The organism is Geodermatophilus sp. URMC 62 (assembly GCF_052931475.1).
The window spans coordinates 1,658,405-1,716,075 of sequence record NZ_JBRFHY010000001.1 but is presented as its reverse complement, the minus strand read 5'-3'; the positions used below and the strand labels follow the sequence as shown (position 1 = coordinate 1,716,075).

The window sequence follows — 57,671 nt, the reverse complement described above, 5'->3', positions numbered from 1 at the left end:
CGGTCGCCGGACGCCGGCTCAGGCGACGCCGGCCAGGGCGGCGACCATGGCACCGAGCAGCCGCGCGTGGTGCTCGAGCAGCTCGGGCCGGTGGCCGTCGGGCCGGATCGCCGCGAGGTGCCCGGCGGCGACCCAGAACTCGTCGCCGTCGTCGGTGCCCAGCAGCAGCCCGCGCACGGCCGGGTCGGCCACCAGCCGGCGCACCGCGTCGCCGTCCTCGGCGGCCAGCAGCAGCCACCGCGCGTCGAACGCCTCGTCCCCGCTGGGGACCTGCACCAGCCCGCCGGTGCCGTGCCGCCAGAAGCGGGCCGGGGACAGCCGCAGGCCCGGCAGCGGCAGCAGCACCGGCGCGGCGGTGACCGCCCACTGGGGAACGGTGTACCGCTTGTCGGCGAAGACGACGTCGAAGGCCACCAGCTCCAGCGACCCGGCCCGCCCGCGCATCACCCCGGCCGGCCGGTGGTCCTTCGTGGCGCGGACCGGTGCGGTCGCGACGAGCTCGGCGAGGACGGCGTCCTCCGGCGCGGTGCCGTCGGAGACGGTCCAGCCGTGCTGCAGCGCCCAGCCCTGCGCGCCCACCGTGTCGCCCTGGTAGCGGAACACCTGCTCGACCACCGACGGCGGGCGCGGCCGGCCGCCCCGGAGCAGCCCGCCCGGCTGCTCGGCGGCGACCTGCTGGGCGGCCTCCGGACCGGTGGGCCGGTGCTCGTCCCCGGCCGGCGGCAGGTCCCAGCCGGCCGGCCGCCAGGCGCCGGCACCGGAGCCGGCGGCCGGCCCTCCCTTGGTCAGGTCGACCCCGTCGTCCCCCCGGCCGCCGCTGCCGTCCCCGTCACCGAGGTGGGCCGGCTCCTGCCAGCCGTCGGGCCGGCCACCGCCGTCGCGGTCGTGCTCGCTGCGGTCGTGCTCGCCGCGGTCGTGCTCGTGCGGGCCGCTCATCGCTGCACCGTCCTCCCGGGCGCCCGGCTCCTGCCGGGCACGCCCTCATCCGTACGTGTCGCGTGGCCCCCGCCCGCGCACCGACCGCGGGCCCTTCTTCCAGCTCGGGGCCGTCGGTCCGACAACGCGCAGCCGGGTCACGACGTCCCCGCCGACCTGCGCGCGCAGCCGGGCGAGGATGGTCGGCGCCAGCAGCCGCAGCTGGGTGGCCCAGGCGGTGGACTCGGCGACGACGAGCAGCTCGCCCTCGGTGAGCGTCTCGGGGCGGCAGTGGGCCGCGATGTCCGCGCCCACGAGCGCCGACCAGCGCCCGAACACCGCCCCGACCCGCGTCTGCTCCGACCAGTCCTGCGTGCTGACCAGGGAGTCGACCAGCCGGGCCAGCGGCTGCGGGTCGTCGTCGCCGGGACGGGGCCCGGTCCAGTTCCGCCGCGGCCCGGCCACCCGGCGGCGGGTGGGGGCCGGCCGCGCCGCCGACGCCGCCCGGGCCGCCTCGAGCGCGGCGCGGGCGATGTCGCTGGGCCGGGCCGGCCGCTGCTCAGCCACGGTCGGCCGCCTCGACCAGCGTCGCCGTCCCGTCGGAGACCTCCACGCGCGCTCCTCTCAGCTCCTCGGGCACGTCGTCGAGCACGGCCGCGGTGATGAGCGTCTGCTCCGCCGAGCGGGCGACCTCGGCCAGCGCGGCCCGCCGCCCGGCGTCCAGGGTGGCGAAGACGTCGTCCAGGACCAGGATCGGCTCCTCGTCGTCGGCCCGCAGCAGGCCGAAGCAGCCCAGCTTCAGCGCCAGCGCCAGCGACCAGGACTCGCCGTGGCTGGCGAAGCCCTTGGCCGGTGCGGGCCCCAGGTGCAGGACCAGGTCGTCGCGGTGCGGGCCGACCAGCGTCACCCCGCGGTCGACCTCCTCGCGGCGCCGCTCGGCGATCCGCTCGCGCAGCGCCGCCGACAGCTCGGCGGCCGTCGGCGTCGGGACGCCGGGGGCCGGCGGTGACCCGTCGCCGGCCAGCGGCACGCTGCCGGCGTAGCCGAGGGCGGCGGGTGCCGCGCCGGCGCCCGCGACGCCGGCGTAGGCGCGGGCCACGTGCGGCGCCAGGTCGGCGACCAGCGCCAGGCGGGCGGCCAGGAGCTGGCCGCCGAGCTCGACGAGGTGGGCGTCCCAGACGTCGAGGGTGGCCAGGGCGTCGCCGCGGGCCAGCCGGGCGGTCTTGAGCAGGGCGTTGCGCTGCTTGAGCACCCGGTCGTAGTCGCTGCGGACGCCGGCCAGCCGCGGGGTGCGGCTGACCAGCAGGTCGTCGAGGAAGCGCCGCCGCTCCGCCGGGTCGCCGCGCACCAGCGCGAGGTCCTCCGGGGCGAACAGCACGCTCTTGACCAGGCCCAGCAGCTCGCGGGGCCGCGGCAGCGCGGCCCGGTTCACCCGTACCCGGTTGGCCCTGCCCGGGTTCACCTCCACCTCGACCAGCAGCTCCCGGTCCTCGCGCCGCAGCGCCGCCCGGACGACGGCCTGCGACGCGCCGTGCCGCACCAGCGGGGCGTCGGCCGACACGCGGTGGCTGCTCATGGTCGCGAGGTAGCCGACGGCCTCCACGAGGTTGGTCTTGCCCTCCCCGTTGCGGCCGACGAACACCGTGGGGCCGGGTCGCAGCGCCAGGTCGACCTTCTCCCAGTTGCGGAAGTCGACGAGCTGGAGGTGCCGGACGTACACCTCAGACCCGGCCCACCGGTGCGGTGCGGGAACGGCGCTCCGGTGACCGGAGGGAACGGCCCCCTTGCAGACGAAGGACCCTCGTGCCCCCCACCGCTCGCCGGCTCGCGGCGGGACCCTGCACGAGGGCCGACGTGCGGGGGGCAAGGGGGTCCTTCCTCATGCGGGGCGCTCGACCTCCTGCGACTGCACGGCGTGCACCGAGTGCCCGCCGAACTGGTTGCGCAGCGCGGCCACCGCCTTCATGGTCGGCGAGTCCTCCTGCCGGGAGGAGAAGCGGGCGAACAGCGAGGCGGCGATCGCCGGCATGGGGACGGCGTGGTCGATGGCCTCCATGACCGTCCACCGGCCCTCACCGGAGTCCTCGGCGTACCCGGTGATCTTCTCCAGGTTCGGGTCCTCCTGCAGCGCGCGCACCAGCAGGTCCAGCAGCCACGAGCGGATGACGGTGCCCTGGGTCCACGAGGCGATGACGCCCGGGACGTCCTCGACGAGGTCGACGGCGGCCAGCAGCTCGTAGCCCTCGCCGTAGGCCTGCATCATCGCGTACTCGATGCCGTTGTGGACCATCTTCGCGTAGTGGCCGGCCCCGACCGGGCCGGCGTGCACGAACCCGGCGCCCGGGACGGCCTGGCCCGACGCGTCGGTCGGTGACGGCGGCTTGAGCGCGTCGAAGACCGGCTGCACCTTGGCGACGTCCTCTCCGGAGCCGCCGACCATCAGCGCGTAGCCGTTCTCCAGGCCCCACACGCCACCGGAGACGCCGACGTCGACGTAGCCGATGCCCTTCTCGCCCAGCATCTCCGCGTGCACCTTGTCGTCGGTGAACTTGGAGTTGCCGCCGTCGACGACGACGTCGCCGGGCTCGAGCAGCTCACCGAGCTGGCGCACCGTCTGCCGCGTCGGTTCACCGGCGGGGACCATCACCCACACCACGCGCGGTGCCGACAGCGCGCCGACCAGCGCCTCCAGGCTGTCGACGTCCCGTCTGCCCGGCGTGCGGTCGTACCCGACCACCTCGTGACCGGCGCGGCGCACCCGCTCGGCCATGTTGCCGCCCATCTTGCCCAGCCCGATCAGCCCCAGCTGCACGGCTCTCGTCCTTCCCTCGCGGTCGTCGTGGCCCGGGCGCACGCGCCGGTGCGCCGCCCGCGCTGTGCGGTGCCCGGCCGCACCGCTCGGGACACCTCCCGGTCGGGACACACCCGGTCCGGACACGCCCGGTCCGGACACCTGGCGACGCCGGCCCCGCTCCGTGGCCGCACCGGCCCTGCCCGGTGGCCCGCCCCTCAGGGGCCCGCGCCGAGCTCGCGAGGCGTGGGGGGAGAGGTGGTCCTTCGATCAGCCGGGCAGCCGCACCGGCATGATCAGGTACCGGTAGCTGCCCGGGCGGTCGGCGGGCCGCGACGCGCCGTCCCCGTCGTCGGCGGCCGGGTCCTCGACCCCGGAGAGCACGGCGGGCTTGAGCGGGCTGGTGAAGTCCATCCGCGCTCGCCCGGTGTGCACCGCGGCCAGCCCGTCGAGCAGGAACGTCGGGTTGAAGCCGATGGTCAGCGGGTCGCCGTCGAACTCGACGTCGCAGCGCTCCTCGGCCTGGCCCTCGTCGTCGCTGCCGCCGGCGCGCAGCGTGACCTGCCCCGGGGTGAACTCGCAGCGCAGCGGGGTGCCCCGCTCGGCGACCAGCGCCACGCGCTTGGCGGCGTCGGTGAACTGGACGACCGGGAGGGTCGCGTTCGCGCTCGACTCGCTCGGCATGATCGCCCGGTACTTGACGAACTCGGCGTCGAGCAGCCGGGTGGTGGTCTGCCGGTCCTTGCCCGACAGGCCCAGGATGCCCTCGCCCGAGCCGCCGGAGGACAGCGAGACGACGATCTCCGGCCCGCTGGTCAGCGTCCGGGCCGCCTCGGCCAGCGTGCGCGCGGGCACCAGCACCGCCGCCGAGACGCCCGCGCTCTCCGGACGCCAGGCGAACTCCCGCACGGCCAGCCGGTAGCGGTCGGTGGCGGCCAGGGTCACCCGGTCGTCGTCGATCTCCAGCCGCACACCGGTGAGCATCGGGAGGGTGTCGTCGCGCCCGGCGGCGACGGCGACCTGGGCCACCGCCTCGGCGAAGACGTCGCTGTCGACCACCCCGGCCGACGACGGCATGGCCGGCAGGGACGGGTAGTCCTCGACCGGCAGCGTGGGCAGGCTGAAGCGGGCGTTGCCACAGGTGATGGACAGCCGGGGGCCCTCGGCGCGGACGTCGACGGGGTGCGGCGGCAGCGCCCGGGTGATCTCGGCCAGCAGCCGGCCGGGGACGAGCACGCGTCCGCTCTCCCCGCTCTGCACGTCGACCTCCGCGCGCGCGGAGACCTCGTAGTCGAAGCCGGACACCGACAGCTGGCTGCCGTCCACCTCGAGCAGGATGCCGGCGAGCACCGGCACCGACGGCCGCGGCGGGAGGCTGCGCGCCGTCCACGCGACGGCATCGGCGAGCACCTCGCGTGTCACCCGGAACTCCATGACCGACCCACCCCAGCTCTGCACGGTCCACTGCTGTCTGTGCACCGTGCGGCCCGTGCCCACCGGTCGCGGTGCGTCGTTCATCGTGCCCGTCCGGCGACCGTGCGGGGAACCCGGGACCCGATCGAGGCCCTCGCCGTCCTGCTGTCCCCTGCCCCGGGAGCGTCCCGCGGGCGCCCCGGTCCGGAGCTTCCCCACCCCTACTGGGGTTCGAGAAGACCCGGATCTCTCTCCCTCATCTCCGTCATCACCGGTGTGGAAGCTGGGGATCGGGCCCCTTCGCGCAGGTCAGCGCGGAAGTCGACATGTTGGTCCGGTGTGGGCAACCGGTGTCCCGCTGTTGTCGACACGTGGACATCTCGACGGCCGTGCACAGCGACCGGCCGTCGTCCACGCGCCGTCCCCCGTCTCCCCACCCCCGATCCCCAGTCCGTGCCCAGGGCCGGCGGGCGTTCCGGGTACCGCGCCCCGGTCCGGGCGGTGCGATCGGGCGAAAGCCCAGCTCAGCACGGCAGACGGCGGCTCCGTGCACACCTGGGGAGGAGCCTGGGGACGGCACCCGGTGCCAGGGGTGCGGAGCGACCGGGCGCTTCCGCACCGGTCGCGATCTCCCCAGGGTGTGCACATCCCTGGGGACAACTCCTCGACCTGTCGACAGCCGGGAGGCCGGTGATCGGCCCGGATGCCCGCGATGGCGGGGTGGGGAGCGGTGTGCCCGTCGTCCCCGGGCTGTGGACAGCCGGCGGCACTCCGGCGTCTCGCAGGTGGACGGCCCCCCCGCCTGTGCCCCGACGCCGTGCGCCCGCGCACCGTCGCGCGGCCACGTCCCGGGCCCCGGCGCACACCGTCCCCGGCGAACGGAGGTGGGCTCAGCTCGGCCGGGGGACGGCTCGCGGCCGCGGTGCCGTCCGGGAGGACGACGCCGCCGTCACTGCCGGGCGCGGCTCTTGATCCGCGCGGTCAGCTCGGTGACCTGCGTGTACGTCGCGCGGCGCTCACTCATCAGGTTGGTGATCTTCTTGACCGCGTGCATGACCGTGGTGTGGTCCTTGCCGCCGAAGGAGGCCCCGATCCGCGGCAGGGACAGCTCGGTGAGCTCCCGGCACAGGTACATGGCGATCTGGCGGGCGTTGACCAGCGTGCGACTGCGGTTGGAGCCCTGCAGCTCCTCCATCGTCACGGAGAAGTACTCGGCGGTGGCCGCCATGATGATCGCCGCGGTGATCTGCGGGCCCTGCTCGTCGCTGATCAGGTCCTTGAGCACCAGCTCGGCCAGCGGCAGGTCCACCTGCTGCTTGTTCAGCGAGGCGAACGCGGTCACCCGGATCAGCGCGCCCTCGAGCTCGCGGATGTTGGTCTGCACCTTGCTGGCGATGAACTCCAGCACCGGGTCGGGCGCCTGCAGCCGCTCCCCGTAGGCCTTCTTCCGCAGGATGGCGATGCGGGTCTCGAGGTCCGGTGCCTGGACGTCGGTGATCAGCCCCCACTCGAACCGCGTGCGCAGCCGGTCCTCCAGCGTCGTCAGCTTCTTCGGCGCGCGGTCGGAGGTGATGACGATCTGCTTGCTGGCGTTGTGCAGCGTGTTGAAGGTGTGGAAGAACTCCTCCTGCGTCCGCTCGGCGCGCTCCAGGAACTGGATGTCGTCGATGAGCAGGAAGTCGATGTCCCGGTAGCGGCGGCGGAAGTCCTCGGCCCGGCCGGAGTGCACCAGGTTGATGAACTCGTTGGTGAACTCCTCGGTGCTCACGTAGCGCACCCGGACGTTGGGGAACATCCGCGCCGCGTAGTGCCCGATGGCGTGCAGCAGGTGCGTCTTGCCCAGCCCGGAGTCGCCGTAGACGAACAGCGGGTTGTAGGCGCGCGCCGGGGCCTCGGCGACGGCGACCGCCGCGGCGTGGGCGAAGCGGTTGCTGTTGCCGATGACGAAGCTGTCGAAGACGTACTTGGGGTTCAGGCCCGGGTCCAGGCCCGGCGGACGGCGGTCGCCGAACAGCGGCACCGCCCCGCCGCCCCCGCGGCCGCCGGTGCTGCGCCGCGGCGGGACGTCGTCGTCCTCGGGCGGGCCGGCGGGGACGTCGTCGCCGAGGTCGAAGGGCAGCACCTCGGCCCCCTCCCCGGGGCGCGGCCCGCGCCGGCGCCCGCTGCTGCGGTTGCGGCCGGCGGGGCTCCAGTCGGTGGCGCCCCAGTCCTCGGTCCCCGGGCGCTCGGCCGGCTCGCCACCGGCCGGGGCCGCCGGCGCGTCGTAGGCCGGCCGGTCGTACGGGCCGTCGTAGGAGGGCGCCGGCTCGTAGCCGGCACCGTCGAAGGAGCGGTCCAGCGGGCGCGCGTCGCTGCGGACGCCGAACGCGCTGCGCCCGTCGTCGGCCCGCTCGCGGTCCTCGTCGCCGGGCCGGCCCTCGGCCGACGGCGTCCACGGCCGGCGGGTCGGCGGGGGCTCCTCGCGCCCGGCCGGGACGTCGGCGGGGCTGTCCTCCAGCTGCACGGCGACGCGGATGTCGCGGCCGAACTGCTCGGACAGCGCCTCGGCCAGCACCCGGCGCATGCGCGACTCGAGCACGGTCTGGGTGAACTCGTTGGGTGCGGCCAGCACCGCGGTGTCCTCGACCAGCCCCAGCGGGCGGGTGAGGTTGAGCATCGCGTTCTGCTGCCGGGTCAGGCTGGTGGCCAGCCGTTCGCGGACCGAGTCCCAGACCGTCGCCAGTTCGACCGTGGCATCGGCCATGACCGTGTCCTCCCCAAGCAGTTCGTTCCCCGTCGTCGGCACACCCGACGTCCCGGGAGCCGGCCCGGTGCCCGCTCCGCGCGGGTCGCGGCTGCCCGGTTGTGGACATCCGGACACACGGGTTCCACACGAGTGTCCACAGGCTGTGCACGGCCGGCGACCCGGCGCTCGGACACCCGCTCCAACGGGCTGCCTCCGTGCGTCGTCGCTGGTCGGGAGGGAGATCGGGATGCGGCTCGGGGCGGGCGGCGGTCGGGTCGACCGGGTGGTCGGCTCCCGGACCGGACGCGGTTGCCCGGACCGGAGCGACGGCGACGCTAACAGCCTCGTCCACAGCCCGGCAACGACGGTCGGGGACTCCTGGGACGGCCGGTGCGCGTGTCGGTCGGCGTGTCGTCGACCGTCCGTCGGCGTGCCGACACCGCCCGCCCGGCCCAGGCGGTGCACGCTCGCCCGTCCGGCAGGTGGCGGGAGCCGTTCCGGAGCCCCGGCGGGCCCTCCCCGGTCGCCGTCCCGGGTGCCCGCCGTCCTCGGCTATGCTGGTCGGAGTCTGTGGGCCGGTCGCGGTGCCCTGACACGGTCCGGCGCCGGTGTGCGGCGGGTCCGCTGTCCGGAGGCGGCGGGGACGGCCCGCAGCGACCAGCCTCCCGGGGTGCTGCGCAGCGGCGGTCGCCGTTCGCCGGTGCCCCGCAGCGTGCCTGCCCACCGGCGGGCCCGCACCACCGATGTCCTGCCGTAGGAGTACCCCGTGAGCAAGCGCACCTTCCAGCCGAACAACCGCCGCCGGTCCAAGACCCACGGCTTCCGGCTGCGGATGCGCACCCGCGCGGGCCGCGCGATCCTCGCCGGCCGCCGCCGCAAGGGTCGCGAGAAGCTCTCCGCCTGAGGTGCTGCCCGCGCAGGCCCGCCTGCGCCGGCGTCCGGAGTTCACCGCGGTCGTCCGGTCGGGCCGGCGTGCCGGTCGGCCGACCATGGTCCTCCACTACCTCCCCGTCCGTGCCCCGGCCTCCCCGGCCGGGGCCGCTGGCGTGCCCGCGGGCCCGCGGGCGGGTTTCGTCGTGGGCAGGACGGTGGGCAACTCCGTGGTGCGCCACCGCGTGACCCGGCGGCTGCGGGCCGCCGTCCGCGAGGAGCTCCCCCGCCTGCCGGCCACCGCCGACCTGGTCGTCCGGGCCCGTCCCGAGGCGGCCACGGCGTCCTCCGCGCGGCTGCGCCGCGACCTCGCCGCGGGCCTCGACCGCGTGCTCGCCGAGCGGGCCGGCTCCTCGTGAGCCCCGCCCGCCGTCCCGGCCGCGTCGCCCGGGCGCTGCTGGCCGCCGTCGGCTTCTACTCCCGCGCGATCAGCCCGGCACTGCCCCCGCGCTGCCGCTTCGCGCCCACCTGCAGCGCGTACGCCGCCGAGGCGGTCGCCGTCCACGGCGCCGGCCGCGGCTCGTGGCTGGCACTGCGGCGGCTGCTGAAGTGCGCCCCCTGGCACCCCGGCGGGTACGACCCGGTCCCGGCGCAGCGCGCCGGCCGCGCGACCGCCGGAACCGGCGGCGACGGCCGCACGTCGAGGACAGCAGCACCCCTCCCGGTGCCCGCCGACGGCGCCCGTCGTCCCGCCCCCGAGACCCCACCGGCTGACCGCCGGTCCCCGCAGCAGGAGGCTGGCGTTGCTTGACTGGCTGTACACCGCGATCGCCTTCGTCATGAAGACGTGGCACGCGGTGTTCTCGACGTTCCTCGACCCCGCCGGCGGCATCACCTGGGCGCTGTCGATCATCTTCCTCGTCGTCACCGTCCGGCTGATCCTCTTCCCGCTGTTCGTCAAGCAGGTGAAGAGCCAGCGGGCGATGCAGGAGATCCAGCCGGAGATCCAGAAGCTGCGCAAGGAGTACGGCGCCGACCGCCAGGGCTTCAGCCAGGCGATGATGGCGCTGCAGAAGGAGCGCGGGGTCAACCCGCTGGCCGGCTGCCTGCCGATCCTGCCGCAGATCCCGGTCTTCCTGTCGCTGTTCCACGTCCTGCGCCGGCTGCGGCCGGGCGCCCCGGGCCTCTACAGCTGGGACGGCACGCTCACCGACCAGGCCGCGCGCGCGGAGCTGTTCGGGGCGCCGATCTCCTCCTCGTTCAACATGACCGGCCAGAAGGCCGTCGACATCCTGGCGCTGCCCGGCGTCACCCAGGGCGGCATCCGCGCCGTCGCGCTGACGCTCATGGTGATCATGTGCGTGACGACGTTCTTCACGCAGAAGCAGATCATGAGGCGCTCCGGCCCGGTCGAGGGCCAGGCCGCGATGGTGCAGAAGCTGCTGCTCTACGGCATGCCGGTCAGTCTCTTCGTCACCGGCTTCTTCTTCCCCATCGGCGTCCTGCTGTACTGGATGACCAACAACCTGTGGACGCTGGGCCAGCAGTTCTTCATCCTGCGCAAGATGCCCCCGCCCGGGTCCCCCGCTGCGCTGGCCAAGGCCGCTGCCGACAAGCCGGCCGTCGACCCGAGGACCCTGGCCCCGCGGCCCGGCGCCAAGCCGGTCCGCACCCGCGGCGGCCGCCCGGCGTCCGCCGGCGTCGACCTGGGCAAGGACTCCACCGGGGTCGGCGCGGGTGACGACAGCACCCCGGACGGCGGGGTGCAGAGCCCCGGCGTCGCGCTGACCAAGGGCGGCAGCGACGCCGACGGCGCCGGTGTGGACGGCGCCGGTGTGGACAGCGCGGGTGCGGACGGCGCGGGCGTCAAGGGCACGGGTGCCCACGGCAGCACCGCGGCGGGCGCCTCCGGTGCCGCCGGCCCGGGCGGCCGCGCCGGTGGCGGCAAGGGCTCCCGCCCGGCCAACCGCGCTCCCCACGGCCGCCCCGCCGGCACCGGCGGCAAGCGCAAGCGCCGCTAGCTCCCCGCGGCCCCGAGCGTCCTGACGCCCGGAGCGGCCGCACTCGGCCGGGCCGCGCACCCGTCGCGCACCCGACCTCCCGAGACCACCGGGTCCGCCCGGCTGCCCGCACCGACTGGAGGTACCTCCGTGAGCGTTCCGCACCAGCCCTCGACCGACACCGCCACGACCGCCGAGGCGACCTCGGGCGCCGTCCTCAGCCCCGCGGCCGACACCCCACCGGCCGAGCCGACCGACCTGCCCGACCCCGACGACGCCAGCGACGACGCCCTGCTCGAACCGGCCGACGACGAGCCGTCCGACGATGCACCGTCCGGCGATGCACGGTCCGGCGGCGCGGGTGGGGGCAGGAGCGGCACCGACCTGCTCGTCCGCGAGGGCGACGTCGCCGGGGACTACCTCGAGCGGCTGCTCGACATCCTCGACGTGGACGGCGACATCGACCTCGACGTCGAGGGCGACCGGGCGTCGGTGGCCATCGTCGGCGGCGAGCTGCAGGACCTGGTCGGCTCCGACGGCGCCGTCCTGGAGGCCCTGCAGGAGCTCACCCGCCTGGCCGTGGCGCAGTCGACCGGCGTCCGCAGCCGCCTGATGCTCGACATCGGCGGCTACCGCGCCCGCCGCCGCTCCGACCTCACCTCGCTGGCCGCCGAGGCCGCCCGGCGGGTCGCGAGCAGCCGGCAGGCCGAGCGGCTGGCGCCGATGAACCCCTTCGAGCGCAAGGTCGTCCACGACGTCGTCGCCGGCGTCGCCGGGGTGCACAGCGAGTCGGAGGGCGAGGAGCCGAACCGGCGCGTCGTGGTCCTGCCGGACGCGTGAGCGGGCTCGCGGACCTCCCGGGGGACGAGCCGGCGGCGCGGCCGCGGGGCGCCGCCGGGGCGGCCGCTCCGAGCGGGCCCGGCACCGGTGCCGCACCGGCCCGCGACGCCCCACCGGCCCCGGCCGCCGCACGCTCGGTGTTCGGGGCGGGCCTCCCCGACGCCGAGCGCTACGTCGCCCGGCTGGCCTCCGACGGTGTGACGCGTGGGCTGATCGGGCCGCGTGAGGTCCCACGGCTGTGGGAGCGTCACGTCCTCAACAGCGCCGCGGTGGCCGAGGCGGTGCCCGAGGGCGCCCGGGTGGTCGACGTCGGCAGCGGCGCGGGCCTGCCCGGGATCCCGCTGGCGCTGGCCCGCCCCGACCTGGGGCTCACCCTCGTCGAGCCGATGGCGCGGCGGGTGGAGTTCCTCGAGGAGGTCGTGGCCGAGCTCGGCACGCCCTGGCGGGTGGTCCGCGGCCGCGCCGAGGAGCGCGCGGTGGTCCGGGAGGTCGGGCCGGTCGACGTCGTCACCGCGCGGGCGGTGGCCGCCCTCCCCCGGCTGGTCGGCTGGTGCCGCGGCCTGCTGCGGCCCGGGGCCCAGCTGGTGGCCCTCGTCGGTGCCCGCGCGGTGGAGGAGCTGCCCGCGCTCGTCCCCGAGCTGGAACGGGCGGGGATGCGCGACATCCACCCCCGGGCTGTCGGTTCCGGGCTGGGAGAGGCTGCCACTACCGTGGTGGTCATGACCCGTGGGTCCCGGTGAACCGTCGACGACGGACCGCCGTTCCACGTGGAACCCGTACAGACACCCGACCCCGTTCCACGTGAAACGGGTCGGCAGGGAGGACCTGCGATGACCGACCCGGGCCAGCGGCTGCGCAGCAGCCTCGCGGCCGACTCGGCGGCCGGCCCCGGCGCGGACTTCGACAGCCCCATCGCCATGGAGGCCCTGCGCGCCACCCGCGTGCTGCACGCCGCCGACCAGGAGCCCTTCCCCGCGCCGGGCCGCATCCGCGTCGTCACCGTGGCCAACCAGAAAGGCGGCGTCGGCAAGACCACCTCGACGGTCAACCTGGGCGTCGCGCTGGCGCTCTACGGCCTGCGGGCGCTGGTCATCGACCTCGACCCGCAGGGCAACACGAGCACCGCCCTCGGCGTCGAGCACACCGTGGGGACGCCGTCCATCTACGACGCCCTGGTCGGCGACAGCTCACTCGCCGACGTCGTCCACCCGACGACGGCCAGCCCGAACCTGCGCTGCGTCCCGGCGACGATCGACCTGGCCGGCGCGGAGATCGAACTGGTCTCCGTCGTCGCCCGCGAGTACCGGCTCCGCCGCGCGATCGAGGGCTACGTGCACGCGCTGCCCGAGGACCAGCGGCCGCACTACGTGCTCATCGACTGCCCGCCGTCGCTGGGCCTGCTCACGCTCAACGCGCTCGTGGCCGGCGACGAGGTGCTCATCCCCATCCAGTGCGAGTACTACGCGCTGGAGGGCCTCGGGCAGCTGCTCAACAACATCGAGCTCGTGCGCGCGCACCTCAACCCGGGGATCGCCGTCCGCACGATCCTGCTGACGATGTACGACGGCCGCACGCGCCTGGCCGACCAGGTCGCCGAGGAGGTGCGCAGCCACTTCGGGGACCTGGTGCTGCGGACGGTCATCCCGCGCAACGTGCGGGTGTCGGAGGCGCCGGGCTACGGCCAGTCGGTGCTCACCTACGACCCGGGCTCGCGCGGCTCCACCAGTTACGTGGAGGCCGCCCGCGAGCTCGCCGAGCGCGGCGTGCACCTGCGACCCGAGGCCGATCCCCGGCCGATGGGGCCGCCGCCTCCCCCGCCGCCGGCCACCGCGCCGATGCCGGTGGTCCGTCCCCCGACGGCGTCGGCCACCGGCTCCCGCGCGGACAGCTCGCTGGCCGGCCGGGCCTTCGCCGGCACCGACGCGGCCGTCCTGCCCGTTCCCACCTCCGTCGACGAGGAGACCCGATGAGCAAGCGTGGCGGCCTCGGCCGGGGGCTGGCGGCGCTCATCCCCACCAGCGCCCCGCCGGCCGAGGCGCCCGCGGTGCACCTGGTGCCCCAGGGGTCACAGCCGTCCCCCGTGGCACCGGCTCCCGAGGCGCCGGCCGGCGGGCAGACGGCGCCCGAGCCCCTCGCGCCGCCGGTCGCGGTGCTGCCCCCGGCCGCGCAGGCCGCCGCCGAGGTGGCCCGGCAGCGCGACGAGGCGGTGGGCGTGCCGGGCGCGCAGCTGCGCGAGGTGTCGGTCGGCGAGATCGTCCCCAACCCGCGGCAGCCGCGGCAGGTCTTCGACGACGAGGCGCTGGAGGAGCTCACCCACTCCGTGCGGGAGTTCGGGCTGCTCCAGCCGATCGTCGTGCGCGAGCGCAGCGCCGAGGACGGGGCCGGTGGCGGCTACGAGCTCATCATGGGCGAGCGCCGCCTGCGGGCGGCCCGGGCGGCCGGTCTCGACGTCGTCCCGGCCATCGTCCGGGACACCACCGACGACGCCCTGCTGCGCGACGCGCTGCTGGAGAACATCCACCGCGTCCAGCTCAACCCGCTGGAGGAGGCCGCGGCTTACCAGCAGCTGCTGGAGGAGTTCGGCGCCACCCACGAGGAGCTGGCCGGGCGGATCGGGCGCAGCCGCTCGCAGGTCACCAACACCATCCGGCTGCTCAAGCTGCCGGTGAAGGTGCAGACCCGGGTGGCCGCGGGGGTCATCACGGCCGGCCACGCGCGGGCACTGCTCGGCCTCGACGACGCCGAGGCGCAGGACGCGCTGGCCACCCGGATCGTCGCCGAGGGGCTGTCGGTGCGGGCCACGGAGGAGGCGGTGGCCCTCGCCGCGGCCGAGCAGCCGGCCTCCCGCCGCCGGGCCCGCCGGATCAGCGCGCCGGGCGTCGAGGACCTCGCCGGCCGCCTCTCCGACGTCTTCGAGACCAAGGTGAAGGTCCAGATCGGCCGGGCCAAGGGGCGCATCGTCGTCGAGTTCGGCTCGGTCGACGACCTGCAGCGCATCATCGGGCTGATGGCCCCGGAGGTGGCCGGGCGCCGCGGGGAGGACTGAGACGCGAGAGCCCGGCCTTCCGTCACGGACGGAAGGCCGGGCTCTCCCGGTGAGCTGGGGGCGGCCCGGCTCAGCGGGCGGTGTGTGCCCGGCGGGTGAGCAGCCGGGCGAGGACGTCGCCGAGGTCGTACCCGGCGGCCTCGACCGCCATGGGGAACATCGACGTCTCCGTCAGCCCCGGGGAGACGTTGACCTCGAGAAAGTGCACCTCGCCGTCGGGGGAGACGATCGCGTCGGTGCGCGAGAGGTCGGCCAGGCCCAGTGCCCGGTGCACCCGGACGGCGAGCTCGGCCGCCCGGACGGCGACGTCGTCGGACACGCGGGCCGGGGCGTGGTACTCGGTGAGGCCGGGCGTGTAGCGGGCGGTGTAGTCGAACACCCCGGACTCCGGGACGATCTCCACCGCCGGCAGCGCCTCGGGCCCCGTCCCCAGGTCGACCACCGAGACGGCGAGTTCCACGCCGTCGACGAACCGCTCGACCAGCACCGTCTCGCCGTAGGCGAAGCAGCTGACCATCGCGGCCGGCAGGTCCTCGACCCGGCTCACCTTCTGCGCGCCCAGCGCGGAGCCGCCCGAGGCCGGCTTGACCATCAGCGGCAGCCCGAGACGGGCCACGATGAGGTCGAGGACGGCGCCGGCGCCCAGCTCCCGGAACGTGCTGTGCGGCAGGGCCACCCAGTCCGGCGTCGTCAGCGCGGCGGTGCGGACGACGGACTTGGCGGCCGGCTTATCCCACGCCAGGCGGCAGGAGGCGGCCGGCGAGCCGACGTAGGGGACGCCGGCCAGGTCGAGGACCGCGCGCAGGGCGCCGTCCTCCCCCGTCGCGCCGTGCAGCGCGATGAACACCGCGTCGGCGGGGGCGGCGGCGAGGCCGGGCAGCAGCTCGGCGTCGGCGTCGCGCAGCTCGGCGTCGACCCCGACCCGGGCGAGCTCCTCGACCACCTGGGTGCCCGAGGACAGGCTGACCTCCCGCTCGAAGGTCAGCCCGCCGGCGAGGACGACGGCGCGCAGCGAGGTCGCCTCGGCAGCGGCGTCGGCGGCGGGATGGGCGGCGGGTGGTGCGGCGGGCTCGGTCACGGCGTCAGTCCTCGGTCCGGTCGCTGTTGGCGGGGCCGACGATGGTCTCGGCGGTGTTGGTCGGGGAACCGACCGCGCGGAACGTCCCGGTGTCGACGGTGTCGAACGTGCTGTGCAGGTCCAGCTCGGCCTCGATGACGCGGGCCAGCCGGCGCACGCCCTCCCGGATCTGGTCGGGCTCGGGGTAGCAGTAGGACAGCCGCATGTGCTCGCGGCCCGACCCGTCGGCGTAGAAGCCGATGCCGGGCACGTAGGCCACGTGCGCGTTGACCGCGCGGGGCTGCATGAGCTTGGCGTCCAGGCCGTGCGGCAGCTTGAGCCACACGTAGAAGCCGCCGTCGGGGTGCGTCCAGGTGGTGCCCGGCGGCATGAGCGCCTGCAGCGACTCCAGCGTGGCGTCGCGCCGCTCTCGGTAGAGCTCGGTGAACAGCTTGATCTGCTCGCGCCACGGCTGGGTGTCGAGGTAGCGGGCGACGGCGTACTGGGTGAGCGAGGGCGGGCAGAGCACCTGCGCCTCGGTGGCCAGCACCAGCTTCTCGCGGACGGCGAGCGGGGCGAGCACCCAGCCCACCCGCAGACCCGGGGAGAAGGTCTTGGAGAACGAGCCGAGGTAGATGACCCGCTGGGCGTCGCGGGCCCGCAACGCGCGCATCGGCTCGCGGTCGAAGCCGAGCAGGCCGTAGGGGTTGTCCTCGACGACCAGCAGGTCGTACCGGTCGGCGATGTCGACGATCGCCTGGCGGCGCGGCTCGGACAGCGTCACGCCGGCCGGGTTGTGGAAGTTGGGCACCGTGTAGAGGAACTTCACCCGGTCGCCGTTGGCCCGGCACTCCAGCAGCGCCTGCTCCAGCGCCTCGGGGACCAGGCCGTCGTCGTCCATGGCGACGTGCCGGACGCGCGCCTGGGCGGCCTGGAAGACGCCGAGCGCGCCGACGTAGGACGGGCCCTCGGCGAGGATGACGTCACCGGGGTCGCAGAAGACGCGGGTGACCAGGTCCAGGCCCTGCTGCGAGCCGACGGTCACCACGACCTCGCTGGGCGAGGCGTCGGTGATGCCCTCCAGCGCCATGACGTCGCAGATGCGCTCGCGCAGCCGCGGGTCGCCCTGGCCGGAGCCGTACTGCAGGGTCTGCGCGCCCATGCCGCTGACCAGTTCGCCGATCATGGAGCCCACGGCGTCCAGCGGGAGGGCGGTGACTGCGGGCATGCCGCCGGCGAGGGAGACGACCTCGGGCCGGCTCACCACGGAGAACAGCGCGCGGATCTCCGAGGACTTCATCCCGTGCGTGCGTGCTGCGTACCGGTCGGCCAGGGGGTCCAGCCGCGGGTGGCGGGGCACGACGTGCGAGTGGGCGTGCGGGGTGCCGGACGACGGCTGTCCCGGCGGGAGAGAGGCCACCCGTCGAGTGTAGGGAGGGCGCCCGCGTCGCCCGCCCGACACCGCCGGTGAGACGGACCCGTCCGCCCGCCGCCGTCCCACGCGTCCCACCGGCACCGTGGCGGGGCTCACGCGTCGGCCGCCCGGCGGGGTTCGGGGGCGCCGTCCTCCCGCACCGGAGCACGTCCTCCCGCACCGCAGCGCGTCCTCCCTCACGGTGGGCGGTGAGGGAGGACGCGCCACGATCAGGTGACCTGATCGTGGCGCGCGGCTACACCCGGCCGGGGAGGACGAAGGTGCCGGTGGGCGGGTCGGCGTCGGCAGGCAGGAAGAGCCGCTGGACGGCGGCCAGGACGGCGGAGGCGACGGTGCTGCGCAGCCGGGCGTCGAGCAGCAGCAACCGGTCGACCGGGTGCGACAGGTAGCCGCAGTCGAGGCGGACGGCCGGCATGCGGGTCATCCGCAGCAGGTCCCAAGTCTTGGGGTGCCCGCCCAGGTCGAGCATGCCGGTGCGGGCGACGACCTCGCGGCGGGCCAGGTCGGCGAAGCGCTCCCCCACCGTCGACGACGTCCCCGACCCGGTGCCGTAGTAGTAGCTGGCCACCCCGCGGGCGTGCTCGGACTCGTGGGCCTCCAGGTGCAGGGAGATGAACAGGTCGGCGCGGGCGTCGTTGGCGAAGGCGGTCCGCTCGGCCGGCGTCGGGTCCTGGTCGCGGCCACGGGTGAGGTAGACCGTGGCGCCGGCGGCGGCCAGCTGCCCCTCGATCCGGCTGGCCAGGTCCAGGACCAGGTCGGCCTCGGTGGTCTCCCCCGAGGTGACGCCGGGGTCGGCACCGCCGTGGCCGGGGTCGACGACGATGCGGCGGCCGATGAGGTGCGGGCCGCTGTCGACCAGCGAGGCGCTCTGCCGCAGCAGCTGCGGGCGGCCGCCGGTGACCTTGCGGCCGAGCTGGCGCAAGGCGCGCAGCGTGGCCGGCCCGCAGGTGCCGTCGGAGGTCAGCCCGTAGTCGCGCTGGAAGGCGCGCAGGCCCACCTCGGTCTCGGGACCGAAGATCCCGTCGGCGCGGCCGGCGTCGTAGCCTAGCTCGAGCAGGCGCTCCTGCAGGCCGGTGACGTCGTCGCCGCGCACGGGCCGCTCGGGGTCGTGGTGCAGCAGCCGGTCGCCCAGCGACCACCGCGCCTCCGACAGCGCGCGGTAGGTCTCCTCACCGACCCGGCCGTCGACCGACAGCCCGCGCACCTGCTGGAAGTGGCGGACGGCGAGCTCGGTGGCCTGGTCGTACACCTCGGTGCCGGCGTCGTCCGGGACGCCGTCGGCCGGGGCGAGCAGGCCCAGGCTGCGCAGGGCGGCCCGGACGTCGGCCACGGCGGGTCCCCGCCTGCCGGGACCCAGCGGTTGCATGCTGCTCTCGCTACCCATCGCGCTCGATTGTCCCGTCCGCGACCCCGCGCGGCCCGCCGGGGGTCCTCCGGACGCACGAGGACCCGCTCCTCCGACCGGAGGAGCGGGCCCTGGCTGCGGCCTCCCCGCAGGGAGGTCCGGTGGCTCAGATGTAGTCGGCCAGGTCGGAGAGGATGGCGCCCTTGGGCTTGGCGCCGATGATGCTCTTGACCGGCTTGCCGCCCTGGAACACCGTCATGGTCGGGATCGACATGACCTGGTAGTCGCGGGCGATCTGCGGGTTCTCGTCGATGTTAAGCTTGGCGATCGTCAGCTTGTCGCCGTGCTCGCGGGCGATCTCCTCCAGGACCGGGGCAACCATCTTGCACGGGCCGCACCACTCCGCCCAGAAGTCGACGAGGACGGGCTTGTCGCTACCCAGCACCTCGTTGGCGAAGCTGGCGTCGGTGACCGTCACGGTGTTGCCTGCCATGGTCGTTCTCCTCTGTGTCTGGCTCGGGTGGCCCGGCCGGGTCAACCGGCCCGACCGGTGGTCTATGCCCGGTGCGCGCAGGGCGCACCCGGCGGTGGGCGAGCGGCGTCAGCGCTCGTCGAAGGTCTCGGCCAGCCAGCGCTCGGCGTCGATGGCGGCGGCGGCACCGGTGCCGGCCGAGGTGATCGCCTGGCGGTAGACGTGGTCGACCACGTCGCCGCAGGCGAAGACGCCGTCGATGTTGGTCCGGGTGGTCGGGTGCTCGACCTGGACGTAGCCCTCGTCGTCGAGCTTGAGCTGGCCGACGAACAGCTCGCTGCGCGGGTCGTGGCCGATGGCGACGAACAGGCCCGAGACCGGCAGCTCCTCGGTGGCGCCGGAGCCGACGTCGGTGAGCTCGACACCGGAGACGGTGGAGTCGCCGAGGACGTCGGTGACCTGCTTGCCGAGGGCCCAGCGGATCTTCTCGTTGTCCTGCGCGCGCTTCTGCATGATCTTCGAGGCACGCAGCTCCTCGCGCCGGTGGACGACGGTGACCGTCTTGGCGAAGCGGGTGAGGAAGGTGGCCTCCTCCATCGCCGAGTCACCGCCGCCGACCACCACGATGTCCTGGTCGCGGAAGAAGAAGCCGTCGCAGGTGGCGCAGGCCGAGACGCCGTGGCCGAGCAGGCGCTGCTCGTTGTCCAGGCCCAGGTACCGGTACTTCGAGCCGGTGGCCACGATGACGGCGTGCGCCCGGTGCACCTCGTCGCCGACCCTGACCACCTTGGGGGTGGCCGTGAGGTCGACCTCGGAGACGTCGCGCGCGACCAGCTCGGCACCGAAGCGCTCGGCCTGCTGGCGCATGTCCATCATCAGCTGCGGGCCCTGGATGCCCTCGGCGAAGCCGGGGAAGTTCTCCACCTCGGTGGTGGTCATCAGCGCGCCGCCGAACTGCGAGCCCTCGAAGACCAGCGGGTGCAGGTTGGCCCGCGCGGCGTAGACCGCCGCGGTGTACCCGGCCGGGCCCGACCCGATGATGATCAGGTCACGGACGCCGTCGTGCTCCGCCGGCGGGATGACGGGCGACGTGACCTCGGTGGTCGTGGCGGGGCCGGGGGTCGGCTGAGAATCGGTCACGCGCGGCACAACGAGGATCGTAGGTGCGGCATTCCCGCAGGCAGGGGCCGGGACACCCCCGTCGGGGGGTCCTGCCTCAGCCGGCGGGGGTGACCGCGACCTCGGCCAGGTCGCCGGCGAAGCCGTCCTCGGCGGGCACCAGGCCGGTCACCCAGACCAGGACGTACTGCGTGGTCACCGGCTCGTCGAAGGTCAGGTCGGTGGTCCCGTCGACGGTGCCGGCGGCGGCGACGGCGAAGGAGTCGAGGTCGCCGTCGCGGCTGTCGCCGGTGCGCACCTCGACGGAGATGCCCGGCGTCGTGGTGGTCAGCGTGACGCCGGCGACCGGCTGGGCCGAGCCGAGGTCGTAGACGACCCCGATGCCGGGCTTGAGGCCACCGAAGGCGGCCGAGCCGCGGTAGGTGTAGGTCGACCACGCCGTGGCCGGGTCGCCGTCGTAGGACGCCGGGACGTCCCCGGGGTTGTCCGGGTCGCCGTCACCGAAGGGGTCGAGGACCGTGCCGCCGGCGATGGCGACCGGCGCGCCCCCGGAGGACGACGCGGCGGCGCTCCCCTCGGCGGCCGCACTGCTGGTGGAGGGGCTGGAGCGCACGGCGCCGGGCACCTCGTCGACGCTGCCGGCGACCGACAGCAGGTGGGTGCCCACCCACCAGGCCAGCGCGATCACGACGAGCAGCGCGGCGAGGGGGAGCCCCACGACCAGCAGCCGGCGGCGGCCGTCGACGCGCTCGTCGGCGCCGTCGGTGTCGCCGTCGGCGGGCTCGTTCCCCGGCAGGGGGAGGGCCGCCCGGCCGCTCGGCACGGGCGGCATCGTCCGGCGCTCGAGGCGCTCCGGGTGCTCGGCGTCGGCGGCGGCGGCGGTCGGCGCCGGCTCCTCGCCCGCCTGCTCGGTGTCGCGGTGCTCGCGCAGCCGGCGCAGCCAGCCGCTGTCGCTCTCGTCCCGGCCGCGCACCGGCGTGCCACCGGCGCGGGGGCGCTCGGCCAGCAGCGCGGCCATCGCCGCGGCGCTGGCCAGCCGCGCCCCCGGCTCGGTGGAGCGGGCCCGGCGGACCAGGGCGGCGAGGTCGGGCTGGTCGATGACCGGCGGGTGGGCGGGGGTGCCGCCGGGTCCGGAGGCGCCGGCGCGCGAGCCGGTGAGGCAGTACTCGAGCAGCGCGCCGAGTGCGGCGATGTCCTCCTGGACGGTGCCGGTCGCGGCGGGGACGGCGCGCAGGCCGACGAGGCCGTTGGGCCGCAGGACGACGGTCTCGGGGCTCAGCCCGCCCACCGCGAGGCCGACCCGGTGCGCCTCGGCGACGCCCTCGGCCAGCCGGCGCAGGACGGTGCGGGCCTCCCGCTCGTCCATGGGTCCGGACCCGAGCCGCTCGGCCAGGGTCTGTCCCTCGATCCACTCGTTGACGACGTAGGCGGCACCCCCGCCATCGTTCCCGCCACCCTCGGAGGCGTCGTAGACCATCGCCAGCGCCGGCGTGGCCAGCCCGCCCGCGGTCAGCGCGCGGGTGATCCAGGAGCGGGCGGCGGGGCCGCCGGGCTCGTGCACCCGGACGGCGACGTCACGGTTGAGGACCCGGTCCTTGGCCCGCCAGCAGTGGATGACGCCGGTCTCGGTCCGCTCGACCGGGCCGACCTCGTCGAGGGGGCGGTAGCGGTCGGGGAGCCCGGTGATCGTGGACGTCATGGACGCGGACGACCTCCTCGACCCTCCCCGGCCGGCGGCGCGCTGCCCCGGCGGCGGCGCCTGCCCCGGTGGGACCGTGCTCATCCGCGCCCCAGCCGCGCACGGGCGGCGGCGAGGGGCTCCCGGAGCTCCGGGACGCGGGCGAGCACGAACCCGACGAGGGTCGTGACACCGACGACCACCGTACCGACCAGCACGGTCACGAGCGAGCCCGTGACCGACGTCCCCAGAGCGTCGTCGGTCACCCCGACGGCGAGCCAGCCGGCCAGCGCGCCCGCGGCGGCGGCCGCGGTCATCCGCAGCACCGGTCCGAGGGTCCCGCCGGCGCGTGCCCGGTCCGGGTCGGCGGCCCGCAGGTGGCGCCGCAGCGCGACGTGCCCGAACGCCCAGCCGGCCAGGTAGGTGACGCTCGTGGCCAGCGTCAGCCCGGCGACGACGTGCTCGGGCCCGACCAGCGCGGGCACCAGCAGCAGCAGGGGCACCCGGACGGCGACCATGCCGACCTGGATGAGCGCCGGCGTCCGGGCGTCCTTCATCGCGTAGAACACGCGCAGCTGCAGCAGCGTGACCGCCATGGGCAGCAGGCCGAAGGCGCCGACGGCCAGGGCGGTGCCGATCGCCCGCGCGTCGGTGACGCTGGTCTGGCCGCGGGCGAAGGCCACGGTCGCCAGCGCCGGCCCGAGGACGGTGAGCGCGGCGGCCACCGGCAGCAGCCCGAGCGCGGACAGGCGGGTGCCCAGCGCCAGGTCCTGGACCACGCCGGGGACGTCGTGCCGGGCGGCGGCCCGGCTCATCCGCGGCACCAGGGCGGTCAGCAGCGCGACGCCGATGATCCCGTAGGGCATCTGGAACAGCAGGCTGGCGTAGGCGAAGGCGCTCGAGCCCAGCCCGCCCTCGCGGGTGGCGGCGTTGGCCACGCGGGTGGCCACCACGACGCCGACCTGGCTGACCGCGACGTAGAGGACCACCCAGCCGCCCAGGCCGCCGACCTCGCGCAGGCCGGTCCGGCGCAGGTTCCAGCGCGGCCGCAGCGGGACGCCCGCCCGGCGCAGCAGCGGCACCAGGACCAGCGCCTGCAGCGCGATGCCGAGCGTGGTGCCGATCCCCAGCAGCCACACCTGCCCGGCGGTGATGGTCTCCGGCCGCAGGTCGCCCGGTCCGCTGGCCGCCACGAACAGCACGCCGGTGGCGATGACGACGACGTTGTTGAGCACCGGCGCCCACGCGGGCGGCCCGAACACGCCCCGGGAGTTGAGGATCGCCTGGGCGAGCGCGCCGACGCCGTAGAAGACGATCTCGAGCAGCAGGATCCGCGCCAGCCAGGTGGCCAGCCGGACCTGCGCGGGGTCGCCCTCGATGCCGTACAGGGCGGTGAGCACCGGGGCGGCCACCACGGCGACCGCGGTCACGGCGACCAGCCCGGCGATCGCCACGGTCGACAGCCGCTGGGCGTAGGCCACGCCGCCGTCGCGGTCGCGCTCCTGGGCGTGGACGAGCAGCGGCACGATCACCGAGGTGAGCACGCCGCCCAGCAGCAGCTCGTAGACGATGTTGGGCAGCGTGTTGGCGGTGTTGTAGGCGTCGTTCACCAGGCCCACGCCCAGGGCGGCGGCCAGCACCATCGTGCGCAGCAGGCCGGTGACCCGGGAGACGAGCGTGGCCACGGCCATGGTGCCGGCGGCGCGCAGGATGCCGCGGCTGCCCCCGGGGGCGCCCTCCCGCTCGCGGGCCTCCTCCTCGGTCTCCCCCTCCGGCGCGGCCGGCACCGGCGGCAGGACGTGAATCGGGATGACCTGGGTCTCGTCGGCCGGCAGGAAGCGGGTCCGCGTGGGCGGGGGCACCGGCGGCAGCGGCCGCGGGGTGCGCCGCACCGCCGCGGGGAGCGGCGGCACGGCGGCGGTCTCCCGCGGTGCGTGGGCCCGGGCCTGCGGCGGGGTGCCCTGCTGTGCCGGGGCGTCCTGCTGTAGCGGGGCGTCCTGCTGCGGCGTCCCCGGGCGCCGGACCGGCGGCGGGGGCGGCACGGGCGGCACCGGACGCGGCGGCGCGGGGGTCGCGCGGGCGTCCCCGGGCGCCGCCACCGGATAGGGCGGCGGGGGCAGCGGGCGGCCCCGCTCGCGCGGCGGCCGGGCGGCCCGCGGAGGAGCCGGTGAGGGAGCCGGGGGCACCGGCGGCAGGGGGCGCGGGCGGGGCCCGCGGGCGCCGTCGTCGTCACGGGGGGCGTCCCCGGCGGCGTCCCCGGGGGCGTCCCCGGCGGCAGCGCTCCCGGTGTCGTCGGCGGGTGCCTGGCGGGCCGTCAGGTCCTCCTCGCTGCGCGGGCGGCCGGTCACACCGGGCTCCGGCTCGGCGGCCAGGCGTCCGCGGGCAGGTCCTCCTCGGCCGCTCCGCGGCGGCGGCGGAGCACGAACAGCACCCCGCGCCGCAGGAAGAGCAGGCCGAGCAGGACGGCGGCACCGATGGTGATCGACAGCGAGATCGTCCCGTAGGCGGTGCTGCGGACCTGGATCGCCACGGTCTCGCCCAGCCGCCCACCGCCGGGCGTCGTCAGCCCGGCCGAGACGGCGAAGCGCCCCGACTGGCGCACCTCGGTGGGCACCTGCAGCGTCGTGCGCTGCTGCGGCGGCACCTCCTGCGCGCCGAGGCTGCCGATGGTGAGCCCCACGTTGTCGCGGGTGTGCACGTCGACCAGCACCCGGACGGCGAAGGGCAGGTCGTTCTGCACCGTCAGCACCAGTGGCGCGTCCTTGGAGGCCAGGCTGTAGCTGCCCTCCGCCGGCGCCACCAGGGTCACCTGACCGCGCAGCCGGTCCACGCTCTCGCGCAGGCCGCCGGCGGCGGCCCGGAAGCCGTCGGGGTCCTCGCGCCAGGCGGCGGAGGTGGTGCGCGCCAGGGCGGCGTCGGTGCCGGCCAGGGCCGCGGCGGGGTCATCGACGACGGCGCCGGCCAGGTCGTCGCGCAGGCCGGCCGCGGCGACGACGTCGGCCAGCCCGGCCGCGTCGAGGAGCGGGGCGTCGACCGGGTCGACCGGTGTGCCGGCGTCCGTGGCCGGCCCGGCGGCGAGGTCGGTCAGCGCGGCCGGGCGCAGCCCGGGCAGCGCGGTGTCGGCGATCATGGCGGCCACGCCGTCGGGGTCGGGGTCGACGTCGCGCGGCGGGGCGACGAGGACCGTCTGGCCGGCGGGGTCGGCGACCGGCTGCTGGGAGAGCAGGACCAGCTCGGCCAGGTAGCGCTGCTCGGCCACCCGGGTGCCGCCGCTGGTCTGCCCGGCGGCGCCGACGAGGTCGGACAGTCCGCTGTCGGCGACCAGCGCCGGCACCGGGCCGTCGTCCCCGGCCGCGGTGGTGCGCGCCGCCGCGGCGCCGGTGAGGCCGATCGCCGTGGCGCCGCCGGTCAGGGCGCCGGAGGCGAGCACCACCTGTTCGATCCCCCCGCCGGTCAGCGTGCCCAGGGTGTCGGCACGCAGCGCCCCGCCGGCGGCCCAGGCGAGGTCGGTGCGGACGTCGGTGCCCAGCTCCTCGCGCAGCAGGGCGGCGCCGTCCGGGCCCGGGGAGTCGGCGGTGGCGGTGGGCCGGCCGTTCCCGTCCCCGGTGCTCGTGCCGGTGCCCACGCCGTCCGCGCCGGCCGCGGCGCCAGGCAGGCTGCGGGTCACCGCAGCCGGCAGGCCGGCTGCCTGCAGGGCGTCGGCGTCGACGTCGCCGTAGGACAGGGCGACGACGGGGTGGTCGCCGGCCACGGCCCGCAGCCGGTCCAGCCACGCGGCCGCGGCGTCGGTGCCGGTGCCCGCGTCCTGCTCCCCGGCGACGTCGTAGGGGCCCTCGGCCATGAGCGCGAGCTCCTCGACCAGGACCGGGTCGACCGCCAGGGTCATCGGGGCGAGCGGCGCGGGCTCCGTCGTCCCGGGCGCCACGACCTGCGGCACCCGCTCGAGCACCGCCAGCGCGCGGTCGAGCCGGCCGCCGTCGGAGACCTCGGCGGCCAGCTCGTCGTCGACGAACGCCCCCGCGGCGTCGCGGTGCGTGCGCTCGACCAGCGGCCACAGCCAGGCGACCGCCGTCGCCGTCGCCGGTGGGGCGCTCTGCTGCACCACGGAGGTGCTGACCTCGCCGACCCGGCTCTGCTCGCCGTCGGGGCCGGCGGCGTTGACGTTGAGCAGCACCGGGTAGACGCCGTCACGGTCCAGGCCCAGCTCGGCGGTGGTGGCGCCGTAGGTGAAGGGGACCTGCTCACCGGGCCCGAGCCGCCCGGCCAGCGGCGCGAAGGCGGTGGCGGCGACGGTCGCCGGCTCGGGGTCGGCGGCCAGCAGGTCGGCGCGGGTGGTGAGGACCGCGCCGCGCTGCAGCCGGGCGGTCAGGTCGGTCAGCGTCTGGGTGCCGGTGTTGCGCAGCGTGCCCTCGAGGGTGACGGTGCCGCCGGGGACGACGGTGCGCGGTTCGAGGCGGGTGACCTCGACGGTCACCGGCCGCTCGTCGTCGTCGGCGGCCGCGGCGGTCGGGGCGGGCGCCGCCGCGGCGGGTGGTGCGGCGGCCACCGGAGGGACGGCGAGCAGCGGGAGCGCCAGCAGCGTCGTCGTCAGGACCCGCGGCCACCGGACCCGGGACGGCCGGGCGGCGCGCGTCACGGGTCCCCCGCGCCGGCCGGCCCCGGACCGGGGGGTGTGCTGCCTGGGAGGGACCTCGCGCGCCGGGTCACGCACTGTCGGCGAGCAGCGCGGGCGCGCGCTCGACCAGCGCCCGCTCGTCGGCGTAGGCCAGCCGGCCGCTCAGCTCGTCGAGGGGCACCCAGGCCACCTCGGTGACCTCGACGTCGGCGTCGGACAGCGCGCCGCCGATGGCGCGCAGGAGGAAGTGGTGCACCGTCTTGTGCACGCGCCGGCCCTCGGCGACGAACCAGAAGTCGATGATCCCGAGCGGGGCGAGCACCTCGCCGATGATCCCGGTCTCCTCGGCCACCTCCCGGACGGCGGTGTCCTCGGGGGTCTCGCCCTCCTCGATGTGGCCCTTGGGCAGCGACCACAGCAGCCGGCCACGCCGGTCGGTGCGGCCGATCAGCGCGGCCCGGGGCCCGTGGACGCCGTCGTCGGCGACCACCAGGCCGCCGGCGGAGGTCTCGTCGACCCGACGCAGACGGCGCCCGGGGCGTGCTCGTCCGCCCGTCCCAGCCATGCCAGGAGGGTAGCGCGAGACGAGCACTACCCTGGCGCGTCGTGTCCGTCGTCCCTCCGCGTCGCCCGGCCGCCGCTCCCGTGTCCCCGGCGGTCCAGTCGACCGTGCGCGAGCTGGTCGACGTCTCCCCCGTGCTCGTCGACCTGGGCCGGCGGTTCACCGCCGCGGGCTTCGAGGCGCACCTGGTCGGCGGCTCGGTGCGCGACGCGCTGCTGGCCGCGGGCAGCGACGCGCCGCGACCGCCCGGTGACCTCGACGTCACCACCGACGCCCGTCCCGAGCAGGTGCTCGACCTGCTGCGCGGCTGGGCCAGTTCCACGTGGAACACCGGCATCGCCTTCGGCACGGTCGGCGCCGAGGTGCGCGGCACCCGGCTGGAGATCACCACCTTCCGCGCCGACCGCTATGACCGGGAGTCGCGCAACCCCGAGGTGGCCTGGGGGACGTCGCTGGTCGACGACCTCGCCCGGCGCGACTTCACGGTCAACGCCATGGCCGTCTCCCTCGGCCCCGACCGCACGGTCACCGACCCCTTCGGCGGTCTGGGCGACCTGCTGGCCCGCCGGCTGCGCACCCCCGGGACGGCGGGCGACTCCTTCGCCGACGACCCGCTGCGGATGCTGCGAGGCGTCCGCTTCGTCGCCCAGCTCGGCCTCACCCCGTCCGACGACGTCGTCGCGGCGATGACCGCGATGTCGGCCGAGCTGGCCCGCATCACCCCCGAGCGGGTGCAGGTCGAGCTGTCGAAGACGCTGCTGCAGCACGCCCCGCGGGCGGCGCTGGAGCTGTTCGTCTCCACCGGGCTGGCCGACGTCGTCCTGCCGGAGCTGCCCGCGCTGCGCATGGAGATCGACGAGCACCACCAGCACAAGGACGTCTACAGCCACTCCCTGACCGTGCTCGACCAGGCGATCGCGCTGGACGAGGCCGACCCGGACGCGCCCTCGCCGGACCTGGTGCTGCGGCTGGCCGCGCTGCTGCACGACGTCGGCAAGCCGGCCACCCGCCGCCACGAGCCCCGCGGCCGGGTCTCCTTCCACCACCACGAGGTGGTCGGGGCCAAGCTGGTGCGCAGGCGGCTGCAGGCCCTGCGGTACTCCAAGGAGATCACCGAGGACGTCGCCCGACTGACCTTCCTGCACCTGCGGTTCCACGGCTACGGCGCCGGCGAGTGGACCGACTCCGCCGTCCGCCGGTACGTCACCGACGCCGGTGACCTGCTGCCCCGCCTGCACAAGCTGGTGCGCTCGGACTGCACGACCCGCAACCGGCGGCGGGCGGCGGCGCTGTCGGCCACCTACGACTCGCTGGAGCGCCGGATCGCCGAGCTGTCGGCGGCCGAGGACCTCGCCCGGGTGCGTCCCGACCTCGACGGCAACGCGATCATGGAGATCCTGGGCATCCCGCCGGGCCGGGAGGTCGGCGAGGCCTGGAAGCACCTCAAGGACCTCCGCCTCGAGCGCGGCCCGCTCGACCGCGAGGAGGCCGAGGCCGAGCTGCGCGCCTGGTGGGCCGCGCGGTGAGCACCGGACCGGACCGGGCGGCCGACGACGTCCTCCCGCTCCTGCGCCGCGCCCGCGACCACGCCGACCGGCACTTCGACGAGCCGCTGGACCTCGCCGCGCTGGCCGCCGTCGCCGCGTTGAGCAAGTGGCACTTCCAGCGGCTGTTCACCGCCACCTACGGCGTCTCCCCCGCCGCCCACCTGTCGCGGCGGCGGGTCGAGCGGGCGCAGGACCTGCTGCGCTCCACGAACCTGACGGTCACCGAGGTGTGCCACGCGGTGGGCTTCAGCAGCCTCGGCTCGTTCAGCAGCCGGTTCCGCGAGCTCGTCGGCGAGACGCCCAGCGCCTTCCAGGCTCGCTGGGCGCGCACCGGCGCGCCGCGCGTCCCCGGCTGCCACGTCTTCATGCGGGGGCTGGCCGAGCGCCGGGAGACGGACTCCGCAAGTGGGGAGAAGCAGGACGGCAGCGGCGCTCCCTAGCCTCGCCGCATGATCACCAACGTCTCCCTCGTCAGCGTCTGGGTCACCGACCTCGACGAGTCCCTGGCCTTCTACACCGACGTCCTCGGCTTCGTGGCCAAGGACGACATCCAGCTCGGCCCCGACTTCCGCTGGGTCACCGTCGGGCACCCCAGCCAGCCCGAGCTGCAGGTGCACCTCACGACCCCGAGCCGGCCGCTGTCGGACGACCTCATCGCCGCGATGCAGCGGGCCCAGGCCGAGGGCGGGCTGCCCGGCATCGGCGTCAACGTCGACGACTGCCAGAAGACCTACGAGGAGCTCTCCGCCAAGGGCGTGCAGTTCCTCCAGCCGCCGACGCAGCGGCCCTACGGCGTCGAGGCGCTCATGCGGGACAACTCGGGCAACTGGATGGTCCTGGTCGAGCCGCGGGAGTACGCGCCCGAGGACTTCGAGGGCCAGGACCTCGGGGGCGGGGACCTCTCCTGACCTCCCCCGACCGGGTGGTGACCCCGGCCGCGGTCTCCCCCGCCGCGGCGCCTGCCGGTAGGACGGACGGCCGGACCGGCGGCGAGGGGGGCACGTGCACGGGGGGGTGCGGGGGCGCGGCGGGGAGCCGACGGGCCGTTCGCTGCCGAGCTCCCCCGCCCGGGGCGTCCTGGCCGTCGCGCTGCTCCTCGCCGTCGGCTCCGGCGCCGCGGACCTGGCCGCCGCGGTGCCGTGGCCCGGGGCGCCGGCCGCGGCCGCCGGTGCCCCGGGCGGGGCACCGGGGCGCCCGACGCCGGGGTTCGAGGCGGCCGGCGCCCCGCTCGGCCTCCCCGCGGACGTCCCCGCCGCCGGGACGTGGGACTTCCTGCAGTACCAGGACGACGGCGTCACCCCGGTCGCCTACGACCCCTGCCGCCCGGTGCACTACGTGGTGCGGCCCGACGGCGCCCCGCCGGGCGGCGACCGCCTGGTCGCCGACGCCGTGGCCGAGGTGGCGGCCGCCACCGGCCTGCGGTTCGTGTCCGACGGGGCGACCGACGAGGCGTACGCGCAGGACCGGCCGGCTCACCAGCCCGGGCGCTACGGCGACCGGTGGGCGCCGGTCCTGGTCACCTGGGAGACGCCGGAGGAGGACCCCGCGCTCGCCGGGACGGTCGCCGGGCGCGGTCGCAGCACCGCCGTGTCGGCCGGCGGGCCGTGGGTCTACGTCACCGGGGCGGTCACGGTCGACGCCGGGTGGGCCGCCCGCGCCGTGCTGTCCCCCGACGGCCCGGCCGACGTCCGGGCGGTGCTCGTGCACGAGTTCGGCCACGTCGTCGGCCACGACCACGTCGACGACCCGGCCGAGCTCATGGACCCGCGGAACGACGGGCAGCGGCAGCTCGGCCCCGGAGACCGGGCCGGCCTGGCCGCCCTGGGCCGGGGCGCCTGCGAGCCGGCGCTCTAGACCTGCCGCTCCCGCGTGGCGCGGGCGTACCCGGCGGCCGTGAGCACATAGCCGGCCGCGACGGCCAGCAGGGCGGGCACCGACGCCCCGTCGGGCGGGAGCAGCACCGCGGCGACGAGCAGCGCCGTCACGTAGGTGACGTTGACCAGGGTGTCGTAGACGGAGAACACCCGGCCGCGGAGGTCGTCGTCCACCGACTCCTGCAGCGTGGTGTCGACGCAGATCTTCACGCCCTGCGCGACGAAGCCCAGCACGAGTCCTGCGGCCACGGTCGACGCCGGAGTGAACGGCAGGCCCAGCGCGAGCTGCAGCGCACCGCCGAGGGCCAGCAGTCCCGTCGTCCACCCGCGCCGGCCCAGCCGGCGGACCGCCCCGGGCGTGACCACCGCCGCCAGCAGCGTGCCGACCGCCCCGGCGGCGACCGTCTGCCCGAGCCCGACCAGCCCGCCCGGGAACAGCCCGTCCGCGGCCGGGAAGCGGTTGCGGTGCAGCAGCAGCGTCATCAGCGTCAGGACGCCGTAGCAGGACCGGTGGGCGCCGATCGCCAGCAGCGCGGCGGCCACTGGGGGCCGGGCGCGGGCGTGCCGGACACCGGCCACCATCCCGCGCACCACGCCCCGTGCCGTCGCCCGGTCCGGGTCGGCGTCGGGGTCGGCGTCGGGCCCCAGCTCCGCCGGGGCGAACCCGGCGACGGTGGCCGCGGCGAGGAGGTACGGCAGCGCCGCGGACAGCGCCACGGCCGCGTAGACGGCGTCACCGGTCACGCCCAGTCGCGACAGGCCGACGGCCGCCGCCCCGCCGGCGACCGTGGCCACCGCGCCCGACGTCGTCGACAGGGCGTTGGCCGCGACCAGCGAGGGCTCGTCGGCGGTGTGCGGGAGCCCCGCCGACAGCGCCGACAGGACGAAGCGGGTGACCGAGAAGACCGCCAGCCCCGCGGCGTACAGGGCCGGCCCGGCGGCTCCGCCGAGGACCAGGGCGGCGACGACGGCGACCAGCCCGGCGCGCAGCACGTTGGCCCGCAACAGCACCTGGCGGCGGCTCCACCGGTCCAGCCACACGCCGGCGAAGGGCCCCACGGCCGAGTACGGCAGCAGCAGGACGGCGAACCCGGCGGCGACGTCGACCGGCGTGGCGGCGCGCTGCGGGTTGAACAGCACCGTGCCGGCCAGCGACGCCTGGAACACCCCGTCCCCGAACTGGGAGGACAGCCGGGTGAGCAGCAGCCGGCGGAAGTCACCACGCAGGAGGAGGTGCCGCACCGTCGTGTCGGCCCGGCGCACCGGCTCACCTTAGGACGCGGCTCGGCCGCCCCCTGAGCGCCCGGCTGTTGCACACTGGGATGGATGTCCACGGTGCCCCCGTCACCTGACCCGGAGTCCGGCCGGCCGAGCCGGCCGGGTACGGGCCGACGCCGCGCGGCGGTCCCGCGGCTCTCGACCGGCTCGCTCGACGACGTGGGTCCGGGCTCCCTGCTCGTCGCCATGCCGGCGCTGACCGACCCGAACTTCGCCGGCAGCGTCGTCTACGTGCTCGACCACAACGACAGCGGCACGCTGGGGGTCGTGCTCGGCCGGCCCAGCCAGGTCGAGATCCGCGACGTGCTGCCCGGCTGGTGCGACCTGGCCGTCGAGCCCGGCGTCTTCCACGTCGGTGGCCCGTGCGAGACCGACACCGCGCTGTGCCTGGCCAGCTGGGCCGGCGCGGCGGGAGCCGAGGACGCCGGGCTGCGCCGCGTCGCCGGTGACGTCTACCTCGTCGACCTCGACGCCGACCCCGGCGCGCTCGGCGACGGCCTGGCGGGCCTGCGGGTGTTCGCCGGCTACGCCGGCTGGTCGCCCGACCAGCTGGCCGGTGAGATCGCCGAGGGCGCGTGGGCCTGCGTGCCCGGCGCGCCCGACGACGTGCTCAGCGACCTGGCGGGCTCGGCGCTGTGGCGCGCGGTCCTGGCGCGGCAGACCGGCCGCCTGGCGGTGCTGTCGACGGCGCCGGCCGACCCCTCGGCGAACTGAGTCACCCGACCCGCCGTCCCCGGTAGCCGCGTCCGGCGGGGATCTGGTAGGAAGAACCCCGGAGGGGGCGGTCTGGGGAAGAGGCCGCCCCCTCCCTCCACGTCCTGGCCCGGCCGCTGCCGAGGTGCTGGAACGGCCCCTCGCAGGGCCCCGCGCCGAGCGTGGGGGGCGAGGGGGTCCTCCTAGACGCCGACCGCCGCGGCCACGCCCGCGTTGGCCACCGCGTCGACGGTCTGTCCCTCCTCCGGCAGCGCGATCGTCCGCGGCCCGTGGTCGGCCAGCGTCACGGTCACGTCGGCATCGGCCCCGGCGTCTGCATCGGCACCGGCGTCGGCACCGCCGGCCAGGCCGGGCAGCGGCGTCACGTACTGCAGCAGCAGGCCGGTGTCGTCGTCCACGGCCACCGACCAGCCGCTGTCCGAGGCGTAGACCGTGGCCAGCTGCCCGTCGATCGAGCGCTGTCCCTCCCACGTGGTGCCGCCGCCGGTGAAGGCACCGGCGTCGTCGGCCTCCGCCGCGCCCAGGTTGAGCACCAGCCGCACGAGCACGTCGGTCAGCGGCACCGCCTCGGTCCCCGTCGCCACCGGCCGGCGCAGGAAGGGGACGTCGGGCAGCCCCGCGGCGGCCAGGGCCGCCGGCAGGCCCGGCAGGTCCCCGAACCAGATCTGATCCGGGGTGAAGAACACGGTGCGGACGTCGTCGGGCCGGTCGTCGCCGTAGTCGGTCACCGCGCGGGCGCGGCCGGCCCCGCCGGCGAGGTCGACCTCTCCGGTCAGGGTGAGCAGCCCGCCCTCGCCGAAGGGCGCGGTGACGACGACGCCGGCGCCGCCCTCCTCGGTGTTGCCGGCCAGCAGCCCGGCCAGCACCTCGGCCTCCTCGGCCGTCACCGGGTCGCCGGGCTGCCGGTCGGAGGAGTCGTCGGAGCAACCGGTGAGCAGGACCGCCAGCAGGACGAGCGCGATCGCGAGCAGGCGGCGCGGCATGGCGATCAGCCTATGCAGGCCGGGCACGGCTCCGGCGTCCCACGCGCGCCGACCGGGGACGGGACAGGGCCCGCCCCTCGAACGGGGAGCGGGCCCTGGACGGCCACTGCAGGAGCGGCCCTACCTCTCGACGTCGCCGCGGATGAACGCCTCGACCTTGTCGCGCGCCTCGCTGTCGCGGTACTGCTCCGGCGGGGACTTCATGAAGTACGACGACGCCGACAGCAGCGGGCCGCCGATCCCCCGGTCCTTGGCGATCTTCGCCGCGCGGACCGCGTCGATGATGATCCCGGCGGAGTTCGGGGAGTCCCAGACCTCGAGCTTGTACTCCAGGTTGAGCGGGACGTCGCCGAACGCGCGGCCCTCGAGGCGGACGTAGGCCCACTTGCGGTCCGAGAGCCACGGCACGTGGTCCGAGGGGCCGATGTGCACGTTGCCGGTGCCCATGTCGCGGCCGACCTGGCTGGTCACCGCCTGGGTCTTGGAGATCTTCTTGGACTCCAGGCGCTCCCGCTCGAGCATGTTCTTGAAGTCCATGTTGCCGCCGACGTTGAGCTGCATCGTGCGGTCGAGCTGGACGCCGCGGTCCTCGAACAGCTTGGCCAGCACCCGGTGGGTGATGGTCGCGCCGACCTGGCTCTTGATGTCGTCACCGACGATCGGGATGCCGGCGGCGGTGAACTTGTCCGCCCACTCCTTGGTCCCGGCGATGAAGACCGGCAGCGCGTTGACGAAGGCGACCCCGGCGTCGAGGGCGGCCTGGGCGTAGAACTCCGCGGCCTCCTGCGACCCGACCGGCAGGTAGCAGACCAGGACGTCGGCCTGCGCCTCGCGCAGCGCCGCGACGACGTCGACCGGCGTCTCGTCGGACTCCTCGATCGTCTCGCGGTAGTAGCGGCCCAGGCCGTCGAGGGTGGTGCCGCGCTGCACGGGCACGCCCAGCGGCGGGACGTCGCAGATCGTGATGGTGTTGTTCTCGCTGGCGACGATGGCCTCGGAGAGGTCGCGGCCGACCTTCTTGGCGTCGACGTCGAACGCGGCGACGAACTGCACGTCGGAGACGTGATAGTCGCCGAAGCGCACGTGCATCAGGCCCGGCACCGAGGTGGTCTCGTCGGCGTCGCGGTAGTAGTGCACGCCCTGCACCAGCGAGGCGGCGCAGTTGCCCACACCGACGATGGCGACCTTGACAGCTCCCATGGTCTTCCCTTCTCCCTGGACCGGATGGTCCTCGTGCTCGGGACCGTTGCGGCCCTGGCGGCGGCTGCCGGTGGGGCGGGCAGCCGGTGGTGCGCTGCCGGCGCTCGGCGCGGCAGTCGTGCTCCGTGGGTGGTGCTGGACGGGTGGTGCTGGACGGGTGGTGCGGTCAGTCGGCGCCGGGCGGCTCCGGGGTGCCGTCCGGGCCCGGATCGCGCCGTTCGCTGTCGATGAGCTCCGACAGCCAGCGCACCTCCCGGTCGACCGAGTCGAGGCCGTGGCGCTGCAGCTCCAGCGTGTAGCGGTCCAGCCGTTCGCGGGTCCGCGCCAGCGAGGACCGCAGGCCCTCCCGCTGCCGTTCGACGGTGCGGCGGCGCCCCTCGAGGATGCGCAGCCGCACGTCGGCGGCGGTGTGCCGGAAGAAGGCGAGGTGGACGCCGAAGCGCCGGCCGTCGTCGTACGTCTCGGGGCCGGCCTGGCTGACCAGCTCGGCGAAACGCTCCTTGCCCTCCGCGGTGATCGTGTAGACCACCTTCCCGCGCCGGCCGGTGAGCGGTGGTGCGTCGGCCGGCAGCGGCGCCCGCCGGTCGGGCTCGTCGGTGGTGACCAGCCCGGCGGCGTGCAACCGCTTGAGTGCGGGGTACAGCGAGCCGTAGGAGGCGCTGCGCAGACCCCCGAGCACCTCCGCGAGCCGTTTGCGCAGCTCGTAGCCGTGCATGGGGGACTGCTGCAGCAGTCCGAGGATGGCGAACTCGAGCACTCCCCCCCCAGCGGTCCGTGCCGGTCGATGTATCGGGACGATACATCGGGGGGTGTCGGAGGTCGCAACCGGAGACCGCTCACGCACCATCGGGTGACCCCCGGCAGGGGCGTCGGACGGGCCACCGCGGTGGCGCACCTGCGTACATTGGCGGCCGTGCCCGGACGCCGCTCCGTCGTGGACTACTCGCTGCACCGGCGGGCCGTCCTCGCGGACGTGCAGTCCGGGCGCACCGGGCTCTTCGACGTCTGCGACGCCAGCCCGTACCTCACCCGCGCCGCGAGGTACCACGGCCGGCCCACCGACGTCCCCTGCCCGGTCTGCCGCCGTGAGCGCCTCACGCTGGTGAACTACGTCTACGGCGAGTCGCTCGGGCACGTGTCCGGGCAGGCCAAGACCGAGACCGAGCTCGCCCGGATGGACGCCGCGCAGGAGGAGTTCTCCGTCTACACCGTCGAGGTGTGCCGGGCATGCGGGTGGAACCACCTGGACTCCTCGTACGTCCTGGGGGCCGAGCCGGCACCCGGGCGCCAGCCGCGCCGGGCCCGGCGCCGCGCCGGCACCGACCAGCGGTAGTCGGCCGGCGGGGGACCGCCGGACCGTCCGTCACACACGTCCCAGGGGGACGGCGCCCGCGCGCGTCCTCCCGGGTCCACACAGCCGAGAACACCACGCTGGGCGGGACCACGTCCCGCCCACCTACTACCGAGGAGGGGCTGCCTGGTGCCTCCCCACGACGAGACCACCCCGGTCGGACCGCAGGGCCCGCCCCGGCGCCCGCCGGCCGGCCGCGGCGGCGGCCGCGGCCGCACGCCGGCGCGCTCCGGCGGCGCCCGCCCGGGCGGGTCCCGCCCGTCCGGCAGCCGTCCGGCGGGGTCGCGCCCGGCCGGCGGCGGCCCCGGCGGCCCGAAGCGCACCCCCCAGCAGCGCCGCCGTCGCCGGCTGAGGATCGCGCTGGCCACCCTGGCCGGTCTGTTCGTCCTGTTCGGTGTCTTCGTCGGCGTCGTGTACGCGACCACCGAGGTCCCGGACCCGGACTCCGTGCAGAGCGCGCAGACCTCCGTCGTCTACTACGCCGACGGCACCACCGAGATGGCCCGCCTGGGTGACACCAACCGGACCAACGTGCCCCTGACCGAGGTCTCCGAGGGCGCCCGCAACGCCGTCCTCGCCGCGGAGAACCGGAACTTCTACTCCGACCCGGGCATCTCCTTCACCGGGATCGTCCGCGCGGCGTGGAACAACGTCACCGGCGGCTCGACGCAGGGTGGCTCGACGATCACCCAGCAGTACGTCAAAAACGCGTTCCTGACGTCGGAGCAGACCTTCAGCCGCAAGTTCCAGGAGCTCTTCCTCGCGGTCAAGCTCGACAACCAGTACTCCAAGGACGAGATCCTGGAGAACTACCTGAACACCATCTACTTCGGCCGCGGCGCCTACGGCATCGAGGCCGCGGCGAACACCTACTTCGGCGTCTCGGCCGCGGAGCTCACCCCGCAGCAGGGCGCCGTCCTCGCCGTCCTCGTCCGCAGCCCCAGCAACTACGACCCCGAGGGCAACGCCGAGGGTGCGCAGGACCGCTGGGGTCTGGTCCTCGACGCGATGGTCGACGAGGGCTGGATGACGCAGGACGAGCGGGACGCCTCGGTGTACCCGCCGGTGCTGCCGCGCCCGGAGGCCTCCGCGCTCGGCATCCCGACCGGCCCGGAGGGCCTGGTGGTCCCCCAGGCCCTCGCCGAGCTCGAGGGGCGGGGCTACACCGACGAGCAGATCCGCGCCGGCGGCCTGCGGATCACCACCACCGTCGACAAGGCCGCGCAGGACGCCGCGGTCGCCGCCGTCGGCGACGTCCTGACCGACGACCAGCCGGACAACCTCCGGACGGCGCTGGTCTCGGTCGACCCGCGGACCGGCGGGGTGCGGGCGTACTACGGCGGCCCGGTCGGTGCCGGGGACGGCGCCATCGACTACGCCCAGAGCCGCCGGCAGCCCGGCTCGTCGATGAAGCCCTACGTGCTCGCGACCGCGCTGGACCAGGGCATCAGCGTCAACGCCCGCCGCGACGGCAGCTCGCCGCAGGAGTTCCCGGACCGCCCGGGGCTGCCGGTGCGCAACTCCGGCGGCGTCTCCTGCGGGGCCTGCACGCTGATCGAGGCGATGACCCGCTCGCTGAACACGACCTACTACGGCCTGGCCTACGAGGTCGGCCCGACCAACGTCCGCGACACGGCGCTGGCCGCGACCGGCATGCCCGAGACCTGGCCGGCCGTCACCGGCGGCAGCCTCGACGGCAGCCCGACGCTGGCCGACCCGGAGACCGGGCAGACCGGCGCGTCGATCGGCATCGGGCAGTACGAGATGCGGCCGATCGACCAGGCCGTCGGCTTCGCGACCTTCGCCAGCGGCGGCGTGCACCGCGACGCGACGTTCATCAGCCGGGTCACCGACACGTCGGGGGCGGTGCTGCTGGAGAACGCCGAGAACGCCGGCGAGCAGGTCCTGTCGGCCGACGTGGCCAACGACGTCACCTACGCGCTGGAGGGCGTGGCGGACTACTCGCGCCGCTCGCTCGACGACGGCCGCGAGGTGGCCAGCAAGACCGGTACCCAGGGCATCGACGCCGACGACAACTCCGACGCCTGGATGGTCGGGTACACGCCGTCGGTCTCGACGGCGGTGTGGATGGGCAGCGACGGCTACCAGCCGATCCGCAACGCCGACAACCGGATCATCTACGGCGCGGGCCTGCCGGGCGCCATCTGGCAGGAGTTCATGGACACCACGCTGGCCGGCACGCCGGAGGAGGACCTGCCCAACTCGCCGCGCATCCGGGGCGACACGGGCCAGGGCGTGGCCGCGCCGACGACGGCGGCACCGACGACGCAGTCGCAGCCGACCCCGCAGCCGACCACCGCCGCGCCCGCGCCGACCACGCAGGCCCCGGAGCCGACCACGCAGGCCCCGGAGCCGACCACGCCGTCACCGACCGAGCAGGTGCCCGCCCCGGCGCCGGTGGAGGGCGACGCCCCGACGGTCGACCCGAACGTCGGCCTGGGCGGTCAGAACGGCACCGGGGGCGGCACCGGCGACGGTGCCGGTGCCGGCGACCCGAACGGCGCGCAGGCGCCTCCGACACAGGCGCAACCCACCGGCTGACCCGCGCGGCACACTGGCGCAGGTGAGCTCCTCCCCCACGGGCCCGTCCGCCCCGGCGACTCCGCCGGCGGACGGGCCCGCGGCGTTCCCCGACCCGCAGCCCGCGCTCCCCCCGGCCGGGCGCGGCCCCGACCGGGTGGTGCCCACCTGGGTGGACCCGGTCGCCGCGCAGGCCGGCGAGGCCGTGGGCGGACCCTGGGGGCGGCACGCGGTGACCGGCCGGGCGCTGTTCTGGACGCCGCTGCGCGTCTGCCTGCTCTTCACCACGGCCGTGCTGGCCCTGGCCTGGCTCAAGCAGTCGCCCTGCGCGGACGGCGACTGGGCCGGCTCGGTCCAGTACACGCACTTCTGCTACTCCGACACCGTCCCGCTGTTCGGCATCCACGGCCTGGACTCCGGCGCGCTGCCCTACCTCGACTCGGCCGTCGAGTACCCCGTGCTCACCGGGGCCTTCATGGCGGTGGCGGCCACCCTCGGCCGGACCTACGACGACCTGGCGGCAGCGGCCGGGCTGCTCCCCCAGGTGCCGCCGGTGCAGGCCTACTACGTGGCCACCTGCCTGCTGCTGAGCCTCTGCGCGCTGGTCACCGCCCGCGCCGTGCTGGGCGCCTCCGGGCACCGCCCGTGGGACGCGGCGATGGTCGGCCTGTCCCCCCTGCTGCTGGTGCACGCCTTCACCAACTGGGACCTGTTCGCGGTGGCCCTGGCCGCCTGCGGCCTGTGGGCCTGGGCGCGCGAGCGGCCCGTGCTCGCCGGCGTCCTGCTCGGCCTGGGCACCGCCGCCAAGCTGTTCCCGGCGCTGCTGCTCGGCGCGCTGTTCCTGCTGTGCCTGCGGGCCGGCCGGCTGCGGGTGTGGCTGCGCGCCGCGGTCGCGGCGGTGGCCGCCTGGCTCGTGGTCGACGTCCCGGTGGCCCTGCTGGCGCCGGAGAACTGGTCGCTGTTCTTCCGGCTCAACAGCAGCCGGCCGGCCGACCCGGACACCCTGTGGAACATGGCGATCACCGCCTCGGGCGGGACGCTGCTCGACGGGCCGCTGGCCGAGGGCGAGACGCCGGTGGTGCTCAACGCGCTGGTCGCCGTCTGCGTGCTGCTGGTCGTCGCCGCGCTCGGCTGGCTGGTGCTCCGCGCGCCGGTGCGCCCGCGGGTGGGCCAGGTCGCCTTCCTGCTGGTGGCCGGGTTCCTCCTCGTGACCAAGGTGTGGAGCCCGCAGTACTCGCTGTGGCTGCTGCCCCTGGCGGTGCTGGCCCGGCCGCGGTGGCGCTCGCTGCTGGCCTGGCAGGCCACCGAGGCGGTGCTGTGGGGGGTGCGGATGCTCTGGTACCTCGGCACCGACGACCGCGGCGTGGGCACCGAGTGGTTCTTCCTCGCGGTCGGCGTCCGCGACCTCGCCGTCCTCGTGCTCATGGGCCTGGTGGTGCGCGACGTGTGGGACCCCGACGACGACGTCGTCCGCACGTCGTGGCCCGGTGTCGACGACCCCGCCGGCGGCCCCCTGGACGGCGCGCCGGACGCGGTGACCCTGCGACGCCGGCAGCTCGTCCGGGATCAGGTGACCTGATCGTGGCGCGTCCTCCCTCACCGCCCACCGTGAGGGAGGACGCGCTGCGGTGAGGGAGGACGGCTAACCGAGGGCCTCGCGGACGAGGGCGACCTCCTCCGCGTGCGAGGCGGCGTCGCCCGGGGTCTCCAGGACGACGGGGCAGTCGGCGGCCCGGGCCACCTCCAGCAGCACCTCCAGCGGGATCTCGCCGCCGGTCAGCGGCGCGTGCCGGTCGCGGCCGGAGCCGGCCGGGTCGCGGCTGTTGTTCAGGTGCACCAGGTCGACGCGGCCGGTGACCGCCCGGACGTCGTCGACGGCGGTGGTGAGGTCCCAGCCGGCCGCCCACGCGTGGCAGGTGTCGAGCACGAACCCGGCGCCGAACTCGCCGACGGCGTCCCACAGGCGGGCCACCGCGCCGATCTCGCGGGCCATCGCGTTGTCCCCGCCGGCGGTGTTCTCGATCAGCAGGGGCAGCGGGAAGCCGCCGTCCTCGGCCTGCCGCACGAACGTCTTGCGCCAGTTGTCGAACCCGGCGGCCGGGTCGTCCTTGGCGAGCACGTGCCCGCCGTGCACGACCATCCCGCGCGCGCCGATCGCCGCCGACGCCCGCGCGTGCACCGCCAGGTTCTTCCGGCTGGGGATGCGGATGCGGTTGTTGGTCGAGGCCACGTTGAGCACGTAGGGCGCGTGCACGAAGACGGCGACGTCGGAGGCGAGCAGGTCCTCGGCGTCCGGACGCGGCGGCGGGGCCTTCCAGCCCTGCGGGTCGCCCAGGAACACCTGGACGCCGTCGGCGTCCATCTCGGCGGCACGGGCCAGCGGACCACCGGCGTCGAGCTCGTTGTCCTCGGTCAGGCCGGGTCCGACGTGGACGCCGACCGGGTGCGTGCTCACCCCGCGCACGGTAGTCAGGCACGGCCGGCCTCCCCACCCGGCGGCGCTGGTACCCTCAGGCCAGCGCGTCCGCCCGCCGTCGTCGGCGGGACCGGGCGCGCGACGCGTGTACGACCCTCCTGCTGCAGACGTCCTGCAGCCGCCACAGACCAGAGGAGGTGGGGTTCTCCGTGCGTCACTACGAACTGATGGTCATCCTCGACCCCGACCTGGAGGAGCGCACGATCGCTCCCTCCCTCGACCGGTTCCTGACCGTCGTCACCAACTCCGGTGGCACCGTCAAGACCGACATCTGGGGCCGGCGCCGCCTGGCCTACGAGATCAAGAAGAACGTCGAGGGCATCTACGCGGTCATCGACATCCAGGCCGAGCCCGCCGCGGTCGCCGAGCTCGACCGCCAGCTCAACCTGAACGAGTCGGTGCTGCGCACCAAGCTCATGCGGCCCGAGGTCCACTGAGCATGGCCGGCGAGACCGTCATCACCGTCATCGGCAACCTGACCTCCGACCCGGAGCTGCGGTTCACGCCGTCGGGAGCCGCGGTCGCCAACTTCACCGTCGCCTCGACGCCGCGCACCTTCGACCGGCAGTCGCAGGAGTGGAAGGACGGCGAGGCCCTCTTCCTGCGGTGCAACGTGTGGCGGCAGGCGGCGGAGAACGTCGCCGAGTCCCTCACCCGCGGCTCGCGGGTCATCGTCTCGGGGCGCCTCAAGCAGCGCTCGTTCGAGACCAAGGAGGGCGAGAAGCGCACCGTCGTCGAGCTCGAGGTCGACGAGATCGGCCCGTCGCTCCGCTACGCCACCGCGAAGGTCACCCGGGCCTCCCGCGGTGAGGGTGGCGGCGGTGGCGGCTTCGGTGGCGGTGGCGGCGGTTTCGGCGGCGGCGGGGCCAGCGACCCCTGGTCGACGCCGGCCGGCCCGTCCGACGAGCCGCCCTTCTGAAGTAAGGACCCCCCTGCCCCCCACCGCTCGCGAGCTCGCGGCGGGCCCCTGCAGGGGGGCCGGTTCCATCCCGTCACTTCCTGGAGAACCCAGTGCCCAAGCCCCCCGTGCGCAAGCCCAAGAAGAAGGTCTGCCAGTTCTGCAAGGACAAGGCGACCTACATCGACTACAAGGACACGACCCTGCTGCGGAAGTTCATCTCCGACCGCGGCAAGATCCGTGCCCGCCGCGTGAGCGGCAACTGCAGCCAGCACCAGCGGGACGTCGCCGTGGCCGTGAAGAACAGCCGCGAGATGGCCCTGCTGCCCTACACCTCGACGGCGCGCTGACCATGAGCACCCAGAAGCTGATCCTGACGCAGGAGGTCACCGGTCTCGGGTCCTCCGGTGACACGGTGGAGGTCAAGGGCGGGTACGCCCGCAACTACCTCCTGCCCCGCGGCCTGGCCATCGTCGCCACCCGCGGTGCCGAGAAGCAGGTCGAGTCGCTGCGCCGGGCCCGCGCCGCCCGCGAGGTGCGCTCGCTCGAGGAGGCCCAGGCCGTGGCCGGGCGCCTCACCGGCCTGACCGTCCGCGTGCCGGCCCGCGCCGGCGACGGTGGCCGGCTGTTCGGCCGCGTCACCACCGCCGACGTCGTCAACGCCGTCACCGCGGCCGGTGGTCCGGAGCTCGACCGCCGCCGGGTGGAGCTGCCCAGCAGCATCAAGACCACGGGCCGGCACACCGTCACCGTGCGGGTGCACCCCGAGGTCACCGCCCAGCTGCCGATCGAGGTCGTCGCCGGCTGACCGCGCGCGGCCGCCTGACGGCCGCTGTACCGCCCGTGAGGGGCGCCGGACACCGTCCCGGCGCCCCTCACGGCGTCCGGGGGTCCTGAGGCGCGTCCTGGGGCTGCGGAGGCCCTCACCGTGCTCGCGGGCCGTCGCCGGCACCCGGTCCCCCGCGGGACACCTCGGGGAGCCTGTGGGCCCACGGCGGTCGCGCGGGCGGCCGGGCGCGGCGCCGTGTCGACACCGGGCGCCGTGTCGGCACCGCCCGACCACCCGCCGGCCGTCGTCCTGTGGACGTGTGACCACCGGTACGGGTGGGTCGGGGCGCGCGACACGCCGGTGCCCGACACCGCGAGTTCTCCGGACTTTCTCCCGTCCACACCCGGTGGGCGGTCCCGGCGCAGGTCAGGCCCGGGATGGGGACGACGGCCCGCCCCCGTCCCCCGCCGTCTCCACATGTCGACACGCCTGTGTCCACCGACTTGTCCACAAGTTGTGCAGAACGCTCCCCACAGCGGTGTTGGACGCGCCCGGCCGCACTTCCTAACGTCCTCCCCGGCGGTCGACGTCGGCGGTTTCGTCGGCACCCCGACCTAGCCTCGTGCTCGAACAGGCGTTCGAGCGTGCGTGCCAGCAGTCCTGGTGCTTCCCCCACCAGACCCCGGTCAGCGGCCGGGGTCTGTCTGTGGGTGCGCCGGTGGAGAGAAGGAGGGCTTCCGTGGCGGTGGCCGACGATTTCAGCCGACCGTCCGCGACGGCGCCGGCGTACGACCGGCAGCCGCCGCAGGACGTCGCGGCGGAGCAGTCGGTGCTCGGCGGCATGCTGCTGAGCAAGGACGCGATCGCCGACGTCGTCGAGGTGCTGGCGGGCCCGGACTTCTACCGGCCGGCGCACCAGGTGATCTTCGACTGCATCCTCGACCTCTACGGCCGCGGGGAGCCGGCCGACGCGATCACCGTCGCCGCGGAGCTCAACCGCACCGACCAGCTGTCGAAGATGGGCGGCGCGGTCTACCTGCACACGCTCATCGCCTCCACGCCGACGGCGGCCAACGCCGGCTACTACGCCGCCATCGTCGCCGAGCAGGCGGTGCTGCGGCGGCTGGTGGAGGCCGGCACCCGCGTGGTGCAGCTCGGCTATGGCGCGGCCGGCGGGCGGGGCGACGTCGACGACATCGTCGACCGCGCGCAGCAGGAGATCTACGACGTCACCGAGAAGCGCATGAGCGAGGACTACTCGCGCCTCGAGGACGTCCTGCAGCCGACGATGGACGAGCTCGACGCCATCGCCTCCCGCGGCGGCACCGCCCGCGGTGTCCCCACCGGGATCCGCGATCTCGATGAACTGACGAACGGTCTGCAGGCCGGCCAGATGGTCGTCATCGCCGCCCGTCCCGGTGTCGGCAAGGCACTGGCCCTCGACACCCCGATCGCCACACCCACGGGCTGGACGACGATGGGTGAGGTCCGCGTGGGCGACCGGGTGCTGGGCGCGGACGGGCGTCCCACGACGGTCGTCGCCGCCACCGACGTCATGAGCGACCGGCCCTGCTACGAGGTGCACTTCTCCGACGGTTCGGTGATCGTGGCCGACGCCCAGCACCAGTGGGTCACCACTGACCGCGCCGCCCGCCGGCTCGGCGAGCGCGGCGAGGCCCACGTCCGGACGACGGAGGAGTTGGCCCGCACGGTCCGCTGCGCGACCGCGGACCGGCGGCTCAACCACGCCGTGGTCAACGCCGCCCCGCTCGACCTGCCCGAGGCCGATCTGCCCGTACCGCCCTACGCGCTCGGGGTGTGGCTGGGCGACGGCACCTCGGCTGCGGCGCAGTACACGAGCAACGACCCCGAGATCGCCGCCTACATCGAGGCCGAGGGTCTGGTCGTCGTCCCCACCGGGGTCGACCGGCGGTACTCGATGCGCCTGCCCGCCCGTCCGTCGCCCGCCGAGCGGCCCTGCCCGATGTGTGGCCGGCTGTTCGTGCCGAGGACCGCGCAGGTGCAGACGTGCGGCGAGACCTGCGGTGGTGCCCTGCGGGCCGGCGGTGGTGTGGATCGGCAGGCCACCTGCCCCGACTGTGGGGGCCCGTCCAGCGGGATGGCGCAGTGCCAGACCTGCCGTGACGACCACGGCACCGTGAAGGGCCTGCTGCGCGGCCTGGGCGTGCTGGACCACAAGCACATCCCGGCCGCCTACCTGCGGGCCTCGGTGGCCCAGCGGCGGGCGCTGCTCGCCGGCCTGCTCGACACCGACGGCACGGTCACCGGGGGTGGGGCGGTGCAGGTCGCCGTCACCGACCGGCGACTGGCCGAGGACGCCCGGGAACTGATCGCGGGTCTGGGTCACCGGGTGCGGATGAGCACCAAGCGGGTGCGGGGCCGTACCGAGGCCTCGTCCACCTGCTACACGCTGACCTTCAGCACCGACGACGAGGTGTTCGCTCTCGAGCGCAAGAAGCTCCTGCACAAGGAGCGCTGTGCCCGCACCTCCACCGCCCGCGGCGTCCGTCTCGTCACGGACGTGCGGCCGGTGGTGAGCGTGCCCGTCCGCTGCATCCAGGTCGACGCCGCGGACGCGCTCTTCCTGGCCGGCCGCAGCTTCATCCCGACGCACAACTCGACGCTCGGGCTGGACATCGCGCGTTCCGCGACGGTCAAGCACCACCTGCCGGCCGTCATCTTCTCGCTCGAGATGAGCAAGCACGAGATCACCATGCGACTGCTGTCGGCCGAGGCGAAGGTGCCGCTGCACCACATGCGCGCCGGCACGCTGTCCGACGAGGACTGGTCCAAGCTCGCCCGCCGGATGGGTGAGGTGGCCGATGCGCCCCTCTACATCGACGACTCGCCCAACATGACGATGATGGAGATCCGGGCCAAGGCGCGACGGCTCAAGCAGCGCAACGACCTCAAGCTCGTCGTCATCGACTACCTCCAGCTCATGACGTCGGGAAAGCGCGTCGAGAGCCGCCAGCAGGAGGTCTCGGAGTTCTCCCGTGCGCTGAAGCTGCTGGCGAAAGAACTAGAAGTGCCGGTCATCGCGATGTCGCAGCTGAACCGTGGTTCGGAACAACGGCAGGACAAGAAGCCGATGCTCTCGGACCTCCGCGAGTCCGGTTGCCTCCCGGCGGAGACGCGCATCCTTCGGGCCGACACGGGCGCCGAGACGACGATGGGCGAGCTGTTCGCCAGCGGGGCCACCGACGTCCCCGTGTGGGCGTTGGACGACAACCTGCGCTACGTCCGCCGGCACCTCACGCACGTGTTCTCCACCGGTCGCAAGCCGGTGCTGCAGCTGACGACGTCCTCGGGCAAGACCGTGCGGGCGACCGCCAACCACCCCTTCCTGACCTACGACGGCTTCCGGTCTCTCGGCGAGCTCGCCCCCGGCGACCGCATCGCCGTGCCGCGGCACGTGCCGGCGCCCGACCGGATGACGGTGTGGGAGGACGCGGAGGTCACGCTGCTCGCCCACCTCATCGGCGACGGCAGCTTCGTCCGGCGCCAGCCGCTCCGCTACGCCTCGGTCGACGAGGACAACCTGCGCGCGGTCACCGCGGCGGCGCTGCACTTCGGTGTCGTGGCCGTCCGGGACGAGCACGCCGCGGCCCGCTGCACGTCACTGCGGTTGCGCTCGCCGTTCCCGCTGACCCACGGGCGTCGCAACCCGATCGCCGCGTGGCTCGACGGGCTCGGCCTCTTCGGCCTGCGCAGTCACGAGAAGTTCGTGCCGGAGCCGGTGTTCTCCCTGCCGAAGAAGCAGATCGCCTTGTTCCTGCGGCACCTGTGGGCCACCGACGGATCCGTCACGGTGAACAGGAGCGGCCGGGGCGGGCGCGTCTACTACGCCTCGACCAGCCGCCGGCTCGTCGACGACGTCTCCCGTCTGCTCCTGCGGTTCGGCATCTCCTGCCGCGTCCGCCGGGTGCAGAAGGCCGGATACCGGGACGGCTGGACGCTCGACATCAGCGGCTGCGACGACCAGCGGCGCTTCCTGGGTGAGATCGGTGTGCACGGAGCCCGCGGCGTGGCCGCCGAGCGCCTGCTGGGCATCGTCCGGGAGCTGTCCGGCAACCCCGACGTGGACACGGTCCCGGTGCAGGTCTGGGACCGCGTGCGGGCGGTCCTGGAGGAGAAGGGCATGAGCCACCGTGCCTTCGCCGCTGCCATGGACTCGGCGTTCTGCGGCAGTGCCCTGTGGAAGCACGCGCCCAGCCGAGAGCGGCTCGGCCGGGTCGCGGCTGTCCTCGACGACGCCGACCTGGAGATCCAGGCGGTCAACGACCTGCTCTGGGACGAGGTCGTCTCCATCGAGCAGGGTGTCGAGGAGGAGGTCTACGACGCCACGGTGCTCGGCGGCCACAACTTCGTGGCCGAGGGGATCGTCGTCCACAACAGCATCGAGCAGGACGCCGACATGGTCATGATGATCCACCGCGAGGACATGTACGAGAAGGAGAGCCCGCGGGCCGGCGAGGCCGACATCATGCTGGTCAAGCACCGCAACGGCCCGACGGCGAACGTCACGGTCGCCTTCCAGGGCCACTACAGCCGCTTCGTCGACATGGCCAACTGACACTGGCCGACTGACACTGGCCGACCGACGTGGCCGACTGACGCAGGGCCGGCACCGGCCGGACGAGAGGAGGGGCCCGGGACCGCACGGTCCCGGGCCCCTGGTGTCCCGCCGCTCAGGACACCGGCACCCGGTCTCGTTCGGGCCGCGGCCCGGGCCAGGGGGATCGGCGGACGGCGGGTCCTCGGGCCCTGGGGGCGGCCGCTGCGGGTCACTACGGTCATCCGGCACGTCCAGGACGCCGGGGAGGCCCTGATGCGGCAGTGCAGGATCATCCGCGGAGGCAACGGCCCGGGCTACCGCGGCAAGCAGGACCTCGACTACTCCACCGGCGTCTCGGCCGAGAGCTGCGGCTCGGAGGCCCTGTGCCTGCACCTCCTGGTGCTGCCGCCCGGTGCCGAGGCCCGGGCCCACCTGCACGAGGACCACGAGTCGGCGATCTTCGTGCTCGAGGGGTCGACCTCGTTCCGGCACGGCCCGCACCTCGAGCACGTCGACACCGTGCACGCCGGCGACTTCGTCTACATCCCCGCCGGGGTGCCGCACCAGCCGTTCAACCCGACGGACCGGCCGGCCCGGGCCCTGGTGGCCCGGACCGACCCGAACGAGCAGGAGAGCGTCGTCCTGCTCTGAGCGCCGGTGTTCCACGTGGATCCGCGCTCCGCCGTACCCCGGCGGTGCACCCACCTGCGGGGACGGCCCAGGTTTGTGGTGCGGCTCACCGTCGGCTACGAAGGGGCGTCCCTCCCCTCAGCTTGGAGACGCCTGTGCCGCAACGACGCTGGCACCGGATGACCTCGTCGGTCGTCGGTGCGCTGGCCCTTGCCGCCTTCTCGGTCACCGCCTCGCCCGCGCTGGCGGACCCGCAGCAGCCCGAGCCGCTCTCGGTCTTCCCGTCGGACTCCCTCACCGTCGCCGACCCCGGCCAGGTCACCGGCCGCCGCGTCGCCCTGCCGCTCGAGGGCTGCGGTCAGCCCCTCTCCTGCGGCCTGACGCAGCAGCTGAACCAGCTCGACGGCTTCGACCTCGACCCCCGCATCGCCATCCGGTTCAGCGGGCCGGTGGACGACCCGGCGCAGGTGGCCGCGCGGATCACCGTGCAGGCGGAGGACGCCGAGTGGCGGACCGGCGTCGACCGCGTCGTCTGGGACCCGGAGACCGACACCCTCTACGCCCACCCGGCCGAGCAGCTCGCTCCCGCCACCACCTACCGGCTGCGCGTGCGGGGTGGTCCGGCCGACCGGTCGATCCAGGACACGTTCACCACGCTGAGCGCCACCGACGGCCTGCTCGACCTGCGCCAGCAGATCGACAGCGGCCAGGCCTTCAAGGCCACGGATATCACCCCGGGCCTGCAGGTCGAGGGCGTCTTCCCGGCGCGCGGCACGAGCGTCTCGCTCGTGCAGGACACCTCCACCACCGGCGCCGACACGACGGCGACCGTGCCCGTGCCGCAGGCGGCGACGGGCGGGACGCTGGTGTTCGGGTCCTTCGAGGCGCCGTCCTGGCTGCGTCCCGACGTCACCATCGAGCAGACGCCGACCCGCGACGTCGGCCCGGCGCCGGTCGAGGCGGTCCGGCTGCCGTTCGTCGCCGTCCTGCCCGAGGGCACCGCCCCGGCCGGCGGGTGGCCGACGGCAGTGTTCGGTCACGGCTTCACCCGCACCGCGGCCGACGTGTTCCTCGCCGCCATCGTCAACGCGCAGAGCGGGATCGCGACCATCGCCACCGACGTCGTGGGTCACGGGTTCGGCCCGGACAGCGCCTGGCAGGTCACCCCGCTCGGTGGCGCGACGACGACGATCCCGGCGTACGGCCGCGGCGTCGACCAGAACGGCGACGGGACGGTCGACAGCACCGAGGGCTCCTCGGCGACCGGTGCCGCGGCCGCCCAGTCCTCGCGGGACGCGCTGCGCCAGACCGCCGCGGACGTCATGACCCTGGTGCGCTCCGTGGGGGGCGCCGACGTCGACGGCGACGGGACGGCGGACCTCTCCGGCCAGGACGTCACCTACTTCGGCCAGAGCTTCGGTGGCATCTACGGGACGATGGTCACCGGCGCCGACCCGACGATCGCCCGCTCGGTGCTCGACGTGGCCGGCGGACCGATCACCGAGATCACCCGGCTCGGCGGGTTCCGGCCGCTGCTCACCGAGGCGCTGCGGGCCGCGGGCCTGCTCAACAGCGACGACCCGACGCGGAACTTGTTCCAGGAGCAGATGCCGCTGCGGGGCGAGGGCCCGGTGACGGTGACCGTGCCGGGTGCGGTGGCCATCCAGGACTACCTGGCCCGGACGACCTGGCTGTCGCGTCCGGGCAGCCCGGAGACCTTCTCGCCGCTGATCGCGCCGGAGCGGGCGGTGTTCCAGGTGGCCTTCGGTGACCAGACGGTGCCCAACCCGACGTCGTACACGGTCATCGACGCTGGGGACCTGTGGTCACGGACCAGCCTGTACCGCAACGACAGGACGCCGCAGGCGGCGACCAACCCGCACGGCTTCCTGCTCAACCCGGTGCAGTTCCCGCTGGGGGCGCTCCCCGGGCAGGCGCAGGTGGCGGCCTTCCTCGGCCGCGGGGAGGTGGTCGACCCCGACCAGGGCGGCGCCGTGTGGGAGGTGCCGATCAGCGACCCGGACCTGCTGCTGGCGCTGAACTTCGACCAGCCGGCACTGCGGCCCTGACCGGCCGCTGAACGCCGAGGGGCCCGGGACGACGGTCGTCGTCCCGGGCCCTTCCGCAGACCGGCCCCGGTGCAGGGGCCCGCAGCGAGCTGGGGGCACCTCCCGCTTGCGGGGGAGCGAGCGGTGGGGGGCAGCGGGGTCCTTGCTCAGGCGGTCGCGGCCGCCCGGCTCAGGCGCACCCCGGCGGTCAGCTTCCGCTGCAGCGTGCGGCGGACCTTGGGGCTGCCGGTGGTCATCTTGTAGAGCACCGCCAGCTGCTGGAGCAGGTTGCGGCGGTTGGTGAGCTCCAGCCAGCCGTTGGGCAGCGACAGCCGGATGATCTTGTGCCAGGCCGAGCCGACCTGGCGCGGCAGCGGCGCGGTGTGGTAGTTCAGGCCGTAGCGGTCGAACAGGTCGCGGATCTTCGGCGCGATCTCGGCGTACCGGTTGCTCGGCAGGTCCGGGAACAGGTGGTGCTCGATCTGGTGCGACAGGTTCCCGGTCAGGGTGTGCATCGCCTTCGAGCCGGAGATGTTGGCCGAGCCGAGCATCTGGCGCAGGTACCACTCACCGCGGGTCTCGCCCTCGATCGACTTCTTCTCGAAGGTCTCGACGCCCTCGGGGAAGTGTCCGCACAGGATCACCGAGTTCGACCACAGGTTGCGCACGATGTTCGCGGTGAAGTTCGCCGCCAGGGTGGCGAAGAAGTTCGGGCCCGACAGGAGGGGGTGGATGAGGTAGTCCTTGCGGACCTGCTTGCCGATCTTGACCAGCACCTGCTTGGCCCGCCGGCGGAACTCCGGGTCACCGGTCTGCTTCTTGGCGATGACCGCGCCGAGCTCGAGGTCGTAGGCGGCGATCCCGTACTCGAAGAAGCAGGCGTTGATGAAGCTCCACAGCGGCTGGCCGAGGTACATCGGCAGCCACGGCTGGTCCTCGTCGACCCGCATGATGCCGTAGCCGAGGTCGTTGTCCTTGCCGATCACGTTCGTGTACGTGTGGTGCAGCTCGTTGTGCGAGTGCTTCCACTGCTCGGCCGGGCTGGCCATGTCCCAGTCCCACGTCGTGGAGTGGATCTTCGGGTCGCGCATCCAGTCCCACTGGCCGTGCAGGATGTTGTGCCCGATCTCCATGTTCTCGAGGATCTTGGCGATGGACAGGCCGATCGTCCCGGCGATCCAGGCCGGCGGGAAACCGGACGCGAGCAGGACGGCGCGGCTGCCCAGCTCGATCTTGCGGTGCACGTCGATGACCCTGCGGATGTAGCGCGCGTCGGACTCGCCGCGGCTGTCCATCACGCCCTGGCGGATCTCGTCGAGCTCCTTGCCGATGAGCTCGATGTCCTCGGGGGTGAGGTGCTCGATGGGGTTGACGGCCTTCTTCTGCAGCACGGTCATGCGGGTCTCCTGGCGGTCTAGGGGGTCAGTGGTCGGGGAGCCGGACCGGGCTCAGTGGTCCACGGCGCAGGGGCCGGCGGCGGCGCTGATGCAGGTCTGCACGAGGACGCCGTCGCCGGGGGCGGCGGTGGTCACCTCGCCGGTGCGCAGGTCGCGGACGGCGCCCTCGCGCAGCGGGAGGACGCAGCCGTAGCAGATGCCCATGCGGCAGCCGCTGGGCATGAGCACGCCGGCCTCCTCGGCGGCGTCGAGGATCGGGGTGGCGCCGTCGGCCTTGAGCGACGTCCCGTTCCTCGTGAAGGTGACCGTGCCGCCCTCGCCGGTGACGAGCACGGTCGGGCGGAACCGCTCGGTGTAGAGCCGGTCGGCGATGCCGGCGGCGGCCCAGTGCTCCTCGAGCGCCTCGAGCATGCCGACCGGGCCGCAGGCCCAGGTGTCGCGCTCGGCGAGGTCGGGGACGAGGGCGGCGATCGCCGCGGCGTCGAGCATCCCGGCGGTGTCGGTGTGCTGCTCGACCAGTCGGATCCGGCCGTCGGCGGCCAGCCGGCGCAGGTCCGCGCCGAAGACGACGTCGTCGGCCGTGGGCGCGGAGTGCACCAGGACGACGTCGGTGAGCTCGGGGTGGTTGCGCAGGATGCCCATGACCGGGGTGATGCCGGAGCCGGCGGTGACGAACAGGGCCTTGGCCGGGCGCTGCTCGGGCAGGCAGAACTCCCCGGTGGCCTGGTCGAGCTGCACGAGGGTGCCGGGCCGGGCGCGGCGCACCAGGTGGTTGCTGACCTTGCCGTCGGGGATGGCCTTGACGGTGACGGTGAAGCAGCCGTCGGCGCGGCCGAGGTCGGAGGTGATCGAGTAGGCACGCCACATGCGCACGCCGTCGACGTCGATCCCGATGCGCACGTACTGCCCGGGCCGGTGCGGCTGCCAGTCGGCGCCGGGCCGGATGACGATCGTGGCGGCGTCCCGCGTCTCGGGCAGCACGGCCTCGATGCGGCCGCGCAGGTCCGTGCCGGCCCGCAGCGGGCTCAGCATGTCCAGGTAGTCGGCGGGCAGCACCGGTGTGGTGACGAGCTCGGCCAGGCGCAACGCGCGGTCGCGCAGCGACCTGAGGGCCGGCCGGGCCGAGGAGGGGCGCGGAACGGTCGCGGTCATACCTCGATGGTTCTCAGCCTGGAGCGCAATCACCTGTGCCCTGGACGTGAACGTCGCGGCGGATACTGTTCCCGGCGAACAAGACCGGGTCGGGGGAGGTGGCATGACGCCGGAGGAGACCTTCGCGGGCGACGTCGCGGCGGCGATGCGTGCCGAGCTGCCGTCGGTCGCCGCGCGGACGGTGGCCGCGATCGTCGTCGAGGTGCCCAGCTACACCGAGGCCTTCAGCGGCCCGATGGGCGGCAAGATCGAGAACGCCGTCCAGCTGGCGCTCGGTGCCTTCCTCGAGCTCGCGACGGCCGACGGCGACGCCGACGCCAGCCGCCCGATCGGCCCGGCGATCGAGGGGGCCTACGCGCTGGGCCGCGGGGAGGCGCGGACCGGGCGGTCGATGGACGCGCTGCTGGCCGCCTACCGGGTGGGGGCGCGGGTGGCGTGGCGGCACATGAGCGAGACGGCCGTGGCGGCCGGCATGCCCGCCGCGTCGCTGGCCCGCTTCGCCGAGCTGGTGTTCGCCTACATCGACCAGCTCTCGGCCGCCAGCGCCTCCGGGCACGCCGACCAGCTGGCCGTCAGCGGCCGGATGCGGCGCCGCCACCTGGAGCGGCTGACCGAGCTGCTGGTCACCGGTGCACCTCCGTACGAGCTGCACACCGCCGCGGAGCGGGCGGACTGGACGGTGCCGCGGAGCCTCACCGCGGTGCTGCTGCCCGAGACCAGGGTCCGCGACGCCCTGGCGGTGCTGGACGCGCGCACGCTGCAGGCCGGCGAGGACCTGCCCGGTGCGGAGCCGTCCAGCGAGCGGGCCGTCCTGCTGGTGCCCGACGCCGAGGGGTTCGCACGGGCGGCGCTGCTGCGGTCGCTGTCGGGGCGGGAGGCCGTCGTCGGGCCGGCGCGGCCGTGGCAGGACGCGCGGTCGTCGTACTCGCGGGCGCTGCGGGCGCTGCAGCTGGGGCTGGTCCCGGAGGGCCGGGCCCCCGTCGACACGGAGCTGCGGCTGGCCGACCTGGTCCTGCGTGCCGACGGCGAGGCGCTGGCCGACCTGCGCGCCCAGGTGCTCGCCCCGCTGGACGACCTCGGCCCCGGGCCGCGCGAGAAGCTGCTGGAGACGCTGCGCTCCTGGCTGCTGCACCACGGCCGCCGCGAGCAGGTGGCCGGCGAGCTGTACGTGCACCCGCAGACGGTGCGCTACCGGATGGGCCAGCTGCGCGAGTTGTTCGGCGCCCGCCTCGACGACCCCCAGACCGTCCTGGAGCTGACCCTGGCCCTCGGCGTCCGCTGACCCCGGCGCCGTGCGGCACGCAGCCGACTCGCACGCGGCTCACAGGGACCTCCCAGCCGGGCACCCCAGGCTCGGCCCCACGGCGGCACCGCTCGGGAGCCGCCGGGTCGAGGAGGTCCGCCATGATCCGCAGCACCGAGCGCGCCACGCCCGAGCGGCTCACCCCGGGGCGTCCGGCCACGCGTCGTCCCCCTGCCGCGCGGACCGCCCCGGAGCGCGTCGGCCGGCACGCGTGGGTCCGCACCCCCCGCCGTCCGGTGCCGGGGCCGACCGCCGACGCCGCCGTCGCGGTGGGCGCGACCGCCGTGGCCGCGCTCCCCGGCGCGGTGATCGAGCGGCTGGAGGTCGACGGCTCCGGCCTGTTCGAGGCGCACCTGCTCTCGGCCGACGGCCAGGTGGTCGTCGTCCAGATCGACGCCGACCTCACCGTCGTCGGCTGGCTGGCCGAGGTCGGCTGAACCGCGCCGGCCTCAGGCCGGGCGCAGGACCGCGACCAGGAAGTCCGACGCCGCGGTGAACGGGTGCAGGTGCCAGCTCGACAGCAGCAGGTCCGGCTCGAGCCCGGCGGCGCGGGCGTCGGCGAGGAAGTCGTCGAAGGCGTAGTCGCGGCCGGCGCCGAACCCGACCACGGCCCGCCCGCTCGGCGCCAGGTGGGCCCGGAACCGGCGCAGCACCTCCCGGCGGGTCGAGGGCGCCAGGAACGCGACGACGTTGCCGGCGCACACGATCGCGTCGAACCGGTCGGGCAGGTCCAGCTCGGCCAGGTCGCCGACCAGCCAGCGCGGGCCCGGGTGGTCCTGCTCGGCCGCCGCGATCAGCACCGGGTCGACGTCGACCCCGACGACGTCGTGCCCCGCCCGGGCCAGGTGGCCGCCCACCCGGCCCGGACCGCAGCCGGCGTCGAGCACCCGCGCCGCCCTCGGCAGCATCGCGTCGACCAGCCGCGCCTCGCCGACGATGTCCGTCCCGCCGGCGGCCAGCCGGCGGAAGCGCTCGACGTAGGCCGCCGAGTGGCCGGGGTCGGCCTCCGTCATCCGCACCCAGGCACTCGGTTCGGTCACCGGCCCATCGTCGCCGCTCGCCACTCCGGCGGGTCGCCCGGGTGCAGGGCGGGGTCGTCGGCGGCCAGCGTGCGCACCGGCCCGGGCGGGGTCAGCGGCCCCTCGAACCGCACGGTCACCCGGCCCAGCCCGCGGCCCCACACCCAGCCGGGCCCCAGCTCGTCGTGGACGACGTCCTGCCCGGGCCACCACCGCCGGTCGGCCGGCGGCTCGGGCTCGGCGGGCTCGTCCGGGACGTCGGCCGCCGCGGCCTCGGCGGGGGTGTCCTCCACCGCGAACAGGTCGCCCTGCGCGTACTGCGAGAGCCCGGAGACGCCGACGCCGAGCAGCCGCAGGCCCCCGCCGGTGCCGGCCTCGACGAGCAGCCGGCGGGCGACGGCGGCCACCTGCCGGGCGTCGTCGGTGGGCTGGGGCAGCGTCTGCGAGCGGGTGATGGTCGTGAAGTCGTAGCGGCGCAGCTTGAGCGTCACCGTCCGCCCCGACAGCGCCGAGGCGCGCAGCCGGCCGCCCACCCGGCCGGCCATCGCGTCGATCAGCCGGCCCAGCTCGGCGACGTCGGTGAGGTCGCGCTCGAAGGTCGACTCCTGCGACACCGACTTGGCCTCCCGCTCGGCGACCACCGGGCGGTCGTCCTCGGCCCGCGCGAGCTGGTGCAGCGCGGTGCCGTGCGCCCGCCCGGCCAGCGACACCAGGTCGGTCAGCGACTTGCGGGCCAGGTCGGCCACCGTCCGCACGCCCACCGTGCGCAGCCGCTCGGCGGTGGCCGGGCCGACGCCGCCCAGCCGGGTCACCGGCAGCGGGTGCAGCACGTCGAGCTCGGAGCCGGGCGGGACGACGACGAGGCCGTCGGGCTTGTCCAGGTCGGAGGCGATCTTGGCCATGAGCTTGGAGCTGCCGATGCCCACCGACCCGGTCACCCCGCCGGTGGCCGCGGCGATGCCGGCCTTGAGCCGCCGGGCGAGCGCGGTGACGCCGTCGACGGACAGGTCGTGGCCGGGGCCGGCGGCCAGGTCGACGTAGGCCTCGTCGATCGACACCGGCTCCACCAGCGGCGAGAGCTCGCGCAGCAGCCCCATGACGACGTCCGAGGTCCGCCGGTAGGCGCCGAAGCGGCCGCCGAGGAACGCCGTCCCGGGCGGGCAGCGGCGCCGGGCCTCCGCCGTCGACATGGCCGAGCGGGCGCCGTAGGCGCGCGCCTCGTAGGACGCCGTGGCGACGACGCCGCGGCCACCGGTGCCGCCGACGACGACCGGCCGGCCGCGCAGCGAGGGCTTGTCGCGCTGCTCGACGGCGGCGAAGAACGCGTCGAGGTCCAGGTGCAGCACGCTCGCCTCCCGCCGCACGCCCCCATCGTCCTACGGCGTCGCGGGAGCCTGGACGAGGACGCGGCCGGAGGGCGACCATCCGGCATGCGCGTCACACGGGTCATCGCCGACCTCCGGGTGGCCGACCTCCGGGCGGCGAAGGGTTTCTGGGCCGACTACCTCGGCCTGAGCAGCGAGGAGTTCGACCTGGGCTGGGTGGCCCGCCACCGCTCCCCCGACACCGGGGCGGAGGTCCAGCTGCTGACCCGCGACGCCTCGGCACCCGAGGACCCCGTCGTGTCCGTGCTCGTCGACGACGTCGACGCCGGGTACGCGGAGGCGCTCGACCGCGGCTACGAGATCGTGCACCCGCTGACCACGGAGCCGTGGGGCGTGCGCCGGTTCTTCGTCCGGGCACCCGACGGCACCGTCGTCAACGTCGTCCACCACCCCGACGGCGACAGCGGGCCGGCGTGAGATCGGACCCCGTCGTCCCGGTGACCGGTGGCTCGCTCGTCGGTGCCGCGGAGAACGGGGCCCATGACGCGGGCGCGCCCCTGGTCCTCCTCCTGCACGGCGGGCCCGGTGCCTCCGTGGACTCCCTGGCGGGACTGGAGCGCGAGCTCCTCCCCCGCGCGCGCGTGGCGACCTTCCAGCAGCGCGGCCTGGCCCCGTCCACGACGGAGGGTCCCTTCGACCTGAGCACCGCCGTCGACGACGTCCGGGCGGTCCTCGACGGGCTGGGGGGAGCCGGGGGTCGTGCTGGCCGGCCACTCCGTGTACGAGCAGCTGCTGGCGGCCGCACTCGGCGAGCTGCCGCGGCTCGAGGCCGCGCTGGCCGACGTCGCCGTGCCGGTCCTCCTCGTCCGCGGGACCGGCAGCCCGGTCCCCGGGACGATCGCGAGGAGCGCTGCCCGGCGACTGCCCGACGCCGTCGTGGAGGAGGTGGCGGACGCCGGCCACTTCCCCTGGCTGGAGCGGCCCGGTTCGGCCGGGCAGGCGCTGGACCGCCTCCTGGCGCGCCTGCCCGGTCGCTGACCGTCCTGCGGCACCGCCTCAGGTGCCGGGCCCGCCGCCGGCCTCGGGCTCAGGCGTCGGTGAGCGCGGCGGGCGGCAGCCAGTCGGCGTCGAGGAGCTCGGCGATCTCCTGCAGCGAGGAGGTGTCCGCGCCCGCCGTCGACCCGCTGACCGCCAGCCGCTCGACCATCACCCGGGCCACCTGCTCCTCGACGGTGCCCTCGGCGAAGGCCACCCGCCACGGCGAGACCTGCCCGTCGCGGTGGGTGCGGCCGGTGACCTGGCGGGCCTGGATGCCGGAGAACCGCGGCTGGTGGAACAGCCCCACCCGCGGGGTGGTCGAGGCCGTGGCGCCGCCGGGCAGCAGCTCGCCGGCGTGCAGGCTGATCGAGGCGGTCACGGTGAACACGCACACCGGTGCCGCACCGGTCTGGAAGCGCAGCCGCTCGGCCTCGACGTCGAAGCGGTCCCGGCCGTAGATCGACGCGACGGCGATGCCGGAGTCCAGTAGCGCCTCGCGGATCGGGTCGGCCGCGGTCTCCACGAACTCCACCGACACCGCCACCTGCCGCTCGGCCTCCACCTGGGCGCGCACCCAGTCGACGGTGGCCTGAAGGCGGAGAAGTGCGGCCTTCTGCCGGAACCGCAGCAGGGCGGCCCGGCCCCGTTCCGTCTGTCGCCGTCTGC

At 75.3% G+C, this 57,671-nt stretch carries 52 protein-coding genes (1 of these 52 cut by a window edge); 27 read left to right on the top strand and 25 right to left on the bottom strand.

Annotation, left to right across the window (positions count from 1 at the left end):
* Positions 1 to 18: 18 nt before the first annotated feature.
* From ACU616_RS08205 to dnaA, 6 genes are all read right to left on the bottom strand, one after another.
* The gene (locus ACU616_RS08205; RefSeq protein WP_446757982.1) at positions 19 to 936 is read right to left on the bottom strand and encodes a hypothetical protein; all 918 of its coding nucleotides are present in this window, start codon (positions 934 to 936) and stop codon (positions 19 to 21) included.
* Between the two features lie 45 nt (positions 937 to 981).
* Positions 982 to 1,482, bottom strand: a complete 501-nt coding sequence (locus tag ACU616_RS08200) for a DUF721 domain-containing protein (protein WP_446757981.1) — start codon at positions 1,480 to 1,482, stop codon at positions 982 to 984.
* Entirely contained in the window at positions 1,475 to 2,635 is a 1,161-nt protein-coding gene (gene recF / locus ACU616_RS08195) for a DNA replication/repair protein RecF (protein ID WP_446757980.1), read from the bottom strand. The genes ACU616_RS08200 and recF overlap by 8 nt, the downstream gene beginning before the upstream one ends.
* Positions 2,636 to 2,794: 159 nt before the next feature.
* Positions 2,795 to 3,838, bottom strand: coding sequence for a phosphogluconate dehydrogenase (NAD(+)-dependent, decarboxylating) (gene gnd, locus ACU616_RS08190; protein ID WP_446757979.1), 1,044 nt, complete (start codon positions 3,836 to 3,838; stop codon positions 2,795 to 2,797).
* Between the two features lie 138 nt (positions 3,839 to 3,976).
* A complete protein-coding gene (gene dnaN, locus ACU616_RS08185) occupies positions 3,977 to 5,164 on the bottom strand; it encodes a DNA polymerase III subunit beta (protein WP_446757978.1) in 1,188 nt (395 codons plus the stop codon).
* 904 nt (positions 5,165 to 6,068) lie between these two features.
* A complete protein-coding gene (dnaA, locus tag ACU616_RS08180) occupies positions 6,069 to 7,862 on the bottom strand; it encodes a chromosomal replication initiator protein DnaA (protein WP_446757977.1) in 1,794 nt (597 codons plus the stop codon).
* Between the two features lie 748 nt (positions 7,863 to 8,610).
* On the opposite strand from dnaA, the gene rpmH reads away from it, so the two are divergent.
* The 8 genes from rpmH (at position 8,611) to ACU616_RS08140 (ending at position 14,600) form a co-directional block, all read left to right on the top strand.
* Positions 8,611 to 8,748 (top strand): 50S ribosomal protein L34, encoded by a 138-nt coding sequence (gene rpmH / locus ACU616_RS08175; protein ID WP_040338882.1) that lies wholly within the window; start codon positions 8,611 to 8,613, stop codon positions 8,746 to 8,748.
* Between the two features lies 1 nt (position 8,749).
* A complete protein-coding gene (gene rnpA / locus ACU616_RS08170) occupies positions 8,750 to 9,133 on the top strand; it encodes a ribonuclease P protein component (protein WP_446757976.1) in 384 nt (127 codons plus the stop codon).
* A complete protein-coding gene (gene yidD / locus ACU616_RS08165; RefSeq protein WP_446757975.1) occupies positions 9,130 to 9,525 on the top strand; it encodes a membrane protein insertion efficiency factor YidD in 396 nt (131 codons plus the stop codon). Before rnpA ends, yidD begins: the two co-directional genes overlap by 4 nt.
* Positions 9,518 to 10,735 (top strand): membrane protein insertase YidC, encoded by a 1,218-nt coding sequence (yidC, locus tag ACU616_RS08160; protein ID WP_446757974.1) that lies wholly within the window; start codon positions 9,518 to 9,520, stop codon positions 10,733 to 10,735. The genes yidD and yidC overlap by 8 nt, the downstream gene beginning before the upstream one ends.
* 129 nt (positions 10,736 to 10,864) lie before the next feature.
* Positions 10,865 to 11,554: a Jag family protein gene (locus ACU616_RS08155; RefSeq protein ID WP_446757973.1), complete on the top strand. Its 690-nt coding sequence runs from the start codon at positions 10,865 to 10,867 to the stop codon at positions 11,552 to 11,554.
* Complete coding sequence (gene rsmG / locus ACU616_RS08150; RefSeq protein ID WP_446757972.1) at positions 11,551 to 12,294, top strand: 16S rRNA (guanine(527)-N(7))-methyltransferase RsmG; 744 nt, start codon at positions 11,551 to 11,553, stop codon at positions 12,292 to 12,294. Before ACU616_RS08155 ends, rsmG begins: the two co-directional genes overlap by 4 nt.
* 90 nt (positions 12,295 to 12,384) lie before the next feature.
* The gene (locus ACU616_RS08145; protein ID WP_446757971.1) at positions 12,385 to 13,524 is read left to right on the top strand and encodes a ParA family protein; all 1,140 of its coding nucleotides are present in this window, start codon (positions 12,385 to 12,387) and stop codon (positions 13,522 to 13,524) included.
* Complete coding sequence (locus tag ACU616_RS08140) at positions 13,521 to 14,600, top strand: ParB/RepB/Spo0J family partition protein (protein ID WP_446757970.1); 1,080 nt, start codon at positions 13,521 to 13,523, stop codon at positions 14,598 to 14,600. Before ACU616_RS08145 ends, ACU616_RS08140 begins: the two co-directional genes overlap by 4 nt.
* Before the next feature lie 70 nt (positions 14,601 to 14,670).
* On the opposite strand, the gene ACU616_RS08135 is transcribed toward ACU616_RS08140, so the two are convergent.
* The 9 genes from ACU616_RS08135 to ACU616_RS08095 all read right to left on the bottom strand — a co-directional run bounded on the left by ACU616_RS08135 (position 14,671) and on the right by ACU616_RS08095 (position 26,886).
* A complete protein-coding gene (locus ACU616_RS08135) occupies positions 14,671 to 15,678 on the bottom strand; it encodes a D-alanine--D-alanine ligase family protein (protein WP_446757969.1) in 1,008 nt (335 codons plus the stop codon).
* 4 nt (positions 15,679 to 15,682) lie between these two features.
* Positions 15,683 to 17,077: an aminotransferase-like domain-containing protein gene (locus tag ACU616_RS08130; protein WP_446757968.1), complete on the bottom strand. Its 1,395-nt coding sequence runs from the start codon at positions 17,075 to 17,077 to the stop codon at positions 15,683 to 15,685.
* Between the two features lie 250 nt (positions 17,078 to 17,327).
* Entirely contained in the window at positions 17,328 to 18,422 is a 1,095-nt protein-coding gene (locus ACU616_RS08125) for an N-acetylmuramoyl-L-alanine amidase (RefSeq protein WP_446757967.1), read from the bottom strand.
* A gap of 181 nt (positions 18,423 to 18,603) precedes the next feature.
* Complete coding sequence (trxA, locus tag ACU616_RS08120) at positions 18,604 to 18,975, bottom strand: thioredoxin (RefSeq protein WP_446757966.1); 372 nt, start codon at positions 18,973 to 18,975, stop codon at positions 18,604 to 18,606.
* Between the two features lie 63 nt (positions 18,976 to 19,038).
* The gene (gene trxB, locus ACU616_RS08115; protein WP_446757965.1) at positions 19,039 to 20,049 is read right to left on the bottom strand and encodes a thioredoxin-disulfide reductase; all 1,011 of its coding nucleotides are present in this window, start codon (positions 20,047 to 20,049) and stop codon (positions 19,039 to 19,041) included.
* 76 nt (positions 20,050 to 20,125) lie between these two features.
* The gene (locus ACU616_RS08110) at positions 20,126 to 21,727 is read right to left on the bottom strand and encodes a hypothetical protein (RefSeq protein WP_446757964.1); all 1,602 of its coding nucleotides are present in this window, start codon (positions 21,725 to 21,727) and stop codon (positions 20,126 to 20,128) included.
* An 80-nt stretch (positions 21,728 to 21,807) separates the two neighbouring features.
* A complete protein-coding gene (gene murJ / locus ACU616_RS08105) occupies positions 21,808 to 24,054 on the bottom strand; it encodes a murein biosynthesis integral membrane protein MurJ (RefSeq protein ID WP_446757963.1) in 2,247 nt (748 codons plus the stop codon).
* A complete protein-coding gene (locus tag ACU616_RS08100) occupies positions 24,051 to 26,342 on the bottom strand; it encodes a DUF6049 family protein (protein ID WP_446757962.1) in 2,292 nt (763 codons plus the stop codon). The genes murJ and ACU616_RS08100 overlap by 4 nt, the downstream gene beginning before the upstream one ends.
* 67 nt (positions 26,343 to 26,409) lie before the next feature.
* A complete protein-coding gene (locus tag ACU616_RS08095) occupies positions 26,410 to 26,886 on the bottom strand; it encodes an NUDIX hydrolase (protein WP_446757961.1) in 477 nt (158 codons plus the stop codon).
* Between the two features lie 41 nt (positions 26,887 to 26,927).
* Here ACU616_RS08095 and ACU616_RS08090 point away from each other — a divergent pair, with 41 nt between their 5' ends.
* The 4 genes from ACU616_RS08090 (at position 26,928) to ACU616_RS08075 (ending at position 30,284) form a co-directional block, all read left to right on the top strand.
* The gene (locus tag ACU616_RS08090) at positions 26,928 to 28,409 is read left to right on the top strand and encodes a CCA tRNA nucleotidyltransferase (RefSeq protein ID WP_446757960.1); all 1,482 of its coding nucleotides are present in this window, start codon (positions 26,928 to 26,930) and stop codon (positions 28,407 to 28,409) included.
* Positions 28,406 to 28,870 (top strand): helix-turn-helix transcriptional regulator, encoded by a 465-nt coding sequence (locus ACU616_RS08085; RefSeq protein ID WP_446757959.1) that lies wholly within the window; start codon positions 28,406 to 28,408, stop codon positions 28,868 to 28,870. The genes ACU616_RS08090 and ACU616_RS08085 overlap by 4 nt, the downstream gene beginning before the upstream one ends.
* Before the next feature lie 9 nt (positions 28,871 to 28,879).
* Complete coding sequence (locus ACU616_RS08080; RefSeq protein WP_446757958.1) at positions 28,880 to 29,338, top strand: VOC family protein; 459 nt, start codon at positions 28,880 to 28,882, stop codon at positions 29,336 to 29,338.
* Positions 29,339 to 29,432: 94 nt separating this feature from the next.
* Positions 29,433 to 30,284 carry a peptidase gene (locus ACU616_RS08075; protein ID WP_446757957.1) on the top strand — a complete coding sequence of 284 codons (852 nt, stop codon included), beginning with the start codon at positions 29,433 to 29,435 and terminating at the stop codon, positions 30,282 to 30,284.
* Here the strand turns inward: ACU616_RS08075 and ACU616_RS08070 are convergent.
* Positions 30,281 to 31,567, bottom strand: coding sequence for an MFS transporter (locus tag ACU616_RS08070; protein ID WP_446757956.1), 1,287 nt, complete (start codon positions 31,565 to 31,567; stop codon positions 30,281 to 30,283). The genes ACU616_RS08075 and ACU616_RS08070 overlap by 4 nt on opposite strands.
* 63 nt (positions 31,568 to 31,630) lie before the next feature.
* Between ACU616_RS08070 and ACU616_RS08065 the strand changes: the two genes are divergently transcribed.
* Positions 31,631 to 32,296, top strand: coding sequence for a YqgE/AlgH family protein (locus ACU616_RS08065; RefSeq protein ID WP_446757955.1), 666 nt, complete (start codon positions 31,631 to 31,633; stop codon positions 32,294 to 32,296).
* 182 nt (positions 32,297 to 32,478) lie between these two features.
* Here the strand turns inward: ACU616_RS08065 and ACU616_RS08060 are convergent, their stop codons facing one another.
* From ACU616_RS08060 to ACU616_RS08050, 3 genes are all read right to left on the bottom strand, one after another.
* Complete coding sequence (locus tag ACU616_RS08060) at positions 32,479 to 33,279, bottom strand: hypothetical protein (protein ID WP_446757954.1); 801 nt, start codon at positions 33,277 to 33,279, stop codon at positions 32,479 to 32,481.
* A 120-nt stretch (positions 33,280 to 33,399) separates the two neighbouring features.
* Entirely contained in the window at positions 33,400 to 34,479 is a 1,080-nt protein-coding gene (locus tag ACU616_RS08055) for an inositol-3-phosphate synthase (protein ID WP_446757953.1), read from the bottom strand.
* Between the two features lie 166 nt (positions 34,480 to 34,645).
* On the bottom strand, positions 34,646 to 35,236 hold the full coding sequence (locus ACU616_RS08050) for a PadR family transcriptional regulator (protein ID WP_446757952.1): 591 nt from the start codon (positions 35,234 to 35,236) through the stop codon (positions 34,646 to 34,648).
* A gap of 156 nt (positions 35,237 to 35,392) precedes the next feature.
* Here ACU616_RS08050 and ACU616_RS08045 point away from each other — a divergent pair, with 156 nt between their 5' ends.
* The 3 genes from ACU616_RS08045 to ACU616_RS08035 all read left to right on the top strand — a co-directional run bounded on the left by ACU616_RS08045 (position 35,393) and on the right by ACU616_RS08035 (position 39,950).
* On the top strand, positions 35,393 to 35,812 hold the full coding sequence (locus tag ACU616_RS08045) for a DUF5318 family protein (protein WP_446757951.1): 420 nt from the start codon (positions 35,393 to 35,395) through the stop codon (positions 35,810 to 35,812).
* A gap of 147 nt (positions 35,813 to 35,959) precedes the next feature.
* Complete coding sequence (locus tag ACU616_RS08040; RefSeq protein WP_446757950.1) at positions 35,960 to 38,392, top strand: transglycosylase domain-containing protein; 2,433 nt, start codon at positions 35,960 to 35,962, stop codon at positions 38,390 to 38,392.
* Positions 38,393 to 38,414: 22 nt separating this feature from the next.
* A complete protein-coding gene (locus ACU616_RS08035) occupies positions 38,415 to 39,950 on the top strand; it encodes a glycosyltransferase family 87 protein (RefSeq protein WP_446757949.1) in 1,536 nt (511 codons plus the stop codon).
* A 63-nt stretch (positions 39,951 to 40,013) separates the two neighbouring features.
* On the opposite strand, the gene ACU616_RS08030 is transcribed toward ACU616_RS08035, so the two are convergent.
* Positions 40,014 to 40,826, bottom strand: a complete 813-nt coding sequence (locus ACU616_RS08030; protein WP_446757948.1) for a deoxyribonuclease IV — start codon at positions 40,824 to 40,826, stop codon at positions 40,014 to 40,016.
* Positions 40,827 to 40,996: 170 nt separating this feature from the next.
* Between ACU616_RS08030 and rpsF the strand changes: the two genes are divergently transcribed.
* The 7 genes from rpsF to ACU616_RS07995 all read left to right on the top strand — a co-directional run bounded on the left by rpsF (position 40,997) and on the right by ACU616_RS07995 (position 49,792).
* The gene (rpsF, locus tag ACU616_RS08025; protein WP_091113613.1) at positions 40,997 to 41,284 is read left to right on the top strand and encodes a 30S ribosomal protein S6; all 288 of its coding nucleotides are present in this window, start codon (positions 40,997 to 40,999) and stop codon (positions 41,282 to 41,284) included.
* Positions 41,285 to 41,286: 2 nt separating this feature from the next.
* The gene (locus tag ACU616_RS08020) at positions 41,287 to 41,766 is read left to right on the top strand and encodes a single-stranded DNA-binding protein (protein ID WP_446757947.1); all 480 of its coding nucleotides are present in this window, start codon (positions 41,287 to 41,289) and stop codon (positions 41,764 to 41,766) included.
* Between the two features lie 92 nt (positions 41,767 to 41,858).
* Entirely contained in the window at positions 41,859 to 42,095 is a 237-nt protein-coding gene (gene rpsR, locus ACU616_RS08015; RefSeq protein ID WP_089305905.1) for a 30S ribosomal protein S18, read from the top strand.
* A gap of 2 nt (positions 42,096 to 42,097) precedes the next feature.
* Positions 42,098 to 42,553: a 50S ribosomal protein L9 gene (gene rplI / locus ACU616_RS08010; RefSeq protein WP_446757946.1), complete on the top strand. Its 456-nt coding sequence runs from the start codon at positions 42,098 to 42,100 to the stop codon at positions 42,551 to 42,553.
* A 700-nt stretch (positions 42,554 to 43,253) separates the two neighbouring features.
* On the top strand, positions 43,254 to 47,111 hold the full coding sequence (locus ACU616_RS08005; RefSeq protein ID WP_446757945.1) for a replicative DNA helicase: 3,858 nt from the start codon (positions 43,254 to 43,256) through the stop codon (positions 47,109 to 47,111).
* A 255-nt stretch (positions 47,112 to 47,366) separates the two neighbouring features.
* Positions 47,367 to 47,744, top strand: coding sequence for a cupin domain-containing protein (locus tag ACU616_RS08000; protein ID WP_446757944.1), 378 nt, complete (start codon positions 47,367 to 47,369; stop codon positions 47,742 to 47,744).
* Between the two features lie 158 nt (positions 47,745 to 47,902).
* Complete coding sequence (locus tag ACU616_RS07995) at positions 47,903 to 49,792, top strand: hypothetical protein (RefSeq protein ID WP_446757943.1); 1,890 nt, start codon at positions 47,903 to 47,905, stop codon at positions 49,790 to 49,792.
* A gap of 146 nt (positions 49,793 to 49,938) precedes the next feature.
* Here ACU616_RS07995 and ACU616_RS07990 read toward each other — a convergent pair whose 3' ends face one another.
* Entirely contained in the window at positions 49,939 to 51,168 is a 1,230-nt protein-coding gene (locus tag ACU616_RS07990; RefSeq protein ID WP_446757942.1) for a fatty acid desaturase family protein, read from the bottom strand.
* Positions 51,169 to 51,219: 51 nt separating this feature from the next.
* Entirely contained in the window at positions 51,220 to 52,320 is a 1,101-nt protein-coding gene (locus ACU616_RS07985; RefSeq protein WP_446757941.1) for a ferredoxin reductase, read from the bottom strand.
* A 103-nt stretch (positions 52,321 to 52,423) separates the two neighbouring features.
* Here ACU616_RS07985 and ACU616_RS07980 point away from each other — a divergent pair, with 103 nt between their 5' ends.
* Positions 52,424 to 53,602 (top strand): PucR family transcriptional regulator, encoded by a 1,179-nt coding sequence (locus ACU616_RS07980; RefSeq protein WP_446757940.1) that lies wholly within the window; start codon positions 52,424 to 52,426, stop codon positions 53,600 to 53,602.
* A 122-nt stretch (positions 53,603 to 53,724) separates the two neighbouring features.
* Positions 53,725 to 54,060 carry a hypothetical protein gene (locus ACU616_RS07975; RefSeq protein ID WP_446757939.1) on the top strand — a complete coding sequence of 112 codons (336 nt, stop codon included), beginning with the start codon at positions 53,725 to 53,727 and terminating at the stop codon, positions 54,058 to 54,060.
* A gap of 12 nt (positions 54,061 to 54,072) precedes the next feature.
* Here the strand turns inward: ACU616_RS07975 and ACU616_RS07970 are convergent, their stop codons facing one another.
* Positions 54,073 to 54,663, bottom strand: a complete 591-nt coding sequence (locus ACU616_RS07970) for a class I SAM-dependent methyltransferase (protein ID WP_446757938.1) — start codon at positions 54,661 to 54,663, stop codon at positions 54,073 to 54,075.
* Positions 54,660 to 56,006, bottom strand: a complete 1,347-nt coding sequence (locus tag ACU616_RS07965; RefSeq protein WP_446757937.1) for a DNA polymerase IV — start codon at positions 56,004 to 56,006, stop codon at positions 54,660 to 54,662. Before ACU616_RS07965 ends, ACU616_RS07970 begins: the two co-directional genes overlap by 4 nt.
* A 66-nt stretch (positions 56,007 to 56,072) precedes the next feature.
* On the opposite strand from ACU616_RS07965, the gene ACU616_RS07960 reads away from it, so the two are divergent.
* Both ACU616_RS07960 and ACU616_RS07955 read left to right on the top strand, forming a co-directional pair.
* Entirely contained in the window at positions 56,073 to 56,444 is a 372-nt protein-coding gene (locus ACU616_RS07960) for a VOC family protein (protein ID WP_446757936.1), read from the top strand.
* A gap of 282 nt (positions 56,445 to 56,726) precedes the next feature.
* A complete protein-coding gene (locus tag ACU616_RS07955) occupies positions 56,727 to 57,005 on the top strand; it encodes an alpha/beta fold hydrolase (protein WP_446757935.1) in 279 nt (92 codons plus the stop codon).
* Positions 57,006 to 57,054: 49 nt separating this feature from the next.
* On the opposite strand, the gene ACU616_RS07950 is transcribed toward ACU616_RS07955, so the two are convergent.
* Positions 57,055 to 57,671 carry the final stretch of a helicase gene (locus tag ACU616_RS07950; protein ID WP_446757934.1) on the bottom strand. It continues 1,102 nt past the right edge of the window, so only the last 617 of its 1,719 coding nucleotides appear in the window; its start codon lies off the right edge, out of view; it ends in the stop codon at positions 57,055 to 57,057.

Bases quoted from the DNA above. Each gene is read 5' to 3' on its own strand.
- ACU616_RS08095 (WP_446757961.1), bottom strand. From the start codon at position 26,886: ATGGCTGGGACGGGCGGACGAGCACGCCCCGGGCGCCGTCTGCGTCGG.
- ACU616_RS07990 (WP_446757942.1), bottom strand. From the start codon at position 51,168: ATGACCGTGCTGCAGAAGAAGGCCGTCAACCCCATCGAGCACCTCACC.
- ACU616_RS07995 (WP_446757943.1), top strand. From the start codon at position 47,903: ATGACCTCGTCGGTCGTCGGTGCGCTGGCCCTTGCCGCCTTCTCGGTC.
- ACU616_RS08140 (WP_446757970.1), top strand. From the start codon at position 13,521: ATGAGCAAGCGTGGCGGCCTCGGCCGGGGGCTGGCGGCGCTCATCCCC.
- ACU616_RS08055 (WP_446757953.1), bottom strand. From the start codon at position 34,479: ATGGGAGCTGTCAAGGTCGCCATCGTCGGTGTGGGCAACTGCGCCGCC.
- ACU616_RS07960 (WP_446757936.1), top strand. From the start codon at position 56,073: ATGCGCGTCACACGGGTCATCGCCGACCTCCGGGTGGCCGACCTCCGG.
- ACU616_RS07975 (WP_446757939.1), top strand. From the start codon at position 53,725: ATGATCCGCAGCACCGAGCGCGCCACGCCCGAGCGGCTCACCCCGGGG.
- ACU616_RS08205 (WP_446757982.1), bottom strand. From the start codon at position 936: ATGAGCGGCCCGCACGAGCACGACCGCGGCGAGCACGACCGCAGCGAG.
- ACU616_RS08000 (WP_446757944.1), top strand. From the start codon at position 47,367: ATGCGGCAGTGCAGGATCATCCGCGGAGGCAACGGCCCGGGCTACCGC.
- ACU616_RS08020 (WP_446757947.1), top strand. From the start codon at position 41,287: ATGGCCGGCGAGACCGTCATCACCGTCATCGGCAACCTGACCTCCGAC.
- ACU616_RS07980 (WP_446757940.1), top strand. From the start codon at position 52,424: ATGACGCCGGAGGAGACCTTCGCGGGCGACGTCGCGGCGGCGATGCGT.
- ACU616_RS08065 (WP_446757955.1), top strand. From the start codon at position 31,631: ATGTCCACGGTGCCCCCGTCACCTGACCCGGAGTCCGGCCGGCCGAGC.
- ACU616_RS08145 (WP_446757971.1), top strand. From the start codon at position 12,385: ATGACCGACCCGGGCCAGCGGCTGCGCAGCAGCCTCGCGGCCGACTCG.
- rplI (WP_446757946.1), top strand. From the start codon at position 42,098: ATGAGCACCCAGAAGCTGATCCTGACGCAGGAGGTCACCGGTCTCGGG.
- ACU616_RS08080 (WP_446757958.1), top strand. From the start codon at position 28,880: ATGATCACCAACGTCTCCCTCGTCAGCGTCTGGGTCACCGACCTCGAC.
- ACU616_RS08060 (WP_446757954.1), bottom strand. From the start codon at position 33,279: ATGCCGCGCCGCCTGCTCGCGATCGCGCTCGTCCTGCTGGCGGTCCTG.
- ACU616_RS08110 (WP_446757964.1), bottom strand. From the start codon at position 21,727: ATGACGTCCACGATCACCGGGCTCCCCGACCGCTACCGCCCCCTCGAC.
- dnaA (WP_446757977.1), bottom strand. From the start codon at position 7,862: ATGGCCGATGCCACGGTCGAACTGGCGACGGTCTGGGACTCGGTCCGC.
- ACU616_RS07985 (WP_446757941.1), bottom strand. From the start codon at position 52,320: ATGACCGCGACCGTTCCGCGCCCCTCCTCGGCCCGGCCGGCCCTCAGG.